This is a genomic window from Streptomyces sp. NBC_00028, from assembly GCF_045041065.1.
Lineage (GTDB): Bacteria > Actinomycetota > Actinomycetes > Streptomycetales > Streptomycetaceae > Streptomyces.
On record NZ_CP108293.1, the window covers coordinates 4,634,694 to 4,691,909 of the forward strand.

Annotated in this window: 46 protein-coding genes, 1 tRNA gene and 2 pseudogenes (1 of these 49 cut by a window edge); 19 read left to right on the forward strand and 30 right to left on the reverse strand. The window is 72.0% G+C overall.

Annotated elements, in window-relative coordinates; all coding sequences use genetic code 11:
- Window positions 1-91 carry the beginning of a type B 50S ribosomal protein L31 gene (locus tag OG885_RS20670; protein WP_405733716.1) on the reverse strand. It extends 167 nt beyond the left edge of the window, so the window shows 91 of its 258 coding nt (coding positions 1-91); its start codon is at window positions 89-91; its stop codon lies beyond the left edge, outside the window.
- 7 nt (window positions 92-98) lie between these two features.
- Window positions 99-263 (reverse strand): 50S ribosomal protein L33, encoded by a 165-nt coding sequence (gene rpmG / locus OG885_RS20675; protein ID WP_037717627.1) that lies wholly within the window; start codon window positions 261-263, stop codon window positions 99-101.
- A gap of 63 nt (window positions 264-326) precedes the next feature.
- Between rpmG and rpmB the strand changes: the two genes are divergently transcribed.
- The 4 genes from rpmB to OG885_RS20695 all read left to right on the forward strand — a co-directional run bounded on the left by rpmB (window position 327) and on the right by OG885_RS20695 (window position 2,447).
- The gene (gene rpmB / locus OG885_RS20680; RefSeq protein ID WP_399952196.1) at window positions 327-563 is read left to right on the forward strand and encodes a 50S ribosomal protein L28; all 237 of its coding nucleotides are present in this window, start codon (window positions 327-329) and stop codon (window positions 561-563) included.
- Window positions 563-868 carry a 30S ribosomal protein S14 gene (gene rpsN, locus OG885_RS20685; RefSeq protein WP_405733721.1) on the forward strand — a complete coding sequence of 102 codons (306 nt, stop codon included), beginning with the start codon at window positions 563-565 and terminating at the stop codon, window positions 866-868. Before rpmB ends, rpsN begins: the two co-directional genes overlap by 1 nt.
- A gap of 54 nt (window positions 869-922) precedes the next feature.
- On the forward strand, window positions 923-1,420 hold the full coding sequence (locus OG885_RS20690) for a hypothetical protein (RefSeq protein WP_405733724.1): 498 nt from the start codon (window positions 923-925) through the stop codon (window positions 1,418-1,420).
- Between the two features lie 490 nt (window positions 1,421-1,910).
- The gene (locus tag OG885_RS20695; protein ID WP_405733727.1) at window positions 1,911-2,447 is read left to right on the forward strand and encodes a DUF4232 domain-containing protein; all 537 of its coding nucleotides are present in this window, start codon (window positions 1,911-1,913) and stop codon (window positions 2,445-2,447) included.
- A gap of 6 nt (window positions 2,448-2,453) precedes the next feature.
- Here the strand turns inward: OG885_RS20695 and OG885_RS20700 are convergent, their stop codons facing one another.
- The gene (locus OG885_RS20700; protein ID WP_405733730.1) at window positions 2,454-3,566 is read right to left on the reverse strand and encodes a DUF2786 domain-containing protein; all 1,113 of its coding nucleotides are present in this window, start codon (window positions 3,564-3,566) and stop codon (window positions 2,454-2,456) included.
- A gap of 65 nt (window positions 3,567-3,631) precedes the next feature.
- Between OG885_RS20700 and OG885_RS20705 the strand changes: the two genes are divergently transcribed.
- The 3 genes from OG885_RS20705 to OG885_RS20715 all read left to right on the forward strand — a co-directional run bounded on the left by OG885_RS20705 (window position 3,632) and on the right by OG885_RS20715 (window position 7,014).
- Window positions 3,632-4,258, forward strand: coding sequence for a LysE family translocator (locus OG885_RS20705; RefSeq protein ID WP_405733733.1), 627 nt, complete (start codon window positions 3,632-3,634; stop codon window positions 4,256-4,258).
- Between the two features lie 48 nt (window positions 4,259-4,306).
- Entirely contained in the window at window positions 4,307-5,029 is a 723-nt protein-coding gene (locus OG885_RS20710) for a Clp protease N-terminal domain-containing protein (RefSeq protein WP_405733736.1), read from the forward strand.
- Between the two features lie 305 nt (window positions 5,030-5,334).
- The gene (locus tag OG885_RS20715; RefSeq protein ID WP_405733739.1) at window positions 5,335-7,014 is read left to right on the forward strand and encodes a bifunctional 3'-5' exonuclease/DNA polymerase; all 1,680 of its coding nucleotides are present in this window, start codon (window positions 5,335-5,337) and stop codon (window positions 7,012-7,014) included.
- A gap of 27 nt (window positions 7,015-7,041) precedes the next feature.
- Here the strand turns inward: OG885_RS20715 and OG885_RS20720 are convergent, their stop codons facing one another.
- Window positions 7,042-10,365 carry a BTAD domain-containing putative transcriptional regulator gene (locus OG885_RS20720; protein ID WP_405733742.1) on the reverse strand — a complete coding sequence of 1,108 codons (3,324 nt, stop codon included), beginning with the start codon at window positions 10,363-10,365 and terminating at the stop codon, window positions 7,042-7,044.
- Window positions 10,366-10,693: 328 nt separating this feature from the next.
- On the opposite strand from OG885_RS20720, the gene OG885_RS20725 reads away from it, so the two are divergent.
- From OG885_RS20725 to OG885_RS20735, 3 genes are read left to right on the forward strand one after another with little or no spacing between them, the layout of a single operon-like run.
- A complete protein-coding gene (locus tag OG885_RS20725) occupies window positions 10,694-11,245 on the forward strand; it encodes a SigE family RNA polymerase sigma factor (RefSeq protein WP_405733745.1) in 552 nt (183 codons plus the stop codon).
- On the forward strand, window positions 11,221-11,589 hold the full coding sequence (locus OG885_RS20730; RefSeq protein ID WP_405733748.1) for a hypothetical protein: 369 nt from the start codon (window positions 11,221-11,223) through the stop codon (window positions 11,587-11,589). The genes OG885_RS20725 and OG885_RS20730 overlap by 25 nt, the downstream gene beginning before the upstream one ends.
- A gap of 38 nt (window positions 11,590-11,627) precedes the next feature.
- Window positions 11,628-13,286 (forward strand): dolichyl-phosphate-mannose--protein mannosyltransferase, encoded by a 1,659-nt coding sequence (locus OG885_RS20735; protein WP_405742805.1) that lies wholly within the window; start codon window positions 11,628-11,630, stop codon window positions 13,284-13,286.
- Between the two features lie 67 nt (window positions 13,287-13,353).
- On the opposite strand, the gene OG885_RS20740 is transcribed toward OG885_RS20735, so the two are convergent.
- The 12 genes from OG885_RS20740 to bldG form a co-directional block, all read right to left on the reverse strand.
- Window positions 13,354-13,430 (reverse strand) — tRNA-Thr (locus OG885_RS20740).
- A 109-nt stretch (window positions 13,431-13,539) separates the two neighbouring features.
- A complete protein-coding gene (locus tag OG885_RS20745; RefSeq protein ID WP_405733751.1) occupies window positions 13,540-15,141 on the reverse strand; it encodes an alpha/beta hydrolase in 1,602 nt (533 codons plus the stop codon).
- Window positions 15,142-15,249: 108 nt separating this feature from the next.
- On the reverse strand, window positions 15,250-16,455 hold the full coding sequence (locus OG885_RS20750; protein WP_405733754.1) for a DNA polymerase III subunit delta': 1,206 nt from the start codon (window positions 16,453-16,455) through the stop codon (window positions 15,250-15,252).
- Between the two features lie 115 nt (window positions 16,456-16,570).
- Window positions 16,571-19,933 carry a dTMP kinase gene (tmk, locus tag OG885_RS20755; protein ID WP_405733757.1) on the reverse strand — a complete coding sequence of 1,121 codons (3,363 nt, stop codon included), beginning with the start codon at window positions 19,931-19,933 and terminating at the stop codon, window positions 16,571-16,573.
- A 124-nt stretch (window positions 19,934-20,057) separates the two neighbouring features.
- Window positions 20,058-22,874 carry a type I DNA topoisomerase gene (gene topA, locus OG885_RS20760; RefSeq protein WP_405733760.1) on the reverse strand — a complete coding sequence of 939 codons (2,817 nt, stop codon included), beginning with the start codon at window positions 22,872-22,874 and terminating at the stop codon, window positions 20,058-20,060.
- Between the two features lie 409 nt (window positions 22,875-23,283).
- On the reverse strand, window positions 23,284-23,481 hold the full coding sequence (locus OG885_RS20765; RefSeq protein ID WP_329336465.1) for a hypothetical protein: 198 nt from the start codon (window positions 23,479-23,481) through the stop codon (window positions 23,284-23,286).
- A 144-nt stretch (window positions 23,482-23,625) separates the two neighbouring features.
- Entirely contained in the window at window positions 23,626-26,154 is a 2,529-nt protein-coding gene (locus OG885_RS20770) for a protein kinase domain-containing protein (RefSeq protein ID WP_405733764.1), read from the reverse strand.
- Window positions 26,155-26,344: 190 nt separating this feature from the next.
- Window positions 26,345-27,862: a methyltransferase gene (locus tag OG885_RS20775; RefSeq protein WP_405733767.1), complete on the reverse strand. Its 1,518-nt coding sequence runs from the start codon at window positions 27,860-27,862 to the stop codon at window positions 26,345-26,347.
- 69 nt (window positions 27,863-27,931) lie between these two features.
- Entirely contained in the window at window positions 27,932-28,534 is a 603-nt protein-coding gene (locus tag OG885_RS20780; protein WP_405733770.1) for a small secreted protein, read from the reverse strand.
- A gap of 194 nt (window positions 28,535-28,728) precedes the next feature.
- Complete coding sequence (locus OG885_RS20785; protein ID WP_405733773.1) at window positions 28,729-31,137, reverse strand: sodium-translocating pyrophosphatase; 2,409 nt, start codon at window positions 31,135-31,137, stop codon at window positions 28,729-28,731.
- Window positions 31,138-31,402: 265 nt separating this feature from the next.
- Window positions 31,403-31,840, reverse strand: a complete 438-nt coding sequence (locus tag OG885_RS20790; protein ID WP_399952310.1) for an ATP-binding protein — start codon at window positions 31,838-31,840, stop codon at window positions 31,403-31,405.
- 116 nt (window positions 31,841-31,956) lie between these two features.
- Window positions 31,957-32,298 carry an anti-sigma factor antagonist BldG gene (gene bldG, locus OG885_RS20795; RefSeq protein WP_003975386.1) on the reverse strand — a complete coding sequence of 114 codons (342 nt, stop codon included), beginning with the start codon at window positions 32,296-32,298 and terminating at the stop codon, window positions 31,957-31,959.
- A 79-nt stretch (window positions 32,299-32,377) separates the two neighbouring features.
- Here bldG and OG885_RS20800 point away from each other — a divergent pair, with 79 nt between their 5' ends.
- The gene (locus tag OG885_RS20800; RefSeq protein WP_405733777.1) at window positions 32,378-34,948 is read left to right on the forward strand and encodes a DEAD/DEAH box helicase; all 2,571 of its coding nucleotides are present in this window, start codon (window positions 32,378-32,380) and stop codon (window positions 34,946-34,948) included.
- Here OG885_RS20800 and OG885_RS20805 read toward each other — a convergent pair.
- From OG885_RS20805 to ssd, 8 genes and pseudogenes are all read right to left on the reverse strand, one after another.
- Window positions 34,902-35,339 (reverse strand): Rv3654c family TadE-like protein, encoded by a 438-nt coding sequence (locus OG885_RS20805; protein ID WP_405733780.1) that lies wholly within the window; start codon window positions 35,337-35,339, stop codon window positions 34,902-34,904. The two genes, OG885_RS20800 and OG885_RS20805, sit on opposite strands and share 47 nt — an antisense overlap.
- Complete coding sequence (locus OG885_RS20810) at window positions 35,336-35,701, reverse strand: TadE family type IV pilus minor pilin (RefSeq protein ID WP_405733783.1); 366 nt, start codon at window positions 35,699-35,701, stop codon at window positions 35,336-35,338. Before OG885_RS20810 ends, OG885_RS20805 begins: the two co-directional genes overlap by 4 nt.
- Window positions 35,688-35,876: a DUF4244 domain-containing protein gene (locus OG885_RS20815; RefSeq protein ID WP_329336481.1), complete on the reverse strand. Its 189-nt coding sequence runs from the start codon at window positions 35,874-35,876 to the stop codon at window positions 35,688-35,690. Before OG885_RS20815 ends, OG885_RS20810 begins: the two co-directional genes overlap by 14 nt.
- Before the next feature lie 141 nt (window positions 35,877-36,017).
- The gene (locus OG885_RS20820) at window positions 36,018-36,809 is read right to left on the reverse strand and encodes a type II secretion system F family protein (protein ID WP_405733787.1); all 792 of its coding nucleotides are present in this window, start codon (window positions 36,807-36,809) and stop codon (window positions 36,018-36,020) included.
- A gap of 58 nt (window positions 36,810-36,867) precedes the next feature.
- A pseudogene (locus tag OG885_RS20825) lies at window positions 36,868-37,305 on the reverse strand (type II secretion system F family protein); the annotation flags it as partial.
- Between the two features lie 276 nt (window positions 37,306-37,581).
- Window positions 37,582-38,025, reverse strand: a pseudogene (locus tag OG885_RS20830) (hypothetical protein); the annotation flags it as partial.
- Window positions 38,009-39,259, reverse strand: a complete 1,251-nt coding sequence (locus tag OG885_RS20835; RefSeq protein ID WP_405733790.1) for a TadA family conjugal transfer-associated ATPase — start codon at window positions 39,257-39,259, stop codon at window positions 38,009-38,011. The gene OG885_RS20835 and the pseudogene OG885_RS20830, both read right to left, overlap by 17 nt.
- Window positions 39,256-40,359, reverse strand: coding sequence for a septum site-determining protein Ssd (gene ssd / locus OG885_RS20840; RefSeq protein WP_399952323.1), 1,104 nt, complete (start codon window positions 40,357-40,359; stop codon window positions 39,256-39,258). Before ssd ends, OG885_RS20835 begins: the two co-directional genes overlap by 4 nt.
- Before the next feature lie 573 nt (window positions 40,360-40,932).
- Here ssd and OG885_RS20845 point away from each other — a divergent pair.
- Window positions 40,933-41,766, forward strand: coding sequence for an HAD family hydrolase (locus OG885_RS20845; RefSeq protein ID WP_405733794.1), 834 nt, complete (start codon window positions 40,933-40,935; stop codon window positions 41,764-41,766).
- Window positions 41,767-42,149: 383 nt separating this feature from the next.
- Here the strand turns inward: OG885_RS20845 and OG885_RS20850 are convergent, their stop codons facing one another.
- Window positions 42,150-42,974 carry an oxidoreductase gene (locus OG885_RS20850; RefSeq protein WP_405733797.1) on the reverse strand — a complete coding sequence of 275 codons (825 nt, stop codon included), beginning with the start codon at window positions 42,972-42,974 and terminating at the stop codon, window positions 42,150-42,152.
- Between the two features lie 101 nt (window positions 42,975-43,075).
- Between OG885_RS20850 and OG885_RS20855 the strand changes: the two genes are divergently transcribed.
- Window positions 43,076-44,056: an ATP-binding protein gene (locus OG885_RS20855; protein ID WP_399952332.1), complete on the forward strand. Its 981-nt coding sequence runs from the start codon at window positions 43,076-43,078 to the stop codon at window positions 44,054-44,056.
- Between the two features lie 38 nt (window positions 44,057-44,094).
- On the opposite strand, the gene OG885_RS20860 is transcribed toward OG885_RS20855, so the two are convergent.
- On the reverse strand, window positions 44,095-45,369 hold the full coding sequence (locus tag OG885_RS20860; protein ID WP_405733800.1) for a hypothetical protein: 1,275 nt from the start codon (window positions 45,367-45,369) through the stop codon (window positions 44,095-44,097).
- A gap of 307 nt (window positions 45,370-45,676) precedes the next feature.
- On the opposite strand from OG885_RS20860, the gene OG885_RS20865 reads away from it, so the two are divergent.
- Window positions 45,677-48,136, forward strand: coding sequence for a bifunctional SulP family inorganic anion transporter/carbonic anhydrase (locus tag OG885_RS20865; protein ID WP_405733803.1), 2,460 nt, complete (start codon window positions 45,677-45,679; stop codon window positions 48,134-48,136).
- Window positions 48,137-48,200: 64 nt separating this feature from the next.
- On the opposite strand, the gene OG885_RS20870 is transcribed toward OG885_RS20865, so the two are convergent.
- Window positions 48,201-48,794, reverse strand: coding sequence for a hypothetical protein (locus OG885_RS20870; protein ID WP_405733806.1), 594 nt, complete (start codon window positions 48,792-48,794; stop codon window positions 48,201-48,203).
- Window positions 48,791-49,396 carry an RNA polymerase sigma factor gene (locus tag OG885_RS20875; protein WP_405733809.1) on the reverse strand — a complete coding sequence of 202 codons (606 nt, stop codon included), beginning with the start codon at window positions 49,394-49,396 and terminating at the stop codon, window positions 48,791-48,793. Before OG885_RS20875 ends, OG885_RS20870 begins: the two co-directional genes overlap by 4 nt.
- Before the next feature lie 221 nt (window positions 49,397-49,617).
- Between OG885_RS20875 and acs the strand changes: the two genes are divergently transcribed.
- From acs to OG885_RS20900, 5 genes are all read left to right on the forward strand, one after another.
- Window positions 49,618-51,576, forward strand: a complete 1,959-nt coding sequence (acs, locus tag OG885_RS20880; RefSeq protein WP_405733812.1) for an acetate--CoA ligase — start codon at window positions 49,618-49,620, stop codon at window positions 51,574-51,576.
- Window positions 51,577-51,723: 147 nt separating this feature from the next.
- The gene (gene nhaA / locus OG885_RS20885) at window positions 51,724-53,160 is read left to right on the forward strand and encodes a Na+/H+ antiporter NhaA (RefSeq protein WP_405733815.1); all 1,437 of its coding nucleotides are present in this window, start codon (window positions 51,724-51,726) and stop codon (window positions 53,158-53,160) included.
- 59 nt (window positions 53,161-53,219) lie between these two features.
- Window positions 53,220-53,708, forward strand: a complete 489-nt coding sequence (locus OG885_RS20890; RefSeq protein ID WP_405733818.1) for a phage holin family protein — start codon at window positions 53,220-53,222, stop codon at window positions 53,706-53,708.
- On the forward strand, window positions 53,705-54,649 hold the full coding sequence (locus OG885_RS20895; protein WP_405733821.1) for an alpha/beta fold hydrolase: 945 nt from the start codon (window positions 53,705-53,707) through the stop codon (window positions 54,647-54,649). The genes OG885_RS20890 and OG885_RS20895 overlap by 4 nt, the downstream gene beginning before the upstream one ends.
- A gap of 284 nt (window positions 54,650-54,933) precedes the next feature.
- Entirely contained in the window at window positions 54,934-55,116 is a 183-nt protein-coding gene (locus tag OG885_RS20900) for a hypothetical protein (RefSeq protein WP_405733825.1), read from the forward strand.
- 61 nt (window positions 55,117-55,177) lie between these two features.
- Here OG885_RS20900 and OG885_RS20905 read toward each other — a convergent pair whose 3' ends face one another.
- A complete protein-coding gene (locus OG885_RS20905) occupies window positions 55,178-56,377 on the reverse strand; it encodes a MarP family serine protease (protein WP_405733828.1) in 1,200 nt (399 codons plus the stop codon).
- Between the two features lie 48 nt (window positions 56,378-56,425).
- Complete coding sequence (locus OG885_RS20910; protein WP_405733831.1) at window positions 56,426-57,148, reverse strand: NUDIX hydrolase; 723 nt, start codon at window positions 57,146-57,148, stop codon at window positions 56,426-56,428.
- Between the last annotated feature and the right edge of the window lie 68 nt (window positions 57,149-57,216).

Here is a 57,216-nt window from a genome sequence, read left to right on the forward strand (position 1 = left end):
TCGTCATCGTCGAGCGGGTGAGGAAGGCGTGGTTCGCGGCCCGGTCACGGAAGACGACCGGTCCGTAGGGCGGGTGGATTGCGTTGCGCATGGCGGGGTCAGCGCTCCTCTCGGAAGTCGACGTGGCGGCCGGCGACCGGGTCGTACTTGCGCAGGGTCATACGGTCCGGGTCGTTGCGACGGTTTTTGCGGGTGACGTAGGTGAAGCCGGTCCCGGCGGTGGAGCGGAGTTTGACGACCGGGCGGAGTTCGTTGCGAGCCATGCCGTGTATCTTACTGAAAATGAATTCCATTTACACAACGGCTTCGAGAGAGGTGCGTCACCCATGTCCGCCCACTGCATGCTGACCGGCGCCCACCCCGGCTTCGGCAACCGCATCTCCCACTCCCACCGGCGCACTTCACGCCGCTTCGACCCCAACATCCAGTCCAAGCGCTACTGGTTGCCGAGCGAGAGCCGGTACGTGCGGCTGCGGCTGAGCGCGAAGGGGATCAAGACCGTCGACACGATCGGCGTCGAGGCGGCCGTGGCCCGCATCCGGGCCCGGGGAGTGAGGATCTGATGGCAAAGAAGAGCAAGATCGCGAAGAACGAGCGGCGGCGAGAGATCGTCGCCCGGTACGCGGAGCGGCGTGCCGAGCTGAAGGAGATCATCCGGCGGCCGTCGTCCACGGAAGCCGAACGGCAGGACGCCCGGCGGGAGTTGGGGAGGCAGCCGCGTGACGCCAGCGCCACCCGGGTGCGCAACCGCGACCAGGTGGACGGCCGGCCGCGCGGCTACTTCCGGGCCTTCGGCCTGTCCCGGGTGAGTCTGCGCGAGCAGGCGCACGCCGGGTACCTTCCGGGGGTCCGTAAGTCCTCCTGGTAGCTTGCTGCGGTCGTAGCGTCCGCCCGTAATCCGCTGATCCGCCAGGGAGCTTCCATGACATCGGCTTCGGTGAACTTCTCGCGCACCGCGACTGCCGCGGCCATGGCCCTCGCGGGTGTCCTCGCGCTCGGCGCGTGCAGTTCGGACGACGGCTCGGACTCCGACGACTCGACGCCGAGCGCGAGCGCCTCCACCGACGGTTCGGCCTCCTCGTCCGGCTCCCCCTCCGCCTCCGCCTCCGATGACCTCGCGGGCAGCTGGCTCACCACGGCCAAGGGCAAGGCCGTCGTCCTGATGGTCAACGGCACCGAGGCCGGGCTGTTCGCGACCGGCGGGACGGTGTGCAGCGGGACCGCGGGCGAGGAGTCCGGGATGCAGATGATCCACCTCAAGTGCACGGACGGCAGCAAGGACCGGGCGACCGGGATGGTCGACTCCGTCGACAAGACCACCCTCAAGGTGACGTGGGAGGGCGGCCTCGGCGCGGAGACGTACACCAAGGCCGAGGGCGGCCAGCTGCCGTCGGGACTGCCGACGGCCGGCCTCGGCTGAACCGGGCCGGGGGTCGGCGGGGCGGACCGGGGGTCGGCGCGGGCGAGCAGAGGGTCGGCGCGGGCGAGCTGAGGATCGGCGCGGGCGAGCAGAGGATCGGCGCGGACGGACCGAGGATCGGCGCGGGCGAGCAGAGGATCGGCGCGGACGGACCGAGGATCGGCGCGGGTAAGCAGAGGATCGGCGCGGACGGACCGAGGATCGGCGCGGGCGAGCAGAGGATCGGCGCGGACGGACCGAGGATCGGCGCGGGTAAGCAGAGGATCGGCGCGGACGGACCGAGGATCGGCGCGGGTAAGCAGAAGATCGGCGCGGACGGACCGAGGATCGGCCGGGGCGAGCAGAGGATCAGCGCGGACGGACCGGCCGAGGGTCGGCGCGGACGAGCAGAGGATCAGCGGGGGTGGGCAACCGTTCTCCGGGCTCGTGCGTGATGATCCATGCACGAGCCTCAGCGGCGTCACGCCGCCCGGAGCATCCAAGGACCCCCATGCGCGCCCTCCCCTTCGCCGCCGGCGCCCTCGCCGCGGCCTTCCTGCTGACCGCCTGTTCCGACGACGACAGCGGCGGGGCCACCGACACCGGCGCCTCCGCCAAGGCCGGCGGCGCCTGCGTGATCGGCGAGATGGGCGTGCGGGTCGGCCCCGCCAACGCCGCCCCGGCCGCCGGCGACACCGGCAACGTGCCCGTGACGCTCACCAACAAGAGCGGCGCCAAGTGCACGCTGGACGGCCTGCCCGGGGTCGACCTCATCGCCGGCGGCACCACGGTGAGCGTGGAGTCCGACCCCGCCGCCACGGCCGGGAAGACGTCCCTCGCCGACGGCGCCGCGATCGCCTTCACCCTCACCTATGTCCGGGGCGAGAAGGGCGGCGACCAGAGCCTTGCCGTGACGAGCGCGGACTTCACCCTGCCGGGGTCCACCAAGACGTACGCCTTCAAGTGGTCGTACGGCGATGTCGCGTTGAAGAAGGACGGCCAGACGCCGGACGCCACGGTGTCCGGGTTCCAGGAGTCCAGCGAGTGACCCGGCTCAGCGCAGGGGCTTGCGGGACTTGACCTGCGCCCGGTCGGCCGCCTCGGCGCCCTCCACCCAGCCCGCCTCGTCGCTGACGCCGCGCAGGCGGGTGGTGGTGGTCCGCGGGAACATGCGGTCCAGGCGGTCGGTGACGGCGACCTCGCGGGTGGCGAGGACCGGGAGCAGGTCGTCGCCGACCTGGGTCTCGGCGGCGGCGCGCAGCCGGTCGCCGACGCGGTGGGCGTAGGCCGCGAGGAAGGACTGCCGGAAGGTCTTGGTGCGCTTGCGGCCACCGGCCCGCTGGGCGGCCTCCGCCTTCGCCATCGCGGTCGTGGCCTGCACCAGGAGCGAGGTGTAGAGCAGCTCGACGGCGTCGAGGTCGGGGCCGAAGCCGACCACCGTGGAGAAGGCGAACGACTCGTTCCAGACCGCCCGGCAGTGGTTCGCCGTCGCCACCGCGTCCAGCAGCACCGCCTTGGCCTGCTCGTACGGCGGCTCGACCCCGATCCGGCAGGCGCCCGGGGCATCGTGCGTGGGCGCCTGCGCGTCCAGCACCGCCTCGTCGACGCTGTGCCGGGCCATCAGCTCCTGCGCCTTGGCGGTGAGCGCCTCCGCCTCGTCCGGGTAGCCCGTCGCCTCCGCCTTGGCGAGCAGCGCGCGGATCCGGGTGAGCATCCGGGGCTCGGCGGAGGAGTGCCGGGTGACGGGTTCGTCCACGGGTTCGAGAGCGGGCAGCCGCAGCAGCAGGCGGTACAGCTCAAGGACCGTGGTCGCGTGCGAGAAGCGGTCGGTGCGGGGCGCGGGCTCGGCGGGCAGTTCGGCCAGCTGAGCCGCCCACCGGGGGCCGCGCGACCGGTCGTCGGGCGCCTGCGCGCGGATCAGCGCCGCCGCCAGGCGTACGTGTACGTCGTCCAGCTCGCGCCGCACCATCCGTACGACGTCGGCCGGCTGCCAGCCACGGCGCCAGGCCGCCGCGAGGAACTCCCGCCCCCGGCGTTCGAGTTCGGGGTCGGCGTTCGCGTCCGCGGCGAGGAGGGAGGCGGCCGTGTCGAGGGCGGAGTCGGCGTCCGAGTAGAGGGCGGCCTCGAAAGCGCGGTCGACGGCGTCTGGGGCACTGCTGCTGGTCACGGGCCGATCGTCTCACTCTCCGAAAATCGGGTGCCGCCGCCCGGGGTGGCTTCGAGCATGGCCGCATGGTGGACATGTCTCTCTACGCGGCCTTTCTCGTGGCCGCCTTCGCGCTCTGTGTGACCCCGGGTCCCGACATGATGTTCATCGTGGCGATGGGCGGCCGGGGCGGCCCCGCGGCGGGGGTGATGGCGGCGTTCGGGGTGGCCTGCGCGATGTTCGTGCACACGGTCGCCGCGGCGCTCGGCCTGTCGGCGCTGTTCCTGGCGCTGCCGACGCTGTACCACGTGCTGCGCTGGGCGGGCGCGGCCTATCTGCTGTATCTCGCGGTGAAGGCGTTCCGGGACCGTTCGCCGATGGGTGAGGGGACGGCGGCGGGCCCCGGGATGCGGCGGGCGTTCTGGCAGGGCGCGGTCACCAACCTCCTCAATCCCAAGGTGATTCTCTTCAACGTGGCGTTCCTGCCCCAGTTCGTGGCGCCCGAGAAGGGACAGGTGTGGGAGCAGTTCCTGGTTCTCGGGCTCTCGATCACGGTGATGGGCTTCGCGGTGGACGGTTCGATCGGACTGCTCTCCGGGAAGCTGTCGGCGCTGCTGCGGCGGAGCCGGCGGGTGGCACGGGGACTCAACATCTTCAGCGGGACGGTGTTCACGGGGCTCGCGGTGCGGCTGGCCGTCTCGGCGCCCAAGTAGCGTCAACTTCGGGTTGACACCTCCAGGCTGTCAACCTACGGTTGACACATGACGACGAACCCCAACATCACGTCATCCGTACGCCTCGACGACCTCATCGCGGCCATCAAGAAGGTCCACGCGGAGCCCCTCGAACAGCTTGAGGACGCGGTGATCGCCGCCGATCACCTCGGTGACGTGGCCGACCATCTGATCGGCCACTTCGTGGACCAGGCCCGCCGCTCGGGGGCCTCCTGGACGGACATCGGCAAGAGCATGGGGGTGACCCGGCAGGCGGCGCAGAAGCGGTTCGTGCCGAAGGAGGGCGGGGACCTCGGAGCGAGCCAGGACTTCAGCCGCTACACGCCACGGGCCCGCAACGTGGTGATGGCCTCCCACAACGAGGCCGTCGCCGCCCGCAACGCCGAGGGCCGGCCGGAGCACCTGGTCCTCGGCCTGCTGGCGGAACCGGAGGCGCTGGCCGCGAAGGCGATCGTCGCGCAGGACGTCCTGCTCGACACCGTCCGCCAGGCCGCGACCGCCGCGCTCCCGCCGGCCGTCGAGGACGCCCCGGAGCTGGTGCCCTACGGCTCCGACGCCAAGAAGGTCCTCGAACTCACCTTCCGCGAGGCCCTGCGCCTAGGCCACAACTACGTCGGCACCGAGCACATGCTGCTGGCCCTCCTGGAGTTCGAGAACGGCCAGGGCCTCCTTTCCGCCCTGGGCATCACCAAGCAGGCGACGGAGGCGAACATCGCGGCGGCGCTGTCGCAGGTGACGGGAGAGGGCTGAGGGCTGAGGGCTGAGGCTTGCGGTGGGGTGGCGGGGCCGCGCCTGAGCCGGGGGCTCCGTTGCCGGGTCGCCTGTGGAGTGCCCGCCGAAGGCCGTCGGCGGGGTGGGTGGACCGCGGTCGCCGGGCCTCGTGGGGCGGCGGAACCCGCCGCCGGGCGGACCTCGCGCTCCGTCGGGCCCTGCCCAGGCCGGATCCTGCGGGCGAACACGGCGAGCGTGGGGGCGCCGCGGCGAGCGGGGGGCGGCGACGCGCGCGTGGGCCGCGGCCAGGGCCGTTGTCAGACCCTCCTGCGAGACTCGCCTGCATGACCGATCGCTGGGCGCTCGCTCCGGCCGAGGGCGGTGGTGTGGAGCTCGCCGCCCTCGGTGGGGACGGGCTGCCCGTGGGGCCGGTGGTGCGGGAGGCGGATCTCGCGGCGGCCGTGCGGGGGCGGCCGGAGGTCACGCGGTGGGTGTGGCGGTCCACCGCCGAGGTGTATCCGCGGCTGCTCGCCGCGGGGGTGCGCGTGGAGCGGTGCTACGACATCGAGGACGCGGAGACGCTGCTCCTCGGCCACGCAGGGAGATACGGCGAGCCCCGATCGGCCGCCGCCGCGCTCGCCCGGCTGCGCGGCGGCCCCGTACCGCCCGATCCGCCGCTGCGCTCCGCCGAACCCGGCTCCCAGTCCTCCCTCTTCGAGCCCCAGGCCGTCCACCTCCCCCTGACCGGCCTCCTGGAGGTCTACGCCGACCAGTTGCGCCGCCAGGACGCCACCGCCCACCCGGACAGGATGCGGCTGCTGATCACCGCCGAGTCGGCCGGAATGCTGGTGGCCGCCGAGATGAACCGCGCGGGGCTGCCGTGGAGCGCCGACGTGCACCGGGCGGTGCTGCACGAACTGCTCGGTGAGCGATACGCGGGTGGCGGTGAGCCACGGCGGCTCGCCGAGCTGGCCGACGAGGTGTCCGCCGCCTTCGGGCGCCGGGTCCGGCCCGATCTGCCCGCCGACGTGGTCAAGGCCTTCGCACAGGCCGGGATCAAGGTCACCTCGACCCGACGCTGGGAGCTGGAGACCGTCGATCATCCGGCCGTGAAGCCCTTGATCGAGTACAAGAAGCTGTACCGGATCTGGGTCGCCCACGGCTGGTCCTGGCTCCAGGACTGGGTGCGGGAAGGGCGGTTCCGGCCGGAGTTCCTGTGCCACGGGACCGTCACCGGCCGCTGGGTCACCAACGGCGGCGGCGCCCTGCAGATCCCCAAGGTGATACGCCGTGCCGTCGTCGCCGACCCCGGCTGGCGACTGGTCGTCGCCGACGCCGACCAGATGGAACCGCGCGTCCTGGCCGCCATCTCACGCGACCCCGGGCTGATGGAGGTGGCCGGCCGCGACACCGACCTCTACCAGTCCGTCTCCGACCGCGCCTTCTCCGGCGACCGCGACCAGGCGAAGCTCGCCGTGCTGGGCGCGGTCTACGGCCAGACCTCCGGGGACGGCCTCAAGAACCTCGCCGCGCTCAGACGCCGCTTCCCCAAAGCGGTGGCGTACGTCGACGAGGCGGCCCGCGCGGGCGAGGAGGGACGGCTCGTACGGACCCACCTCGGCCGCACCTGCCCACCCGTGGCCGGCTCGGGCGACGACGCCGCCGAAGAGGCCGGCATCCCGCAGGACGGACCCGCGGACCAGGGGCGGGTGCCGGGCCACGCGTCCGGCACCGCCCGCGCCCGCGGCCGGTTCGCCCGAAACTTCGTCGTCCAGGGCAGCGCCGCCGACTGGACCCTGCTGCTGCTCGCGGCACTGCGGCGGACCTGCGCGGACCTGGCGGCCGAGCTGGTCTTCTTCCAGCACGACGAGGTGATCGTGCACTGCCCGGAGGAGGAGGCCGAGCAGATCGTCGCCGCCATCCGGGACGCGGCGGCACTGGCCGCCCGGCTGACGTTCGGTCAGACGCCGGTACGGTTCCCGTTCACGACGTCGGTGGTGGAGTGCTACGCGGACGCCAAGTAGCCCAACCGCCCCAGCCGCCCGGCGCGGTCAGCCGTCGAGCAGTTCCCTGAGCTCGGCCAGGACTTCCTTCTTGTCCGTGCCGTCCAGCGCGGCCAGTGCGACGCGCCACTGCTCGCGCGCCTCCTCGGTCCGCCCCAGCTCCCGCAGCAGCAGCCCGTACTGATGACGGGCCAGCCCGCTCGTGTAACCGTCGGCCCGGGCGTCCGCCCGGCGCAGCAGCTCGGCGTACTCGCTCTCGGCCCGCCCACCGCGACCCAGCAGCCGCAGGGCGCGCAGCAGCCCGAGCCGGGACTGGGACTCCCCGTGCCAGTCGCTGTGACCGCCGAGCATGCCGAGGCTCTCCTCGAAGTGCGGTACGGCCGCCTCCGGTTCGCCCAGGGTGAGGTAGGCGTAGCCGATGTTGCAGTGCGCGGAGTGGGCCACGATGACGTTGCCGATGTCGCTCGCGATCGCGAGGGAGCGCCGGTGGTGCTCGATGGCGGCCCGGGGGTCGGTGTGCTCGTACAGGTTGCCGAGATGGCCGTACGCCACCGCGTCGCCCCAGGGGTCGTCCAGCTGCGGCGAGAGCTCCAGGCAGGCGAGGAGCGCCTGCTCGGACTCGGCGTAGCGGCCGAGGCTCTCCAGCAGCAGGCCCTTGTTGCCGAGGCAGCGCCGGACCCGGGAGACCACGCCGAGTCGCTGCCAGAGCCTGAGGGCCTGGTCGTTGGTGTCGAGCGAGTCGCCGTGCCGGCCGGCCAGGAAGTGCATGCCGGCCAGGTCGCTCAGCGCGTACGCCTCGGCGACCTCGTCGCCCAGACGCCGGGCCAGCTGGAGCGCCACCTGCCCCAGCACCTCCATCTCGGCGACGCGACCACCGCGTTGGAGACAGGGGAAGAGCAGCCGCAGCAGGGCGGAGACATGGGCGGCGGTGCGCAGGTCGGAGGCGTCGGCGTACCGCTCGGCGAGCGCGACGATGTTGTCCAGTTCCGCGGTGCTCCAGGCGAAGGCCTCCTCCGCCGAGGCGAAGGGCGGTACGGACAACACGTGCGCGGTGTGCTCGGGCGGCTGCGTCGGGGTCGGGCGTCGGCGGTCCCCCTGGTCGAAGCCGGGTACGACGGTCGCGGTGAGGACGCGTTCGGCGACGGCCGTGTACCAGCGCACGCCGGTGCGGGCGACATCCACGGCCTGGCCGCTCTCGGCGAGTTCCCGGGCGAAGTCGCGGACCAGGTCGTGCGGGGCGTAGCGGCCGTACGCCGTCTCCTCCAGCAGGGCCACGTCGACGAGCCGGTCGAGCGCCTCCTCCGCGCGGTCCGTGTCGGTGCCGAGGAGCCGGGCGATGAGCGGGGCGCCGTAGGTGGGCAGATGCAGCGCGCCCAGGCGGCGCAGCGCGAGGGCGGCGTCGCGGTCGGAGCGGCGGCCCGAGGCGGCGAGCGCGTCGTGGGCGACGGCCAGCGAACGGCGTACGGACAGGTCGTCGTACTCCAGCCGCTGCAACCTGCTTTCCGTGGCGGCCAGTTGGTCGGCGAGCACGTCCGGGGTGAGGGCGCGTCGGGCGGCCAGCCGGGCGGCGACGATCCGCAGCGCGAGCGGGAGGCGGCCGGTGAGCTCTACGAGGGGGTGGGTGGCGTCGATGCGGTCGCCGTCGTCACCGTCATGCGGGTCGGGGGCGCGGCCCGAGGCGGCTCGCAGCAGGGCCGCGCTCTCCTCCGCCGAGAGCGGTTCGAGCGGGAAGCGGCGGGCGCCGTCGAGGGCGGCCAGCGGGGAGCGGCTGGTGACGATCACCGCGCAACCGGGGCCGGCCGGCAGCAACTGCCGTATCTGCGCGGCGCTCTCGGCGTCGTCCAGCACCATCAGCGTGCGGGTGGGCGCGAGCATCGAGCGCAGCAACGCGGCTGCCGCGTCCGGGTGTTCGGGGATGGACCGGGGGTCGGCACCGAGGTCACGGAGCAGCGCGGTGAGGGCCTGGGCCGAGGTGAGGGGGGTCATGCCGGGGGTCGCGCCGTGCAGGTTGACGTACAACTGCCCGTCCGGGAAACGGTCCCGCAGGTCGTGCGCCAGATGAAGGGCGAGTGCGCTCTTGCCGACACCGGCCATGCCGCTGATGACCGCGACGGGGGTGGGGTGGCCGGCTGAGGCGGTGGAGAGGGTGTGGCGCAGGTCGCGGAGAGGGGTGACGCGGCCGGTGAAGTGGGGTGGGGGTGGGGGGAGTTGGGCGGGACGGGGTGGTGGGGCGGGGGGCGGTGCGGGGGCAGGGGTGGGCTCGGTGGCGTTCGCTGCGGCGGGAGCCGGAGTGAGGCCCGCCTCGTCCGGCGGTGTGCCTACGGCTTCGGCGGACGGGTCGGTGGGCACGGCCGACGGACCGGTGGGTACGGCCGACGGACCGGTGGGTACGGCCGACGGACCGGTGGGTACGGCCGACGGGGCGCCGTTCCCGTTCGCCGGGCCCCCGACATTCGCACGCGCCCCCGTGGCAGCGCCTCCCCTTGCCCCCGCGACACCTGCACCTGCACCTGCACCGGAACCAGCACCGGCATCGGCCGCCCTCGCGCCCGCCCCCACGTCCGCCGACAGCCCCGGGCCCTCCGGCGCCCCCCGAAGCACCTCGGCATGCGCCTCCCGCACCCCCGCCCCCGGCTCCACGCCGAGTTCCTCGATGAGGCGGACGCGCAGGTCGCGGTGGACGGCGAGGGCCTCGGCCTGGCGGCCGGTGCGGTGCAGGGCCAGCATCAGCTGGCGGTGGAAGGTCTCGCGCAGCGGGTGTTCGGCGGCGAGGGCGGTCAACTCCGGTACGACGGCCTCCCGTCGGGCCCCGCCGACGGCGAGCTCGGCGTCGTACCGCCACTCCTGGAGCAGCAGCCGGGCCTCCCCCAGCCGTTGCACGAAGGCGTAGCCGCCGAGTTCGGTGGGCAGGCCGTCGAGCGGGGTGCCGCGCCACAGGGCCAGCGCCGCGGTGCAGGCGCGTGCCGTGCGCTCCCAGTCCCGGCCCGCGTGGGCGGCCCGGGCCTCGACGGTCAGGGACTCGAAGACATGGACGTCCAGTTCGCCCTGCTCGACGCGCAGGAGATAGCCGGGGGGCACGGCGCGCAGCCGGTCGGGGTCGTCGAGCAGCCGGCGCAGCCGGGTGACGTGGTTGTGCAGCGAGGCCTGTGCGGAGGCGGGCGGCGCCTCGCCCCACAGGGCGTCCTTGAGCGCGTCGACGGAGACGGTACGGCCGGCTTCCAGCAGCAGGGCGGCGAGCAGGACGCGCACTTTGGGGCTGCTCACCACATGGGCGACGGGGCTGTCGGCCCCGTCGGTGTCGTACAGGACCGGCGGACCCAGGAGTCCGAAGCGCAGCTCGCACCGCTTCACACCGACCCACTGCCTTCCCATGCGCTGTACCTGGCGAAATCACGCCGTTGGCCACATGTTAGCGATCCGTTGGTGACGCCTGATGTGATCACTTCATCGGATCTGGCCCGAGGGTGCGCGCGTCGCACGCGTTACTCGGGGGAGTGTCGCCGTCGCGGCCGGATCCGGGGATGTGACAGGACCCCGGTCGTCGGAGGTGAACGACCGGGGTCCTCGTCCGTTTTCCGGGGCCTCTGCCCCCGCCCGGCCGGGCCCCCGACCCTCGCCGATGTGACCCACGCCACACCCCACGAGTGCATAGCGGGGCCGGGCCGACGTCCTTATTAAAGGGTGTGAGGGAGGGGCGACGTTGACGAGGCAGGCGCGGTCCGAGGCGTTCGACCGGTTCGTGGCGGACCGGTGGCCGACGCTGCTGCACCTGTCCCGGCTGCTCACCGCCGGGGACCGGCACCGGGCCGAGGATCTGTTGCAGGAGGCGCTGGTCAAGCTGTGGTTCGCATGGCCGAGGGTGGCCGACCAGGCGCCGGAGGCGTACGTCCGCAAGATCCTGGTCCGCGCCGCGGCGCGCTCGGCCCGGCGCCGCTGGTGGGGCGAGCAGCCCATGGACCGGCTCGACCGGCTGCCCGAGCCGCCCGAACCGGCGGACGAGACCGCCGCCGTGGACGAACGGACCCGCCTGGAGGCCCTGTTGGCGCAGCTTCCGGCCCGCCAGCGGGCCGCGGTGGTGCTGCGCTACTACCAGGACCTGCCCGAGGGGCAGGTGGCGGAGGTGCTGGGCTGCCCGGTGGGCACCGCACGCTCGCTCACGGCACGGGGAGTCGGACGGTTGCGGCGGCTGATGACGGAGACGGGCGAAGGACGGGTGGAGAAGGAGCCATGGACCACTTCGAGCAGGAGCTAGCGCGCATGCTGCGTGACAGCTACGACCTCGGCTGTGACCACGGCCGAGGCGAGTCGTCGTACGGGGAACGGCACCGCCGACGCCTGTACGCCGGTGTCCGCGCCCGGCAGCGGGTCCGGCGGGCCTGGATGGCCACCGGTTCGGCGCTGACGATCGCCGCACTCGGCGCCGTACTGATGACCCTGCCGAACTCGTTCGCCCAGGACAGCCCCACCACCCCCCGGCCGCGCCCGGCCACCTCCGCCCCGCTGCTGCCGGCACCGGCGACGGCTCTTCCCGCCTCCACCACCGAGGGCGAGCCGCTGCCGTACGGCGTCGTCACGACCGCGAAGCCGACCACGTGATCGACGAGACCACGACGTCAGCAGGTGTGGCGGCACCCGTGGCGGCACAGCCGGCGTCGCGGCCGGGCCACCCACGGTCGACGGCTTGGGAACAGCGCCTGCGCCGCTTCGGCCATCTCCCCCGCCCGCGCACGCCGTCCCTGCGCGACCGTCTGGTCGCCCCCTTCCCCCGGCCCCTCACCCGCTGGTCGGGCTGGGCCGGGCCGCTGCTGGTGGCGGCCCTGGCCGGAGTGCTGCGTTTCTGGCGCCTGGGCAGCCCGCACACGCTGGTCTTCGACGAGACGTACTACGCCAAGGACGCCTGGTCGCTGCTGCGCCTCGGGTACGAGGGCACCTGGCCGGACCGCAAGATCGCCGACCCGCAGGTGCTGGCCGACCCGCAGGTGATCCCGCTCTCCGACCCGGGGGTGTTCGTCGCGCATCCGCCCGCCGGCAAGTGGGTGATCGCCGTCGGCGAGTGGCTGTTCGGCCTCGACCCGTTCGGCTGGCGCTTCATGACGGCGGTGCTCGGCACGCTGTCGGTGCTGATGCTGTGCCGCATAGGCCGCCGTCTGTTCCGTTCGACGGCCCTCGGCTGTCTGGCCGGCGCGCTGATGGCGGTGGACGGCCTGCACTACGTGATGAGCCGCACCGCGCTGCTCGACCTGGTCGTCATGTTCTTCGCGCTGGCGGCGTTCGGCTGTCTGCTGATCGACCGGGACCGGGCACGGGCCCGGCTGGCCTCGGCCCTGCCGCCTCCCGAGCCGGACGGCCGCACCCGCCCCCACGCCCCCACCGCCGCCCGCGCGGGCACCGGACCACGCCCCTGGCGCCTGGCGGCGGGCGTCTGCCTGGGCCTGGCGTCCTCGGCGAAGTGGAACGGCCTGTACTTCCTGGCCTTCTTCGTCGCCCTGACCCTGCTCTGGGACGTGGCCGCCCGTCGAACAGCCGGGGCCCACCACCCCTACCGGGCCGTCCTGCGCAAGGACCTCGGCTGGTCGCTGCTCTCCCTGATCCCGGTGGCCGCCCTGACCTATCTGGCCACCTGGACCGGCTGGTTCCGCTCCTCCGACGGCTACGACCGGCACTGGGCGGACGGCCGCGGCGGCCCCTGGTCCTGGATCCCGGCCCCGCTGCGCAGCCTGTGGCACTACGAGTACGGGGTCTACCAGTTCAACGTGGGCCTGGACTCCTTCCACAAGTACGAGTCGAATCCCTGGAGTTGGCTGGTCCTGGGCCGCCCGGTCCTCTTCCACTACGAGTCCCCGAAACCCGGCACCAACGGCTGCCACACGACGACCGACTGCTCCCAGGCGATCCTCGCCCTGGGCACCCCGCTCCTGTGGTGGACGGCCTGCGCCGCGCTCCTCTACCTGCTCTACCGCTGGGCCCTGCGCCGCGACTGGCGAGCGGGCGCGATCCTCTGCGCGGTGGCCGCCGGATACCTCCCCTGGTTCCTCTACCAGGACCGCACGATCTTCGCCTTCTACGCCGTCGTCCTCGTCCCCTACCTCTGCCTGGCCGTGACGATGACGCTGGCCGCCCTCCTCGGCCCCCCGGGCGCCACAGAGAGCCGCCGCACCCGAGGCGCGATCACCGCGGGCGTCCTCGTCCTCCTCATCGCCTGGAACTTCATCTACTTCTTCCCGATCTACACCGGCCAGACGATCCCGTACGCGGACTGGCATGCGCGGATGTGGCTGGACACGTGGATCTGATCCGACCGACCAGGAGACGAACACGCAAAAAAAGCCCAGCTCAGAGTCGATCTGAGCTGGGCTTCGATGGAGCCGCCTTCGGGATTCGAACCCGAGACCTACGCATTACGAGTGCGTTGCTCTGGCCATCTGAGCTAAGGCGGCGCGCCGTCCGCACCATGGTGCGGTCAGCAACGTCGGTAAGTCTACACAGTTTCGAAGGGTGCTCCGCACCAGCCCCGGAGGGGGTCGTTCCGGGGCTGGGAGGGGTGCGCTAGGAGCAGCGCTTGCCCTGCGTCGGGGGCGTCCCGTGGAGCAGGTAGGCGTCGATGGCGGAGTCGATGCAGGTGCTGCCGCGGCCGTAGGCGGTGTGGCCGTCGCCCTCGTAGGTGAGGAGGCGGGAGGAGGTCAGCTGGGCGGCCAGGGCTCGGGCCCAGCGGTACGGGGTCGCCGGGTCGCGGGTGGTGCCGACGACGACGATCGGGGCGGCGCCGCGCGCGGTGATGCGGTGCGGCTCACCCGTGGCCTGCACCGGCCAGTACGCACAGTTCAGCGAGGCCCAGGCCAGGCCCTCGCCGAAGACCGGGGACGCCTTCTCGAACTCGGGCAGCGCCTCACGCACCTCGTCCGGCGTGGAGAACGCGGCGGGCAGGTCGAGGCAGTTCACGGCCGCGTTGGCGAACATCAGGTTCGAGTAGCGGGCGTCAGCGTCCCGCTCGTAGTAGCTGTCGGAGAGGAACAGCAGGCCCGCGCCGTCGTCGTCCTCCATCGCCGAGGTCAGCGCCTCCCGCAACTGCGCCCAGGCGCCCTCGTCGTACATCGCCGCGATCACCCCGGTCGTGGCGAGCGCCTCGCCCAGCTTGCGGCCGTCCGCGTCACCGGTGGGGATCGGGCGCGCGTCGAGCTTGCGGAAGAAGGCCTTCAGCCGGGTCCCGACCTGGTCCGCCCGCTTGCCCAGCGGGCAGTCCGGCTGCTGCACACAGTCCCGCGCGAACGACTGGAACGCCGTCTCGAACCCCGCCGTCTGGTCCAGGTTCATCCGCCGGGCCGGCAGGGACGGGTCCATCGCGCCGTCCAGGACCAGCCGGCCGACCCGGTCAGGGAAGAGGCCCGCGTACGTCGCCCCGAGGAACGTCCCGTACGACGCCCCGACGTACGTCAGCTTCGCGTCGCCCAGCGCGGCCCGCAGGATGTCCATGTCCCGGGCCGCCTCGGCGGTGGACACATGGCGCAGCAGCTCCGGCGACCGCGCCCCGCACCCCTCCGCGAACTTCTTGTACGCGTCGACGAGTTCGTCGGTCTCCTCCACGTCGTCGGGTGTCGTGTCGGTCTGCGTGTACGCGTCCATGTCCCGCCCGTCGAGACACTCCACGGGCTCGCTGCGGGCGACGCCGCGCGGGTCGACCGCCACCATGTCGTACCGGGCACGGACCTCGGCGGGGTAGCCGATCCCGGCGTACGCCTGGAGGTAGCCGACCGCCGAGCCGCCCGGCCCGCCCGGGTTCACCAGCAGTGAGCCGAGCGCCTTGCCGGAGCCGGTGGCCTTCTTGCGGGCGACCGCGAGGCGGACGTCACCGGCGTCCGGCTTGTCGTAGTCGAGCGGCGCCCTCATCGTCGCGCACTGGAAGCCGGGGACACCGCAGCTGCGCCAGCTCAGCTTCTGTTCGTAGTACGACGTGAGCGCGGCCGGCGTGGCCTTCGGCAGCGCGGCCAGCGCCGCCTCCGCGGCCGAGCTCGGAGAGCCCGTCGCACTCCCCGAGGAGCAGGCGGAGACGAGCAGCGCGGCGACGGCGAGCACGGCACCGCCGGTAAGGGAACGCCGGGGGCGGGGCGGGGCGGTCGGGGCTGCGGGGCGAGGACTGCGCCTGAGGTACATCACGCGAGCGTAACTCTGTGCAGTGGCACGAATGCCCTGCGTACACAATCCGGCTCGTACGAGTTACCTGGTCAACCTCCAGTTGATCGTGGGGGGTGCCTCGGTCGGTCAGCCCGCTCGCAGTGCCATCGTCATCGCCTCCACCGCGAGCAGCGGCGCCACGTTGCGGTCGAGGGCGTCGCGGCAGGCGGCGATCGCCTCGATACGGCGGAGCGTGGCCTCCGGGGAGCTGCCGCGGGCGAGCCGCTCCAGGGCATCCTCCGCGTCCGCGTTGGCGATGGCGACCCGGGAGCCGAGCTGGAGGGCGAGGACGTCGCGGTAGAAGCCGGTGAGGTCGGTCAGCGCGACGTCCAGGCTGTCGCGCTGCGTCCGGGTTCTGCGCCGCTTCTGCTTGTCCTCCAGGTCCTTCATCACGCCCGCCGTGCCCCGCGGCAGCCGCCCGCCCTGGACCGCGCCCAGCGCCGCCTTGAGCTCCTCGGTCTCCTTGCCGTCCATCTCCTCGGCGAGCAGCTTGGCGTCCTCGGCGGCGGCGTCGACGAGTTCCTGCGCGGCCTTGAGGCAGCCGCCCACGTCGTCCACGCGCAGGGGCAGCTTCAGGACGGCGGCCCTGCGCTCGCGAGCGGCCGGGTCGGTGGCGAGCCTGCGGGCCCGGTCGACATGCCCCTGCGTGGCCCGGGCGACGGCCGCCGCCACGTCGGGCTCGATGCCCTCACGTCGTACGAGAAGGTCGGCGACCGCGTCCACGGAGGGCGTCCGCAGGTTGAGGTGTCGGCAGCGGGAGCGGATGGTGGGCAGGACGTCCTCGATGGAGGGGGCGCAGAGGAGCCAGACCGTACGGGGGGCGGGCTCCTCGACCGCCTTCAGCACGGCGTTGGCCGACTTCTCGTTCAGCCGCTCGGCGTCCTCGACGAGGATCACCTGCCAGCGTCCGTTGGCCGGTGACGTGAAGGACTTCCGGACGGTGTCGCGCATGTCGTCGGCGAGGATCTGCGCGCCGACGGCCGCGACGGTGGTGACGTCGGCATGCGTGCCGACGAGGGCCGTATGGCATCCGTCGCAGAACCCGCACCCGGGGACCCCGCCGAGGGCCCGGTCCGGGCTCACGCACTGCAGCGCCGCCGCGAAGGCCCGCGCGGTCTGCGTCCGCCCGGCTCCCGGCGGGCCGGTGAACAGCCACGCGTGCGTCATCTTCGACGCGGTGGGCGGCGGCGCGTCGGAAGCGGCGGCGGTGACGAACGCGTCGGCGTCCCGAGCGGCAGCGGTCAGCTGCTCACTCACCTTCTCCTGTCCGACGAGGTCGTCCCAGACGGTCATGGGTCACGCCGCCCTTTCGTCACGGTGGGGGGTACGAGCCGGACGTGCTGGCCCGTAGTACGGCATCCATTGTGCGGGGCGGCACTGACAACGCCGCCCCGCGACCGCCGCGGCGTCAGCCCCGACGCCCCCGGCCACGCCGCCCCCGCCCGTCACCGAACTCGTCGCCGTCCCGGTCGCGCGGGCCCAGCAACTCGTCCGCCAGCGACGGCAGATCGTCCAGCGGTGTCTCCTCGGCCCAGTCCGACCTGGCCCGCTTGCGGGGCGCGCCGGTCTCGTCGAGCTGAGGCATCTCCCGCGTACGGTCCTCGGCCCCGTCGGGCCGCGCCTGCTCCTCCCGGAAGAACCCCGGCGGCACCCGGTCGACCGGGGTCTCCCCCGGCACCGGCGGCAACACGGCCGTCTCGTCGGCGGCCCCCGGCACGACGGGAGGCAGCACCGCGGTCTCGTCCGCCGCACCCGGCACGACAGGAGGCAGCACCGCCGTCTCATCAGCCGCACCCGGCACCACCGGCGGCAGCACCGCCGTCTCGTCGGCCGCCGAAGCCGGAGGCTTGGGCAGCTCGGCGGTCACCTCGTTGTCAGAGCCCCGCCCCCCAGAGCCCCGCCCCTCGGAGCCACGGCCGTCAGAGCCACGGCCCTCAGAGCCACGGCCGTCAGAGCCACGGCCCTCAGAGCCACGGCCCTCAGCAGCATGCCCCTCAGAACCGCGCCCCTCGCCGGCGTCCGCCCCGTCGGAGATCTTCCGCAGTACCGCCGTCTCCTCCACCGGCCCGCCCGACGCGTTCGTCGGCGTCACCACCGGCGTGGGCACGGTCGCCGCCTCCGGCGCCACCACGGGCGGCGACGGCTTCTTCGGGCCCGCCTCGGCCGCGGCCGAGGCCTGCTCGGCGAGCCGGCGCGCCTCCTCGGCCCGCAGCAACGCCTCCTCGGCCTTGCGCTGCTTCTCCACGCGCCGCGCCTCGGCCTCGGCGTGCAGCCGCGCCTCTTCCTCGGCCTGCTTGCGCCGCCGCTCCTCGTCGGCCTTGCGGCGGGCTTCCTCCTCGGCGCGGGCCTTCTCCTCGGCGAGCAGTCGCGCCCGCTCCTCCTCGGCCCGCTTCCGCGCTTCCTCGGCCCGCAGCCGGGCCTCCTCGGCCTGCCGTTCGGCCTCGCGCCGCTGCGCCTCCTCCAGCTCGCGCCGCTTGCGCTCCTCCTCCTCGGCGCGCAGCCGCTCCAGCTGCTCCTGGCGCTCGCGCTCCAGACGCTCTTCCTCGGCCTTGCGCGCGGCCTCCTCCTCGGCCTTGCGGCGCGCTTCCTCCTCGGCCTTGCGCCGGGCCTCCTCCTGCTCCCGGATCTCCTGCTCGGAGAGCGGCAGCAGTTGGTCGAGCCGGTGCCGTACGACGGTGGTGACGGCCTCGGGCTCCTGGCCCGCGTCCACCACGAGGTACCGGCCGGGGTCGGCCGCGGCGAGCGTCAGGAACCCGGAGCGCACGCGCGCGTGGAACTCCGCCGGCTCCGACTCCAGCCGGTCGGGCGCCTCGGTGAACCGCTCCCGGGCGATCTCCGGGGAGACGTCCAGGAGCACCGTCAGATGCGGAACCAGTCCGTCCGTGGCCCAGCGGTTGATGCGGGCGATCTCGGTCGGGGACAGGTCACGGCCCGCCCCCTGGTAGGCCACCGACGAGTCGATGTACCGGTCGGAGATGACGACCGCGCCACGCTCCAGTGCGGGCCGGACGACCGTGTCCACGTGCTCCGCGCGGTCCGCCGCGTACAGCAGCGCCTCCGCGCGGTGCGAGAGTCCGGCCGACGACACGTCCAGCAGGATCGACCGCAGCCGCTTGCCGACCGGCGTCGCGCCCGGCTCGCGCGTGACCACGACCTCGTGGCCCTTGGCCCTTATCCACTCGGCGAGCGCCTCGGCCTGGGTGGACTTCCCGGCGCCGTCGCCGCCCTCCAGGGCGATGAAGAAGCCGGTCGCCGTCGGCGCGGTCACCGGGTCGTCGCCGCCGAGCAGCGCGTCCCGCAGATCGTGCCGCAGCGGCACTCCGGAACGGTCGTCGACCTTGGCGAGCACCAGCGCGGCCACCGGCAGCAGCAGCGCGCCGACCAGCATCATCGTGAAGGCGGCCCCGCCGTGCGCGAACACGAACTTGCCGCTTTCCAGACGATGCGGCCCGATCAGCGCGGCCACCAACGGGGCGATGACCGCGCCGAGCGCCACGAAGACCCGTACGACCGCGTGCAGATGCTCGGTGGTGCGCGGGCGGCGGTAGTCCTCGGTCTCCTGGTCGAGCAGCGCATGCCCGGTGTTGGCGGCCACGCCCGCGCCGACGCCGGCCAGGGCGACGATGAGCACGACGGTGGTGACATCCGGGACGAGACCCGCGGCCAGCAGGGCGACGCCGGTGAAGGCGATCGCCAGCGCGAGCAGACGGCGGCGCGAGAGGGAGACCAGCACCTTGGGCGCCGTACGGATACCGACGACGACCCCGCCTGTCAGCGCGAGCACCAGCAGGCCGTACGTCACCGGCCCGCCGCCCAGGTCCTTGGCGTGCAGCACGGAGACCGCGACGGCCGCGGAGACCGCGCCCGCGACGGCGGCGGAGGCGAGGACCAGCAGCGGCAGCACACCGGTGCGGCCCTTGTCGACGCCGGTGCCCGTCTTGGGGCGGCGCAGGCCCTCCAGCGGCGAACGCGCGCGCGGGGTGCGCGTGTCGGGCAGCTCCAGGAAGGTCAGCACGGACAGCGACGCGGCGAACAGACCCGCCGCGACATACGAGGCGAGGGCCGCCTGGTGCTGGTCGAACCAGTCGATCCCGGCGCCCAGAAGGTTGTTGACGAGCGCGGCGGTGACGAGCGCGGCGGCGGCCAGCGGGATCGCCACGAAGCCCGTACGCAGCGACAGGCGGCGCAGCGCGTCCAGGTGGTCCGGCAGCGGGCGTACCGTCGCGCCCTCCGGCGGCGGGGCCGGGAGCAGGGCGGGCGCCGCGCTCTCGCGGCACACGCTCCAGAAGCGCTCGGCGACTCCGGTGACGAAGGCCGTCACCAGGAGCATCGGCAGCGCGTTCTGGGGCGTCCAGTCGATCCACAGGGGCGCGACGATCAGCAGCGCCGCGCGCACCCCGTCCGCGCCGACCATGGTCCAGCGGCGGTCGAGCGGCCCCTCCTGCGAGGTGAGGGACGTCAGCGGGCCGAGGAGGACCGCGCCGAAGAGCAGCGTGGCCAGGATGCGCACCCCGAAGACGGTCGCCACTGCGAACGACACTCCTCGGTAATCACCCCCGAAGGACCCCTCGACGATCGCCGCCTGGAGGGCGAGGATCACCACCACCAGAAGGGCCAGGGCGTCGCCGACTCCGCCCACCAACTGCGCGCTCCACAGCCGCTTCAGCTGTGGTTGGCGCAGCAGGGCGCGGACGGCGCGCTCGCGGGAGTCCGCGGCAAGGGCGTCGTCGGGGGCCGGGTGGTGGGCCGTTGGCTGCTCGGCTCGCGTCATGCTTTCAGCCTATCGGGCAGCACCGACAGTCCGTGGCGCCCGTCCGAACGTGCGCACGCCCCGACACCAAAGTGATGCCGGGGCGTTCGTTTTGCGAAGCCTCAGTGGAGCGACGCGGCTTGTATCAGTCCTCCGCCGCCGTCTTCGAAGCCGCCGCCTTCTTCGCGGTGGTCTTCTTCGCGGCCGTCGTCGTCTTCGCGGCGGTCTTCTTGGCGGCCGTCTTCTTGGCCGGGGCGGCCTTCTTCGCCGTGGCCTTCTTGGCGGGAGCCTTCTTCGCCGTCTTCTTGGCGGGGCCCTTCGCCCGCTTCTCGGCGAGGAGTTCGTAGCCGCGCTCGGGGGTGATGTCCTCGACGCTGTCGCCGGAGCGCAGGGTCGCGTTGGTCTCCCCGTCGGTGACGTACGGCCCGAAGCGGCCGTCCTTGACCACGACCGGCTTCTCGCTGACCGGGTCGGTGCCCAGCTCCTTCAGCGGCGGCTTGGCGGCGGCCCGGCCGCGCTGCTTGGGCTGGGCGTAGATCGCGAGCGCCTCTTCGAGCGTGATCGTGAAAAGCTGGTCCTCGGAGGTGAGCGAGCGCGAGTCCGTGCCCTTCTTCAGGTACGGCCCGTAGCGCCCGTTCTGCGCGGTGATCTCCTGGCCTTCGGCGTCGGCGCCGACCACGCGCGGCAGCGACATCAGCTTGAGGGCGTCCTCCAGCGTCACCGTGTCCAGCGCCATCGACTTGAACAGCGAGGCCGTCCGCGGCTTCACCGCGTTCTTGCCGGTCTTCGGGGTGCCCTCGGGGAGCACCTCGGTGACGTACGGGCCGTAGCGGCCGTCGCGGGCGATGATCTGGTTGCCGCTCACCGGGTCGGCGCCGAGCTCGAAGTCACCGCTCGGCTTGGCGAGCAGCTCCTCGGCGAGCTCGACGGACAGCTCGTCCGGAGCGAGGTCCTCCGGCACGTCCGCGCGCTGGTGGCCCTCGGAATCCTTCTCGCCGCGCTCGATGTACGGGCCGTAGCGCCCGACGCGCAGCACGATGCCGCTGCCCACCGGGAACGACGACACCTCGCGCGCGTCGATCGCGCCCAGGTCGGTCACCAGCTCCTTGAGGCCACCGAGGTGGTCCCCGTCGCCGTTGCCGGCGTCGGCCGCGCCGCCCTCCGTGCCCTCGCCGAAGTAGAACCGCTTCAGCCACGGCACGGACTGGGCCTCACCGCGCGCGATGCGGTCGAGGTCGTCCTCCATCTTGGCGGTGAAGTCGTAGTCGACGAGCCGCCCGAAGTGCTTCTCCAGGAGGTTGACCACGGCGAAGGACAGGAAGGACGGGACGAGTGCCGTGCCCTTCTTGAAGACATAGCCGCGGTCGAGGATCGTGCCGATGATCGACGCGTACGTCGACGGGCGGCCGATCTCGCGCTCTTCGAGCTCCTTGACCAGGCTGGCCTCGGTGTAGCGGGCCGGGGGCTTGGTGGCGTGCCCGTCGACCGTGATCTCCTCGGCGGAGAGCCGGTCGCCCTGGCTGACCTGGGGCAGCCGGCGCTCGCGGTCGTCCAGCTCGGCGTTGGGGTCGTCGGCGCCCTCGACGTAGGCCTTCAGGAAGCCGTGGAAGGTGATCGTCTTGCCGGAGGCGCTGAACTCGACGTCCCGGCCGTCGGCGGCGGTGCCACCGATCTTGACGGTGACGGAGTTGCCGGTCGCGTCCTTCATCTGGGAGGCGACGGTCCGCTTCCAGATCAGCTCGTACAGCTTGAACTGGTCGCCGGTCAGTCCGGTCTCGGCGGGCGTGCGGAAACGATCACCCGAGGGGCGGATCGCCTCGTGCGCCTCCTGCGCGTTCTTGACCTTCCCGGCGTACGTCCGCGGCGCGGACGGCAGGTAGTCGGCCCCGTACAGCTGCGTGACCTGCGCGCGGGCCGCGGTGACAGCGGTGTCGCTGAGCGTCGTGGAGTCCGTACGCATGTACGTGATGTAGCCGTTCTCGTACAGCTTCTGGGCGACCTGCATGGTCGCCTTCGCGCCGAAGCCGAGCTTGCGGCTGGCCTCCTGCTGGAGGGTCGTCGTACGGAACGGGGCGTACGGCGAGCGGCGGTACGGCTTGGACTCGACGGACCGGACGGCGAAGTCCGTGTTCTCCAGCGCGGCGGCCAGCGCGCGGGCGCCCGCCTCGTCGAGGTGAAGGGTGTTGGCGCCCTTGATCTGGCCCAGGGAGTCGAAGTCACGGCCCTGCGCGACCCGCTTGCCGTCGACCGTCTGGAGCCGCGCGACCAGGGTCGACGGGTCGCTCGCGTCGCCGGTGCGGCCGGTGCCGAAGGTGCCGGTCAGGTCCCAGTACTCGGCGGAGCGGAAGGCGATGCGCTCGCGCTCCCGCTCGACGACGAGACGCGTGGCGACGGACTGGACACGGCCCGCCGAAAGGCGCGGCATGACCTTCTTCCACAGGACCGGCGAGACCTCGTAGCCGTAGAGGCGGTCGAGGATGCGACGGGTCTCCTGGGCGTCGACCATGCGCTGGTTGAGATCGCGCGGGTTGGCGACGGCGGCCCGGATCGCGTCCTTGGTGATCTCGTGGAACACCATGCGCTTGACCGGGACCTTGGGCTTGAGGACCTCCAGGAGGTGCCACGCGATGGCCTCGCCCTCGCGGTCCTCATCGGTGGCGAGGAAGAGCTCGTCGGAGTCCTTCAGCAGATCCTTGAGCTTCTTGACCTGGGCCTTCTTGTCGGCGTTGACGACATAGATGGGCTCGAAGTCGTGCTCGACGTCCACGCCGAGGCGGCGGACCTCGCCGGTGTACTTCTCCGGCACCTCCGCGGCGCCGTTGGGGAGGTCGCGGATGTGCCCGACGCTCGCCTCGACGACGTAACCAGGGCCGAGGTAGCCCTTGATCGTCTTCGCCTTGGCTGGCGACTCGACAATGACGAGTCGGCGGCCGCCGTGTGCGGTCTCGCTGGTCGGGGACAACTTCGCTCTTCTCTCCGGTCGACGCTGGGGCCTCCCCAGGCGCAGGCGGCTCCGGGGAGGAGCAGGTGCGTTTCCGCGTCGTTCGGTGCGTGCTCTCGGTGTGCCGGTGGGAGGTCCTCGTAGCGGAGCTACTAGGGCCTTCGACCGGTGCGGCGAGAGTGCGTGCCGGGCGGCGTGGGGACGTGCCTGCACCTCCCCGGGGTCGCTTGACCCCAGGGTCGGGTCATGGTGACGCTGCGGAGTGTGACGGTACATCCCGCCCCCGTGTCAAACGGGAAAAGCCCGCAACGGCCACTCGAACGGTAACCCGACTACCGCCATTCCTGCCGCCCGGAGTACCCACCGGCCATTTCGAGCCTTAGTGGAGGACCCCCTCCCAATTACCGGGACCTCGGCCTTTTCATGGTCATCAGAGCCGGGTGAAGCACCATGCGCCGACGACGAGCGCGATCACCGAGGCACAGCTCGCGATCGCCGCCGATGCGACCGGGCTCACACCGTGCGCGACGGGTTCCCCGTGTCGCAGGCGGACCGCGGTCCACGTCAGCAGCCCGGCTCCGAACAGCGCGAACACCGTCCCCGCGAAGATCGCCGGTCCGCTCTCCATGGCTCCCCCTGCCCCATTTCTCCCGACCGCGCAGGCCCTCGGGCATGGAGGCTGACACGCGCGGGCGGCGGCCAGGCGAACCCGAGGTGAACGCGGGACCAGCACGGCTGTGGACTCCCCGGACGCCCTTGGGGCGGGCCCGGCTCAGACCGATCCGGGCGCGGGTATCTTTCCGGTCGTCTTCTCACCGTCGGTCCGGCTCACCGTGCACACCGCCTTCTTGAACCCCGTGTCCCAGTCGTCCTCGTCGGCCACCCAGCCGTAGACGGTGCGCTCCGATCCCGGTGCCCAGGTCGACTCGAATTTGTTGCCGCACAGCTTGGTCGCGTTGTCGGTGGCTTTCTCGTAGGTCATTTCCGCGGGTGCCTGAACAACGCCGATGACCTGGTCGGTGTGGGGTTTCCCGCAGTCGGTGAGCGGGGCGTTGTAGCCGTCGTCCTCCTCCTCGTAGATCCAGCAGTCACCCGTGCTCATCTGACCGACCCACAGCCGGGCGCCCTCGTCGCGGAACCGGCCGACCTCACCGCCTATCGCCGCATGGCGGCCGAGTACGAGACATGCCGTACCGCTGTTGGCCGCGGTGAAGCCCTCCTTGGTCGGTACGACGGCGTAGAGCGCCGCGTCCGGCAGGGCGTCGACGACCGCGCGCGTCTGGTTCGCGCAGCGCTGGGCGCCCGACGCGCGCGCGTCGGCGTAGTCGGTGGCCGTGTCGACCGCCACGACCTGGCCGTCCGGCCAGTCGTCGGCGCAGTCCACCACCCCGAGGTTCGGCGCCGACTTGAACGGCGTCCCCGTCCAGACCGCCTGCACGCAGTCCCCGGTCTCCAACGGCTTGCCGAGGCCCACGACATCGCCGTACGGCAGCACCGGCCCGGTCGGCGGCGGCGAGCTCTTGGGCACGCTGGAGGTGGGCGGTTTGTTCGCCGCGGTGGTGTTGTCGTCGCCGTCGCCGGTCAGCGAGACGGCCAGCCAGGTCCCACCGGCGACGACCAGAACGACGGCCACGACGAGCGCGACAAGGGCGAGGCGCTTCTTGTCCCCGGAGGGCGGAGCGGGCGGTCCGGGCATGCCGCCGCCGGGTGCACCCGGGCCGCCACCGGCCCAGCCGGCACCGGAAGTGGCGCCCGGATAGGGCTGGGTGGGGGCTCCGGGGGTGGGAGCGCCGCCCGCGTAAGGGGGCGTGGGGCTGCCGGCGTAAGGGGATGCCGGGCTGCCGGCATAGGGAGGCGTCGGGCTACTCCCGTACGGGGACGGGCCGCCGCTTCCCGCATAGGGGCCGTAGGGCGTGGGCCCGCCGCTCCCCGCCGGGGGCGGCTGAGCGCCTCCGCTCGCGTAGGGCCCCTGCGCGTAGGGGTTGCCGGGTTCGGGCGACTGCGGCGAGGCGCCGGTCTGCCGCCATGGGTCGTACGCCGACCCAGGCGCCCCACCCGGCGTGTGCGGTGTCTGCGCGGCACCCGGCGTGAAGGGCCCGCCCGGCGTACCCGGCGTCTGAGGCGTCCCAGGCGTCTGCGGCGCACCCGGCACCCCTGGAGCACCGGGCGTACCCGGAGTACCCGGAGTCTGCGGCGTACCCGCTCCCGCGCCACCGCTCCCCCACCCCGGCGAGGTGCTGGCGACGTACCCGGGCGGCGGCCCGTCCACGACCCCACCGCCACCCGGAACCGCACCCGAGCCGACCGGCTGCGCGCCCCGCCCCTCAGCCGCACCACCCGCACGGAGCCCCTCGGTCGAACCGCCGGCGCCGAACGCCCCGGCCGCACCCCCCGCACCGAACGCCTCAGGCGCCGGCCCGAACCCCGGCGTCGCCCCCCGCACCACCCGCTCAAGCCCCCGCGCCGCCGCCTCCGGTGACGACCTGCGCACCGGGTCCTTGACCAGCAACCCCTGGAGCACGGGGGTCAGTTCACCCGCCCGTACCGGCGGGGTCGGCTCCTCGCCCAGCAGGGCGGTCAGGGTCGCGTACTCGCCGTGCCGGTCGAAGGGACCGTGGCCCTCCACGGCCGAGTACAGGGTCGCGCCGAGCGAGAACAGATCCGCGGCCGGTGTGGGCGGCTCCCCCCGCGCGCGTTCCGGCGCGAGATAGCCGGGCGTGCCGAGGATGCCGGCCGTGGCGGTGAGCCGGGGCTCGCGGGACTCGGGTTGGAGTGCGATGCCGTAGTCGGTGAGCAGCACGCGCGCGTACGGGTCGCCCGAAGCGTCCGACGCCAGCAGGATGTTGGCCGGTTTCACATCCCTGTGGAGGATGCCGATCCGGTGTCCTGCGGTCAGCGCGTCGAGCACGGCGAGCCCGACGCGGGCCGCCTGGACGGGCGGCAGCGGGCCCGAACTCCGTACGACCGCCTGGAGGTCGACCGCGTCCGGCACGTACTCCATGACGATCCACGGCAGCCCCTCGTGCACCACCACGTCATGCACCGTCGCCACATGCGGGTGCCCGCGCAGCCGTGCCGCGTGCCGGGCCTCGCTGCGGGCCCGCGCGATGCGCTGCGCGGGTTCGCTCGCGTCCATCGGCACGTCCGGGAGGGCGATCTCCTTGAGCGCGACCTCGCAGGCCAGCTCGTCGTCGTACGCCAGCCAGACCCGGCCCATGCCGCCCGCGCCGAGCGTCCGCAACAGGCGGTAGCGGCCGCCCACGACCCTGCCCTCACCGTGATCCGGCGTCTCCCCCGACATCACGCCTCCCCCCGAGGCCCGAGCGGGTGCGCCTCCCCCGAGGACGCGTCGGACCTGTCCCTCGAAGGTAGCCTCGCACGTGCCACTGACAGGAGACCTTTTCGTCACCAATCAGACCAGACCGGGCACATGCGTCTCAGGAGTGCGCCCCGGCCTCAGCCGACTCGGCCCCAGCCCCGTCCCGCCCCGCTCAGGCAGGCTCCAGGAACCCCTGCTCCACCAGCAGCCGGATCTGTGCCGGCGTACGGTCGCGCAGCAACACCGGGTCCTCGCCGACCAGTTGCGCGATGGCGTCCAGGATCCGCCCCGCGCTCAGCGAGCCGTCGCACACGCCGGCGAATCCCGCGCCGACCGTGTCCACCTTGGTGGCGCGGCGCATGCCGCGGTTCTGGCGCAGCACCACGTGCTCCGGGTCCTCGGCGCCGGGCAGCCCGACCTGCTCCTGCACGATCTCCGGCGCCAGCTTGAAGTGCCCTTCCAGCAGCGCCGCGTCGTCGTGCGCCCGCAGATAGTCGAGCCGCTCGAAGTGCGCCCGTACGGTGTCGCCGAGCGGCTGCTCGACGGGGTGCGGCCACTCCTCCGCGACGACCGAGGGATCGGCGGCCCCGGTCCTGCGCAGGGTGATCCAGCCGAAGCCGACCGCCCGTACCTTGCGCGCCTCGAACTCGTCCAGCCAGGCGTCGTACAGCGCCTGGTACTCGGCCGGGTCCCCGCGGTGGTCACCGGCGTCCCTGAGCCACAGCTCGGCGTACTGCGTGACGTCCTGCACCTCGCGCTGGACGATCCACGCGTCGCACCCGCGCGGCACCCACGACCTGAGCCTGTCCTGCCAGTCCTCCCCTTCCACGTGCTGCCAGTTGGCGAGGAACTGCGCGAACCCGCCCTCGTTCAGCCGTTCCCCCGCCTGCTGAACGAGCGACCGGCACAGATCGTCCCCGCCCATCCCGCCGTCCCGGTACGTCAGCCGGGCGCCCGGCGAGATCACGAAGGGCGGGTTGGAGACGATCAGGTCGTACGTCTCGTCGTCGCGCACCGGCTCGAAGAGCGAGCCCTCCCGCAGCTCGGCCGCCGGGGCGCCGGACAGCGCCAGCGTGAGCGCGGTGATGTGCAGGGCGCGCGGGTTGAGGTCGGTCGCCGTCACGCGCGTGGCGTGCCGCGCGGCGTGCAGCGCCTGGATGCCGGACCCGGTGCCGAGGTCGAGCGCGGAGCCGACCGGCGTGCGGACGGTGATGCCGGCGAGGGTCGTGGACGCCCCGCCGACGCCGAGGACGACGCCCTCCTCCCGGCTGCCGATGCCACCGGCGCCGCCGACGGCGCACCCGAGGTCGGACACGATGAACCAGTCCTCGCCCTCGGGCCCGCCGTACGGCCGTACGTCCACGGTCGCGGCGACCTCGGCGCCGTGGGCCTGCGTGAGCCACCCGGCCGCCAGACACGCCTCCAGGGGCAGTACGTCGGCCACGCGCGCGTGGGGCACGGGCTGCTGGAGCAGGAAGAGCCGTACGAGCACCTCCAGGGCGCTGTCCCCACGGGTCGCCCGCAGCGCGGGGACGGTCTCGCTGCGGGCGAGCGCCGCGTACGCGGGGGCGCCGAGCAGTTCGAGCAGCCCGTCGGCGGTGAAGGAGGCGCCCAGGAGGGCGTCCCGCAGGGCGGCGGCGACGTCGGGGCGGTCGGCGGAGGGCAGGGGGGCAAGGCTGGAGTCACTCACGCCCCCATTGTGAACGCAAACCGGCGCCGCAGGCGGTGCCTGCGGCGCCGGGGCGACGTGACGCGAGGGTCAGCCGGCGGTCGCCGACGGCGTGGTGGACGCGCTCTTGCAGCTCGCCTGCTGGGCCATGGCCTTGCCGACGTCGCCCTCCTCGAGGTTCTTCAGGGCGTCGCTGCCGCTGGTGCTCAGCTTGTCGAGCTCGGTCGCGACGTCCTTGAGGCCGTCCGCGAACTTGCCCTGGTCCTTGGTGTCGAGCTCGTCGACCTGCTTCTTCAGGGAGGCGTAGGAGGCGGAGAGGGTGTTGAGCTCCTTGACCGCGTCCAGCTGCTTCTTCTCGGCGTTCTTGCCGTCGCCGGTGTCCGGCGCTCCGGCCTTCTGCACGGCGGCGCCGATCGCTTTGTAGGCGTCGGACATGTCCTGGAAGGCCTGGGCGTCGGTCTTCTGGACGTCCTTGGGCGCGCTGCTGTCCGAGGTCTCCTTCTGGATCGCGAGATTGGCGGCCTCGATCTTCTTGGCCTGCGGCTTGACGGCGTCACAGACCTGCTTGGCCCAGGCGTCCAGCTTCTCGCTGTTGTCGTCACCGCTGCTGCATGCCGACAGCGCCATCGCCAGTACCGCACCGCCGGACAGCGCGGCTGCGAGCTTCTTGTTCACCGGATTGGTCCCTTCCATGGCTCCTCGGCCCCGGAACATACACGGCGACTGGAGGACACCTACAAGCAGGCCGTCCGATAAGTCACGCATTAAAGCCATTTGCACCAAGTGAGAGAAGGGTCACGAAGGGGGCGTGCGCACACAGAGCGGGCGGGCAGCGCGTCCACCGCGCCACCCGCCCGCCCCAGGTGAGGGGACTGCCGTAAGGCCGCCTACGAAACCACCGCGGGATCGGCCGAACTCGCCACCCTCTTGGCGCTGTCCTCCTCGTCTCCTACGGCGATCCCGCGCCGCTTGGAGACATAGACCGCACCGACGATCACGGCGAGCGAGACCAGGGCGATCCCGATCCGGACGCCGATGCTCTTGTCCTCGCCGTAGCTGAACTTGATGACCGCGGGCGCGATGAGCAGCGCGACGAGGTTCATCACCTTCAGCAGCGGGTTGATCGCGGGCCCGGCGGTGTCCTTGAAGGGGTCGCCGACCGTGTCGCCGATGACGGTCGCGGCGTGGGCCTCGCTGCCCTTGCCGCCGTGATGACCGTCCTCGACGAGCTTCTTGGCGTTGTCCCAGGCGCCGCCGGAGTTGGCGAGGAACACCGCCATGAGTGTGCCCGTGCCGATCGCGCCCGCGAGATACGAGCCGAGGGCGCCGACACCGAGCGTGAACCCGATGAAGATGGGCGCCATGACGGCGAGCAGCCCTGGGGTCGTCAGCTCCCTGAGCGCGTCCCTGGTGCAGATGTCGACGACCTTGCCGTACTCCGGCTTCTCGCTGTAGTCCATGATCCCGGGCCGCTCGCGGAACTGCCGTCGCACCTCGTAGACCACGGCACCCGCCGACCGCGACACGGCGTTGATGGCGAGCCCCGAGAAGAGGAAGACGACCGCGGCGCCCGCGATGAGGCCGACGAGGTTGTTGGGCTGCGAGATGTCCATCATCAGGCTCATCGGAGCCCCGTCGCCGGACAGTTTCTCGCCGACGTCCTGGGCGCCCGTCGTGATGGCGTCACGGTACGACCCGAAGAGCGCCGACGCCGCGAGGACGGCGGTGGCGATGGCGATGCCCTTGGTGATGGCCTTGGTGGTGTTGCCGACGGCGTCCAGGTTGGTGAGCACCTGCGCGCCCGCGCCCTCGACGTCGCCGGACATCTCGGCGATGCCCTGGGCGTTGTCGGAGACCGGCCCGAAGGTGTCCATGGCGACGATGACGCCGACCGTGGTGAGCAGCCCGGTACCGGCCAGCGCCACCGCGAACAGCGCCAGCATGATCGACGTACCGCCGAGCAGGAAGGCCCCGTAGACGCCGAGGCCGATCAACAGGGCGGTGTAGACGGCCGATTCGAGACCGATCGAGATACCGGCGAGGACGACGGTGGCCGGGCCGGTGAGCGAGGTCTTGCCGATGTCCTGGACGGGACGCCGGGTGGTCTCGGTGAAGTAGCCGGTCAGCTGCTGGATGACGGCGGCGAGCAGGATGCCGATCGCCACCGCGACGAGCGCGAGGACGCGCGGGTCGCCGTCCTTGCCGGCGATCGCCCCGTCGGTGACACCGTCGAGATCGGCGTACGACGACGGCAGGTACGCGAAGACGGCCGCGGCCACCAGCACGAGCGAGATCACCGCGGAGATGAAGAACCCCCGGTTGATCGCGGACATGCCACTGCGGTCGGACCGGCGCGGCGCCACCGCGAAGATGCCGATCATGGCGGTGAGGACACCGATCGCCGGGACGATCAGCGGGAAGGCGAGCCCGGAGTCGCCGAAGGCCGCCTTGCCGAGGATCAGCGCGGCGACCAGGGTCACGGCGTACGACTCGAAGAGGTCGGCCGCCATGCCCGCGCAGTCGCCGACGTTGTCGCCCACGTTGTCGGCGATGGTCGCGGCATTGCGCGGGTCGTCCTCCGGAATGCCCTGCTCGACCTTGCCGACCAGGTCGGCGCCGACGTCGGCGGCCTTGGTGAAGATGCCGCCGCCGACACGCATGAACATGGCGATCAGGGCGGCCCCGAGGCCGAAACCCTCGAGCACCTTCGGCGCGTCGGCCGCGTAGACCAGCACGACACAGGAGGCGCCCAGCAGACCGAGCCCCACCGTGAACATGCCGACGACGCCGCCCGTACGGAAAGCGATCTTCATTGCTTTGTGCGAGACGGCGGTGAGATCCTTTTCCGGTTCACCTTCCGCAGGTGTCGCTTCCCGTGCCGCCGCGGCAACGCGCACATTGCTGCGCACGGCGAGCCACATGCCGATATATCCGGTGGCCGCCGAGAACGCCGCGCCGATCAAGAAGAAGACGGATCGACCGGCGCGCTGATTCCAGTCGTCCGCGGGCAGCAGCATGAGCAGGAAGAACACGACCACAGCGAATACGCCGAGCGTGCGCAGCTGCCGGGCCAGATAGGCGTTGGCGCCTTCCTGTACGGCCGCTGCGATCTCTTTCATGCTGTCGGTTCCCTCGCCCGCCGCGAGCACCTGGCGTACCAGGACGCCCGCGACCACGAGCGCGGCCACTGCGACGGCGGCGATCACCCAGATGATGATCCGGTTGTCGTCGGTCAGTACCGCGGCTGCGAGGGTAGTGGGATGGTCCAGCTGATGAGGGGTAGAAAGCCCCGCCATTCGTCCTCCTTGACGCTTGGGCTGAGCTCAAGATGTGGACGGATTGTAGGTAGCGGAACCTGATCAAAACAGTGGGCGGTAAACGGAATTAGCCTTCACATGCTCTTCAGCAAATGATCGACGTCACGCCACAGAACCCGAAAGAGCTAATGCCCCAAAGGCATTGACTGATCGTGAATCATTTCACGAATTCCGAAAATACAAAGGGCCCCGCCGGAGCGGGGCCCTTTGATGTTCTGCTCGTATGTACTCGTATGTATGAAGGTCAGGGAAGCGTCGCGGCCGGCGGGGTGGTCGGCCAGGTCATACGGATCGACCCGCCGTGCTCCCCCGCGGTGACCTCCACGTCGTCGACGAGGCCGCTGATGACCGCCAGGCCCATCTCGTCCTCCTCGGTCTCCGCGTCCGGATCCTCGGCCGCCGCGCCGGGCGCCCGGTCACCCGGGGCCGAACGCGGCGCCTCGTCGCCGACCTCGATGGAGAACTGCTTCTCCTCCTCGATCAGCAGCACCTTCACCGGAGAGGTGATACCGCTGTTCTGATGCAGTCCGACGGCACGGGAGCAGGCCTCGCCGACGGCGAGCCTGACCTCGTCGAGTACGGCCTCGTCCACTCCGGCCCTGCGCGCCACCGCTGCCGCCACCAGTCGGGCGGTCCGGACGTGCTCGGGCAGCGCGCTGAAGCGGAGCTCAACGGTGGCCATGCATCCCCCTCGGAACTACGGGCGTGCTGTCGGGGGACCGGACCGCCGAAAGTCCGGACCCCCCTGTAGTACAGCCGTCCCGGGCGCGGTTCAGGTCACCGGCCCGGTCCGGTGGTTCAGTCGGTCGCCGCCACCGCTTCCTCGACCGAGGTGTGGATCGGGAACACCTTGGTGAGACCGGTGATGCGGAAGATCTTCAGAATGCGCTCCTGGTTGCAGACCAGGCGCAGCGAGCCCTCATGGGCACGCACCCGCTTCAGGCCGCCGACCAGCACGCCGAGCCCGGTGGAGTCGAGGAAGTCCACGCCCTCCATGTCGACGACGAGGTGGAAACTCCCGTCGTTCACCAGCTCGACCAGCTGCTCGCGCAGCTTGGGCGCGGTATATACGTCGATTTCGCCACCGACCTCGACGACCGTACGATCGCCGACGGTACGGGTCGACAGGGACAGGTCCACGGATCCTCCAGCACCTTGCTATCGAGCGGTCGCCCGTTAGGACACTCGGCAGAGCCCCCAGGACGGTTCGCCAGCCGCGATGGCATTCAATCACTTACCGGCAGGCGTGCACGACGCCTTGGTCCCATTGTCCGTCACGCCGGTGACACACTCGGTGCCGATGGCCAAGAATCACCGATCCGATCGATCCCCGACGAACCCCGTGTCCCGGGCGGACCCGGGCACGGTGCTGGGCCGGCTCGCCTCGGGGCCGAGCCGTGCTTCGCGCATCACTCATACGGAGCACTTGCCCCCGCGCGAGGGCCGCCATGCCGTCTGGCCTGACCGGATTCGCCCGGAGGTGCTCGCGGCGGTCCGGGCGGCGGGCATCGAACACCCCTGGGCCCACCAGGCACGCGCCGCGGAGCACGCCCTGGACGGCGAGTCGGTGGTCGTCGCCACCGGCACCGCCTCCGGCAAGTCCCTGGCGTACCTCACGCCCGTCCTGACGGCCCTCCTGGACGGCTCCGAGGCCCCGAACGGCCGCGGCGCCACCGCGCTCTACCTCGCGCCCACGAAGGCGCTCGCGGCGGATCAGTGCCGATCTGTGAAGGAACTTTCACAACCGCTGGGCAATTCAGTTCGACCAGCCGTCTACGACGGTGACACCCCGTTCGAGGAACGAGAGTGGATCCGCCAGTACGGCAACTACGTCCTGACCAACCCGGACATGCTGCACCGTGGCATCCTCCCGTCCCACCCCCGCTGGTCCTCCTTCCTGAAGGCGCTCAAGTACGTCGTCATCGACGAGGTCCACACCTACCGCGGCGTCTTCGGCTCCCACGTCGCCCAGGTCCTGCGCCGGCTGCGTCGCCTCTGCGCCCGCTACGGCGCCTCCCCGGTCTTCCTGCTGGCCTCCGCGACCGCCGCCGAGCCCTCGGTCGCCGCCCGGCGCCTGACCGGCCTCCCGGTGGTCGAGGTCGCCGACGACGCCTCCCCGCGCGGCGAGCTGGTCTTCGCCCTGTGGGAACCCCCGCTCACGGAGATGCAGGGCGAGAAGGGCGCCCCGGTCCGCCGCACGGCCACCGCCGAGACGGCCGACCTCCTGACCGACCTGACCGTGCAGGGCGTCCGCTCGGTCGCCTTCGTCCGCTCCCGGCGCGGCGCCGAGCTCATCTCGGTCATCGCCCAGGAACGCCTGGCCGAGGTCGACCGCTCCCTGGCCCGGCGCGTCGCCGCCTACCGCGGCGGCTACCTCCCGGAGGAACGCCGCGCCCTGGAACAGGCCCTCCACTCCGGCGAGTTGCTGGGCCTCGCCGCCACGACGGCCCTGGAACTCGGCATCGACGTCTCGGGGTTGGACGCCGTCGTGATCGCCGGCTACCCGGGCACTCGCGCGTCCCTGTGGCAGCAGGCGGGCCGGGCGGGCCGCTCCGGCCAGGGCGCCCTGGCTGTCCTGGTCGCCCGCGACGACCCCCTGGACACCTTCCTGGTCCATCACCCCGAGGCCCTCTTCGAGCAGCCCGTGGAATCAACCGTCCTCGACCCCGACAACCCGTACGTCCTCGCCCCGCACCTGTGCGCGGCGGCGGCGGAACTGCCGTTGACCGACGAGGACATGGACCTGTTCGGCCCGGCCTGCGCGGACCTGCTGCCGCAGCTGGAGGCCGCGAAGCTGCTCCGCCGCCGCACGAAGGCCTGGCACTGGACCCGCCGGGAATCCGCCGCCGACCTCGCCGACATCCGCGGCGAGGGCGGCCGTCCGGTGCAGATCGTGGAGTCGGGCACGGGCCGCCTCCTCGGCACGGTGGACGCGGGCGCCGCCCACACGACCGTCCACGAGGGCGCGGTCCATCTCCACCAGGGCCGCACCTACTTGGTGCGGAAGCTGGACCTGGAGGACTCGGTGGCGCTGGTGGAGGAGGCGAACCCGCCGTACTCGACCGTGGCCCGCGACACGACCTCCATCGCCGTCCTGGAGACGGACGTCGAAGTCCCCTGGGGCCAGGGCCGGTTGTGCTACGGCTCCGTCGAGGTCACCAACCAGGTGGTCTCCTTCCTCCGCAGACGCCTCATCACCGGTGAGGTCCTGGGCGAGACCAAGCTCGACCTCCCTCCTCGTACGCTGCGCACCCGCGCGGTGTGGTGGACGGTCACCGAGGACCAGCTCGACGAGGCCCGCATCAACCCCGAGATCCTCGGCGGCGCGCTGCACGCCGCCGAACACGCCTCCATCGGCCTGCTCCCCCTGTTCGCCACCTGCGACCGCTGGGACATCGGTGGCGTCTCGATCCCGCTGCACCCCGACACCCTGCTCCCCACGGTCTTTGTCTACGACGGCCACCCCGGCGGCGCGGGCTTCGCGGAGCGCGCCTTCCACACCGCCCGCGCCTGGCTCACCGCCACCCGCGAGGCCATCGCCTCCTGCGAGTGCGACGCCGGCTGCCCGTCCTGCATCCAGTCCCCCAAGTGCGGCAACGGCAACGACCCGTTGCACAAGAGGGGGGCGGTGCGCTTGCTCACGGTGTTGCTGCGGGGAGCGCCGGCGGAGGGGGCGGTTGCGGGAGCGGGGGCCGAGGCGCAGGCGTCGGCGGAGGGGCCTTCGGCGCCGGCGGAGGAGGCAGCTACGGAAGAGGGGGCCCCGGCACCGGCACAGGAGGCGGCGCCGTAACCGGCGATGGAAGCGAAGGTGGCGGAAGCGGCTGTTCCGCCGGTCCCGCCCGTGCCCTGACCTCCGCCGTGAACGGCCCCCGTCCGGCCGCCGCCGTCACATCCGAGACGTCCCCCATGAGCGCGCACCGCACCAGCCGGGTGCCCTGCTCCCGGGCCACCCGGCCTGCCAGAGCACAGGCCCCCTCATCACCGTCCGCCCAGTGGTCCGCCGCCGCGAGCGCCGCGAGATCCGCACCGCCGGCCGCACGATGCCGGGTCACCACAGCCTGCCCCAGGGCGAGCACGACCCCGAACACCACGCAGAGCACGGCGATCGCACCGACACTCCAAACGGTGGCGGAGCCCCGGTCGGAACCGAGGCCGCGCCGCCACCCACGGCGCCCGCTCATGGTCCGCCCTCCACCGAGGCCACGGCCTCCTCCCGTACCTCGAACGGCAACCCGTGCAGTACCGGTGGCCTGGCCACGACCACGACCCGGACCTGGGTCTCTTCCCGGCTGACCGTGACCTTCGCACCGCGCGGCGCCGCCTCGCGGGCCACCTCGACGACCGAGCCTGGCGGATCCTGCCGGGCCGCCGCACGCGCCCCTGTCCGGGCCGCGTCCACGCACTGGATCTGCGCGGCCACCACGAGCAGCCCCCACACCAGTGCCGTCGCGAACATCACCAGCACGGGCAGCACCACGGCCGACTCCGCCGTCACGAACCCCCGGTCCGCGCCCCGGTCCGCGCCCCGCTCACATCCGCGCATCGAGGGCCTGCTTCACGATGCCCTGGAGCTCCGCGCTCACCGCTCCGCTGGTCACCACCTTGTAGAGGACGACCGCGAACGCCACCGCCGCGACGATCCCCATCGCGTACTCCGAGGTGACCATTCCCGCGTCCTTCCGCGCCGCCCGAAGCCGCGCGAGTACCACCTTGCACATCTCAACCCCCGTAAGGAATCAGCTCTGTCGAAGCCTTGCCAAAGCTCTTTCGAACCTCTGTCGGAGCTCTCTCGAAGCTCTCTCGCCTACCGCTGCTTCTTGTCGATCACCAGCTCTGCCGCACGCCCGCGCCCACCCCCGTCAGCCACCACCCCCGCCCCCACCCAGAGCCGGACCCGCCAGCCCGATCACCACGGGCAGCACCCCCACCGCGATGAAGGCGGGCAGGAAGCACAGCCCCACCGGCGCGGTCACGAGGACCGCAGCCCGCCGAGCCCGTGCCGTCGCGCTGCGCGCCCAGTCGGCGCGGGCCTCCGCGGCGATCCGGGCCACGGGTCCGGCCGCGGGCAGCCCGGACACGTCGGCCCGCTCCAGCAGCCGCGCCAGCGGCCCGGCCCCCGGCATCGAGGCCAACCGCCGCCACGCGTCGCCGGGTGCACCGCCCAGCCGCACCTCCGCCGCGCCCCGCGCCAGTGCCTCCCCGACCGGACCCCCGAGCGCCTCGCCCACGGCCTGCGCCGCGATCACCGGACCGGCGCCGGCCGCGATACAGGCCGCCAGCAGATCGGCGGCGAGCGGCAGTTGACGCGCGGCCTCGCCGACGTCGTACTCCTCCTCGGCGCCCGCGGCCGTCTGGCGCCTCCGCCACCACCAAAGCCCCGCGGCGACGACCAGCCCTGCCACGACCCCGGCGGCCCCACCGACCAGGGCCCACCCGCCGGCCACCACCCCAGCCGAGGGAAGCCACCGCCGCACGGCTCGCCGCACGTCGCCCCGCGTCCCGGCGGACGCCTCCTCCCGCGCCACCAACCGAGCGAGCCGACGCCGTATCCGCCGCTCCCGCCGAGCCCCCTCGACCCATCGCACGACCCACGCGAGAGCCAGCAAGGCCCCCACAACCACCCCCAGCCTGTGGACAACTTCCGTGCTCACCGCACCTCACCTTCCTCCGCGCCTTCGGAGCGACCATCGCCCCGCGCCCTGGCCCCGCTCATACCGCCTCCGCTCCCCGCACGATCCGCATCGCCCACCACATCCCGAGCCCCTCCAGCACCCCGCCCACCGCCAGGCATCCGAGACCCGGCCCGGTGTGCAGCAGCACGTGGAGGGGATCGGAGCCGAGGGCCATGCCGAGGAGCAGGCCCAGGACCGGCAGACCGGCGAGCATCACCGCCGTGGAACGAGCGCCCGCCAACTGGGCGCGCAACTCGGCACGTTGATCCCGCTCCGCCCGCAAGGCCGCTTCCAGCCGGTCGAGTCCGGCGGCCAGCCCCGCACCCCGGTCCACGGCGACCCGCCAGCACGCCGCGAGCCCCAGCAGCCCGCCGGCCCCCGGCTGCCGTGCCGCCACCGCGAGCGCGCCCGGCACATCACCGCCGAACCGCGCCGCCGCCAGCACCGCGGCCCGAGCACCACCAAGCCCATCGCCGAGCCCGTCACCGGGCCCATCCCCAGGCCCCCGGCCGATCCCGCCCCCAGGCCCACCGCCAAGTCCATCGCCGGGCCCACCACCGAGCCGGCCGCCGGCCCCCTTGCCCAACCCGCCTCCGAGCCGATCACCTGCTCCCTTGCCGAGACCACCACCAAGCCGGTCCCCAGCCCCCTTCCCAAGCCCGCCACCAAGCCGGTCCCCAGCCCCCTTCCCAAGCCCGCCACCGAGCCGATCACCAGCCCCCTCGCCAAACCCCTCACCGAGCCACTCACCGTCCCGAGCCGCCCGCAACAGGGCCTCTCCCGGTTGTCGCCCGGCCCGCACCTCCCCGGCGACCGCCCCGCACAGGGCGATGACCTCGTCGCCTCGCCGCTCCAGCAGTCGTCGCGCCCGGCGCGCCAGCCGTACCCGGCGCAGCAATGGCACCCCGGCCACTCCCGCGACGAGCGGCAGCGCCGACGCCCCCAGCAAGGCGAGCACCAGCCCGGCCACCACTGACCACCATTCGGCGCCCAACCGCCTCCGCAACCGCCGTACCTCACCGCCCAGTTGCCACCATCCCGGCGGCCCGACCCCGACCGCCCCGATCGCCCCACCGGTCCCCGCGAACAGCAACCGCGCCCGACGCGCCCCGACCTGCGGCCCACCCAGCAACCACACGGCCGCCCCGACGCAGGCCACGGCAGCCGCGACTGACATCTCACTCACTCCAGGCATGACGCCCCTCCCCGGCCTCTTCCACCTCTCCGACCTCCCCGAGCAGCCCCCGCAGCCGCTCCCAACCCCGCTCGTACGCGAAGCCGTCCGCGCCCCACCGCAGCGCAGGCACCGTCCGCACCAGCCCCGACGGGTCCCGTTCCAGCACCTGGACCTCGGCGATCCGCCGCCGCCCGGTCCGGTCGCGCGCCAGATGCAGCACCACCGACAGCGCGGCCGCCACCTGCGAGTGCAGCGCGGCCCGGTCGAGCCCGGCGGCCGTGCCCAGCGCCTCCAGTCGGGCCGGCACATCGGCGGCGGCGTTCGCGTGGACCGTCCCGCAGCCGCCTTCGTGGCCGGTGTTCAACGCGGCCAGCAGATGCACCACTTCGGGCCCCCGCACCTCGCCCACGACCAGCCGGTCCGGCCGCATCCGCAGTGCCTGTCGCACCAGGTCCTGAAGCGTGACGAGGCCCGCGCCCTCCTGGTTGGCGGGTCTGCTCTCCAGGCGGACGACGTGTGGATGGTCGGGCCGCAGCTCCGCCGAGTCCTCGGCGAGCACGATCCGTTCGCCCGGCCCGACCAGCCCCAGCAGCGCGCTCAGCAGCGTGGTCTTGCCGCTGCCGGTGCCGCCGCTGATGAGGAAGGACAGCCGCGCGCCGACCAGCGCCCGCAGCACCCGGTCCCCGCCCGGCGGCACCGTGCCCGCCGCGACCAGTTCGTCGAGCGTGAACGCGCGCGGCCGTACCACCCGCAGCGACAGACAGGTGCAGTCGACGGCCACCGGGGGCAGCACCGCGTGCAGTCGCGTCCCGTCGGGCAGCCGGGCGTCCGCCCAGGGCCGCGCGTCGTCGAGTCGCCGCCCGGCCACCGCGGCCAGCCGCTGCGCGAGCCGTCGTACGGCCGCGGCGTCGGGGAAGGCGACGCCGGTCAGCTCCAGTCCGCCGCCTCGGTCCACCCAGACCCGGTCCGGTGCCGAGACCAGTACGTCGGTCACGGACGGATCGGTGAGCAGCGGCTCCAACGGACCGCTGCCGACCAGCTCGGACCGCAACCGCTCGGCCGCGCCGAGGACTTCGGCGTCCCCGAGCACCCGCCCCTGCTCACGCAGCGCCTGCGCCACGCGCGCGGGCGTCGCCTCCGCCCCGCTCTCGGCCAGCCACTGCCGCACGCCGTCAAGAAGCTCCGGCGCCGATTCCCCGCCGACCGGTACGCCACGCGCGCGTACCCACTCGCGCCCCACTGCCGTGGTCATGCCGCCTCCACCAGTGCGCGCTCCCAGAACTCCTTGCAGAACCGCGTGAGCGGCCCCTTACCGGCTCCGGGTGGTGTCCGGCTCTCGTGCGGCCGCAGGAGGCCCGCCTCGACCGGCACCTCGCCCACCAGCGGCAGTCCGAGCAAGCGGGCCACCTCCCGGTCGTCGAGTCCGGGCGCGTACGGCCCCCGCACCACGACCCGCAGATCGCGGACGACCATCCCGACCGCGGAGGCCACCCGCCCGGCCGCCGCGACGGCCCGCAGTTCGGCGGGGACGACGAGGAGGCCGAGGTCGAGCTGGGCGAGCGTCTCGGCCACGCCGCCGTCGATACGGCGGGGCAGGTCGACGACGACCGTGCCGCCCCGGCGCCGGGCGGCGGCGAGCACCGCGCGGACCGCCTGCGGCGGGACGGCGACACAGTCGCCGCGGTCCCAGCTGAGCACCCGCAGGGAGTGCAGTTCGGGCAGCGACTCCTCCAGGGCGCCGCCGCCGACCCGGCCGCGCGAGGCGGCGAACGCGGGCCAGCGCAGCCCTTCGGCGGTCTCCCCGCCGAGCAGTACGTCGAGTCCGCCGCCCAGGGGATCGGCGTCCACGAGCAGGGTGCGCAGTCCCTCCCGCGCGGAGGTGACGGCGAGGGCGCACGCGAGCGTGGACGCTCCGGCCCCACCGCGTCCGCCGATGACCCCGACGGTGAGGGCGGGCCGGCCGACGCCCTCGGCGACGTCGGCGATCCGGTCGACTAGCCACTGCTCGCCGTCGGGCAGCATCAGGACGTGGTCGGCACCGATCTCGACGGCCCGGCGCCACACCCCGGAGTCGTCCTGGTCCCTGCCGACGAGCACCACCCCGCCTCTGCGCACGGCTCCCCGCACGCGTCGTACGGCGTCGTCGCCGACGAGGACGAGCGGCGCGGCCTCCCAGCGGTCCCGTGGCTCGGGCACCCCCGGGTGGACCTCGGGTGTGGCGCCGGCCGCCGCGCACAGGCGGAGCAGGTCGTCGAGGAGCCCGGGGTCCTCGGTGATGATCAACGGTCCGCCCTGGCGCCCTCCGGCGCCGGACGGCGGATCGTGTGTGACGGCTGCGGTCACGATGTCCATCCCCCTTCGCTGCGTCCCGCGAGGCCCCGAGGGCCCCGCGAATCCCGAACGTGTGAAGAACCGGCAACCGGCCTCCATATGAACGGCCGATAGGAACCGGCCAAACGCGCCCGACTAACCGGATCCGGCCATCAAGTCGGAGCCGGCGGGCCGCGCTGGAATCACGATGCGGCGAAGACGGAAATGAAGTGGATCTTGGTCAAAATCTGTGGACAACTCAGCCGTTGTGAATACGGCATCACCCAAACCGGTGAGTCCTGTACCCACCTTGTGCGACTTCCGCAGAGCGGCGCTTCGGCTACACACCGTGACGGATCATGAGCATGCAGAAACGGCGACCGCGGCCGCCTCGATGGGGCGGTGCAGTCGCCTGCGAAGAAGAGAAAACCCACCCGGACATGCGACGACCCCCACCGGGGGGGAGAGTGGGGGTCGTCTCCACGGCCGACTCGGGGGGGGGAGGAGCCGGGCCGGGTTAGCACGGTCGCGAACGATCCGTGACTTCCATGGTGTACCCGAGAGCCCTCTCAGGCAAACCCACGCGCCACACCTTACGCCGAATGGGCTGCGCCTATGCTCGGGGTCGTGGAAAACCACTCCTTGCCCCGCACAGCGGCCTTCTTTGACCTGGACAAGACGGTCATTGCGAAGTCGAGCACGCTCACGTTCAGCAAGTCGTTCTACCAAGGCGGCCTGATCAACCGCAGGGCCGCCGTGCGGACGGCTTACGCCCAGTTCGTCTTCCTCGTGGGCGGTATGGACCACGACCAGATGGAGCGGACCCGCGAGTACCTCTCCCAACTCGTGCGCGGCTGGAACGTCCAGCAGGTCAAGGAGATCGTCGCCGAGACCCTGCACGACCTGATCGACCCGATCATCTACGACGAGGCCGCCTCACTCATCGAGGAGCACCACACCGCCGGCCGCGACGTCGTGATCGTGTCCACCTCGGGCGCGGAGGTCGTCGAGCCGATCGGCGAACTCCTGGGCGCGGACCGCGTGGTGGCGACCCGGATGGTGGTCGGCGAGGACGGTTGCTTCACCGGCGAGGTGGAGTACTACGCCTACGGCCCGACCAAGGCCGAGGCGATCAAGGAGCTGGCCGAGTCCGAGGGGTACGACCTGGAGCGCTGCTACGCCTACAGCGACTCGGCGACCGATCTGCCGATGCTCGAGTCGGTCGGCCACCCGCACGCCGTGAACCCGGACCGCGCGCTGCGTCGCGAGGCGCTCGCGCGCGGATGGCCGATTCTCGATTTCCACCGGCCGGTCCGGCTCAAGCAGCGCTTCCCCGCGTTCTCCGTACCGCCCCGTCCGGCCCTCGTCGCGGCGGCGGCCATAGGCGCCGCGGCGGCCACCGCGGGTCTCGTCTGGTACGCGAGCAGGCGCCGGGCGACGGCGCTCTGACCTGGGGCACCGTCACGACTGTGCCCTTCTCCGGCATATCGGTGCCCGTTTAGCGCCCGTTTGAGAGTAAAAGTAAAGAACTGCAGCCAGCACTTCCGCTTGCCCGGGTCCTGGAGTACAAAGGGGTTAACGGCCCGCGAGACCAAGGACATCCGAGAGGATCACCTTCAATAACGCATTTGGCCCCACGGACCGAGCATGGACACTGGGCACCCACGCGACGTCGACCCGTCGATTACGGGCCAGCCGCACCAGGTGACGGGCAAAGTTCCCGGCCTGATGGGCAACATATCGAGGACGCTTGGTAACCCGGTGAACATGCCAGCGGCGGTACGAATCCTCGTACCGCCGCAACCCTGTTCAGGGACCTTTCGCCGGGCCTCTTACGCCGCCCCGCGCTGCAGCGCCTCGCACACCGCCGTCGACTCGCGCACACCGAGCTCGACCGCCTTGCCGCAGTGGGCGATCCAGGCGGCCATCCCCTCCGGAGTGCCGGAGACATAGCCTTCGAGCGCCGCCAGATAGGCCGCCCGGCCCAGTTCGGCGTGGCCGACCTCCGCCGGACAGACGGACTTGGGGTCGAGACCGCTGCCGATCAGCACGATGCGCTCGGCCGCGCGCGCGACGAGGCCGTTGCGGGAGGTGAAGGGGCGCAGCGCGAGGAGTTCGCCGTGCACGACGGCCGCCGTCACCAGCGCGGGGGCGGAGCTGCCCGCGATGATCAGCTCGGACAGCCCCTCCAGGCGGCCGTTGACCTCCGCGGCGCCCGGCAGCGGCAGTTCGATCAGCGGCTCGTCCACGGGCTCGCCCTCCTGGCGCGGGCGGCCGACCTCGTCGCCATTGGTCGCCGCGGCCACCAGATGCAGCCGGGCCAGGACCCGCAGCGGTGACTGCCGCCAGATGGACAGCAGTTGGCCCGCCTCGGCGGTCAGCCTGAGCGCGGCGCCCACCACGCGCGCCTCGTCGTCGCCACTGAAGTCGGAGCGGCGACGCACCTCTTCGAGGGCCCAGTCGGCGCCGGACAGCGCCGCGGAACCCCGGGCGCCGCGCAGCGCGGCCTCGCCGGTGACCGTGTTGCTGCGGCGTCGCATGATCCGGTGCCCGTAGACCCGGTCCACGGCCTTGCGCACGGACTCCACGGAGTCGGCCACACCGGGCAGCGAGGCCAGGGCCGCGAGCGGGTCGGCGGTCGCACCTGTCGTACTCATGAGTACGACATTACGCAACCACGGCCCGCACCCCACGAAGGAGTGGTCTTCTTCACGCACTCCTGCCACGTACAGCTATCACCCCACTACCCTTCGTGAACATGAAAATTGCTTTCGTCGGGAAGGGCGGCAGTGGGAAGACCACCCTGTCCTCCCTGTTCATCCGCCATCTCGCCGCGACCGGCGCACCGGTCGTCGCCGTCGACGCCGACATCAACCAGCATCTGGGTGCCGCCCTCGGTCTCGACGAGGCGGAGGCCGCCGCACTGCCCGCGATGGGCGAGCGGCTGCCGCTGATCAAGGAGTACCTGCGCGGCGGCAACCCGCGGATCGCCTCCGCCGAGACGATGATCAAGACGACCCCGCCCGGCGAGGGCTCCCGCCTGCTGCGGGTGCGCGAGGACAACCCGGTCTACGAGGCCTGCGCCCGGCGGGTGGAACTCGACGGCGACACCGTCCGTTTGATGGTCACCGGCCCCTTCACCGACGCCGACCTGGGGGTCGCCTGCTACCACTCCAAGACCGGAGCGGTGGAGCTGTGCCTGAACCACCTGGTGGACGGTCAGGGCGAGTACGTCGTGGTGGACATGACGGCCGGCTCCGACTCCTTCGCCTCCGGCATGTTCACCCGCTTCGACATCACGTTCCTCGTCGCCGAGCCGACCCGGAAGGGGGTCTCCGTCTATCGCCAGTACAAGGAGTACGCCCGGGACTACGGCGTCGTGCTGAAAGTCGTCGGCAACAAGGTGCAGGGCCAGGACGACCTCGACTTCCTGCGCGCCGAGGTCGGGGACGACCTGCTCGTCACGGTCGGGCACTCGGACTGGGTGCGCGCCATGGAGAAGGGCCGGCCGCCCCGGTTCGCACTCCTGGAGGACGTCAACCGCCGTGCCCTGCGCCTGCTGCACACGGCCGTCGACGCGACGTACGACCTGCGTGACTGGGAGCGCTACACCCAGCAGATGGTGCACTTCCATCTGAAGAACGCCCGGTCCTGGGGCAACGAGCGCACCGGGGCCGACCTGGCGGCGCAGGTCGACCCCGGTTTCGTCCTCGGTGAGAGCCTGGTGCCGAGCGCCTGACGGCGCCCGACGCCCATTGCCTGACCTAGGAGCCCTGGCTACCGCTTGGCCGCCGGAGCTCCCGGTACGCCCTTCGGGGCCGGGGCCGGGTGGCCCGAGAGGAAGGACGCCCAGCCCTGCTTCGGGGCCTCGCCGACGCCGAGGGTGCGCATCTTGGCCAGGGCCTCGGGGTCCTGGGCGTCCAGCCAGTCGGCGAGCTGCCGGAAGGAGACGCAGCGCACGTCTGGCTTGTTGCAGACCTGCTCGACGGTCTCCTCGACGGCACGCATGTAGGTGCCACCGTTCCAGGACTCGAAGTGGTTGCCGATGATCAGCGGGGCGCGGTTGCCGTCGTAGGCGCGGTGGAAGCCCTTGAGCAGGCCCTCACGCATCTGGTCGCCCCAGAACTCGTACTTGTTCGGGTCACCCTGGGTGTTGGTGCCGGACTGGTTGACCATGAAGTTGTAGTCCATGGTCAGCTGCTCGTAGGAGTGCCCGGGGAACGGCACGAGCTGCATCGACAGGTCCCACAGGCCCTCCTTCTTCCGGGGCCAGAGCTGGTCGTTGACGCCGCTGGTGTCGTACCGGAAGCCCAGCTCCCGGGCCGCCTTCATGAAGTTCTTCTGGCCCTCCAGGCAGGGCGTGCGGGCGCCGACGAGCTCCTTGTCGTAGTCGAAGGGGAGCGGGGAGGCCTTCTTCATGCCGGTGTTGGTCTTCCAGGACTTCACGAACTGCTTCGCCTGGGCGATCTCGTCCTTCCAGTCCGCGACCGACCACTGGCCCACCCCGCCGTTGCTCCCGCAGAAGTGGCCGTTGAAGTGCGTGCCGATCTCGTTGCCCTCCAGCCACGCGCCGCGCAGCTGCTTCACGGTCTCGGCGATGCCCTCCTCGTCGTTGAAGCCGATGTCGGAGCGGCCCGGGGAGTGCTGCGGCGGCCGGTAGAGGTCGCGCTTCTCCTCCGGCAGCATGTACACGCCGCTGAGGAAGTAGGTCATGGTCGCGTTGTTCGCCTTGGCGACCTTGCGGAAGTGGGAGAACAGCTTCTGGCCGTCCTCGCCCGCGCCGTCCCAGGAGAACACCACGAACTGCGGCGGCTTCTGACCGGGCTTCATGCGTTCCGGCCGGGGCAGGTGCGGCTGGGCTCCGGTGTAGGCGGTGGAGCCGTCGCCGATCAGGCGGACCGCGCTCTTGGGGGGTGCCTGGGCCGGCTTGGCCTTCTGCGGGCCCAAGGCCCCTTCCTTGGAACCGTCGGCGCCGATCGCGCAACCGGCGAGCGATGCGGCACAGACCGCGGCGACCACGGCGCCGGCGGCGATCCTCTGGGTGGCGGCCATGTTCCGCCCACCTACTTCCTTCTGTCTCGGGAACTGGGGCCAACGACAGCGCGGCCAAGCTCGCACGAGACCGAGAAGGAATTAGTACGACAAGCCGATGAAATATCCGCATCACCCTGATGGGTGACTTATTAGCCTATTTGCCAGGAAAGTCTATGCCTGGCCTTTACTCTGAATTACGATCCGTTTACCGAGCGTTGATTCATCCCGCCGCTGCACGCCGTGACCCACGGCCGCGACCCGACCCCCGCCAGAGCCGGGGGACCACCTGTTCCGCGACCGCGCTGCCCCGGAGGAGACGGGAATTATGTCCGCCTGCGTCCCTACCCGCGCCGCCGACCCGAGTCGGTCCAAGCGCATCCACCGACCCCACAGCCCCCCGCCGTCCGGGCCCCGCCGCTTCCGTGTCGCGGGCGCCGACGTGTCGGCCTCGATCGCGGTCTTCCTGATCGCCCTGCCCCTGTCCCTCGGCATCGCCCTCGCCACCGGCGCCCCCCTCCAGGCGGGCCTCGTCGCCGCCGCCGTGGGAGGCCTGGTCGCCGGCCGGCTCGGCGGCTCCCCGCTCCAGGTGAGCGGCCCGGCCGCCGGGCTCACGGTCGTCACCGCCGACCTCATCCACCGCTACGGCTGGCGGACGACCTGCGCCATCACGGTCCTCGCCGGTCTCGCCCAACTGGGCCTCGGCTGCCTGCGCGTGGCGCGCACCGCGCTCGCCGTCAGCCCCGCCATCGTGCACGGCATGCTCGCCGGCATCGGCGTCACCATCGCCGTGGCCCAGTTGCACATCGTCCTCGGCGGCACCCCGCAGAGTTCCGTCCTGGCCAACCTCCGGGCGTTGCCTGCCCAGTTGGCCGACCTCGACCCCGCCGCGGTGTCGGTGAGCGCGCTGACCCTGGCGCTGCTGCTGCTCTGGCCGCGCATCCCCGGCCGAGTGGGCCGGCTGCTGCGCAGGATCCCGGCCGCGCTCCTCGCCGTCACCGGGGCCAGCGCGGCGGCCGCACTCCTCGGGCTGACCCTGCCCAAGGTCGACCTGCCGTCCTGGAGCAGCCATGCCCTGGCCGGACTCCCCGAGGGCCCGGTGCTCGGCCTCGTCGCCGCCGTCCTGACGACCACCCTGGTGTGCAGCGTGCAGTCGCTGCTCGGCGCGGTCGCCGTGGACAAGATGGCGGCCCGCCGACCGGGGCTGACCGCCCGGGTCGGCCGCTCCGACCTGGACCGCGAGCTGCTCGGCCAGGGCGCCGCCAACATCGTCTCCGGCGCGCTCGGCGGGCTCCCGGTCGCCGGGGTCGCCGTGCGGAGTTCGGCGAATGTGAACGCGGGCGCGGTGAGCCGGAACTCCACGATGTTGCACGGCGTTCTCGTAGTGATCGCCGCGCTGCTGATGGTCCCGGTCCTGGAGTTCATCCCGCTCGCCTCGCTCGCCGCCCTGGTGATGGCCGTCGGCATCCAGATGGTGTCCCTGCACCACATCCGTACGGTGACCCGCCACCGAGAGGTCCTGGTGTACGCCGTCACCACCCTCGGCGTGGTGGTCCTCGGCGTCCTGGAGGGCGTGACGCTCGGCATCGCCGTGGCCGTCGCCGTCGCCCTGCACCGCCTCACCCGCACCCGTATCACGCATGAGCACGACGAAAAGGAAGGAGTCCATCACGTCCACGTGAGAGGCCAGTTGACGTTTCTCGCGGTGCCCCGGCTCAGCCGCGCCCTGCACCTCGTGCCCCAAGGCGCCGAAGTCGTCGTCGAGTTGGACGGCTCCTTCATGGACCACGCGGCGTTCGAGGCACTGCAGGACTGGCAGAACACCCACACCGCGCAGGGCGGCACCGTCGAGCTCACCGGCCGCCGGGCCGGGGTCCGGATCGCCGAGCCCGGAGAGACCACCGAGCCCGGCCCCCGTTCCGGAGCCCCGAGGGACTCGGCCGATCCCGCCACCACCGCCGCGGGCTGCCGGTGCAGCCCCTGGACTCCCTGGCGCAACCACCAGTGCGAGGACCCGCGGTCCGCGCCGCGGCCCGCCCCGCACCAGGACCGCTCAGAGGGCTCGGGCACGGCGGGTGGCACCGGTGCGTCCGGCACGAGCGGTCATGAACTGGCCCGCGGCATCAGCGCGTTCCAGCGTCACACCGCCCCGCTGGTGCGGGGCGAGCTGGCCCGGCTGGCCCGGGAGGGCCAGCGCCCCTCCCAGCTCTTCCTCACCTGCGCCGACTCGCGTCTGGTCACCTCGATGATCACCGCCAGTGGTCCGGGCGACCTGTTCGTGGTGCGCAACGTGGGCAACCTCGTTCCCCTGCCCGGCGAGGAGAGCGGGGACGACTCGGTCGCGGCCGCGATCGAGTACGCGGTGGACGTGCTGAAGGTGCGGTCCATCACGGTGTGCGGCCACTCCGGGTGCGGAGCGATGCAGGCGCTGCTCAACTCCGAGCCCGGGGGCGTCCAGACTCCGCTCAAGCGGTGGCTGCGGCATGGGCTGCCGAGCCTGGAGCGCATGGCCGACGACAGCCGGCCGTGGGCGAGACTCGCCGGCCGGGCGCCCGCGGACGCGGTGGAGCAGCTCTGTCTGACCAACGTGGTCCAGCAGTTGGAGCATCTGCGGGCGCACGAGTCGGTGGCCAGAGCACTGCGCGAGCGGGAGTTGGAGCTGCACGGGATGTACTTCCATGTCGGCGAGGCACAGGCGTATCTGCTCACCGAGACGCCCGACGCCGGGGTGTTCGACCACGTGACGGGGCATGTGGCCGACGCCGAGGAGCTGCACAGCCCGGCATAGGCGAACCCCCGCCCGCGCATCCCGCCTGTACCTCGCCCACGCACCCCGCTCAGCGGAGCCCGTACTACTCCGCCGGGTGGGGTGCGGCGGGGATCGGATGGCACGGGGCGACCTCACCCCGGACGAAGGCGATGCCGATGGCCGGCATGAAGCTCCCGTCGGGCTGGAGCTGCCCCATCTTTTCGAGGATCAGGGAGTCCCCGCGCCGCAGGTCGAACACCCAGTTGGGGTCATCGCGGTCACTGGAGCGGCCCCGCACCGCCGTCGCCCGGGGCTGGGTGCACTCGTAGCCGTCCGGCACCTTGTCCACGACGATGTGGATACCGTTCGCCTTGAGGCGTTCGACGAGTCCGTCCGGCAGGGTGCCGCCGAGACCGAAATCGTTCATGGTGACCGTCAGGCTCCCGTCCGCGTGCGACACCACCTCGTAGGCCGGGCTCTCGGCGGGGGAGCCCGGCATCAGCAGCGCGGCGCCCGCGACGGCGGCGCAGGCCAGGGCGGCCAGGCCGAGCCTCGGCGCGGTGAAGGCCGTACGGACCGTGAAGCGGCGCCCCACGGACGTCGGCGCCGCGTCGGCCATGCCGTCGGCCGCGCGCAGGTCGATCTCGCGGCGGAGTTCCGCCAGCAGCCGGTCCTCGAATGTCGTCCTGGTGGTCATGCCTCTCCCCCGGTTCCTCCGGTGACGTATGACAGGGATGTGCCGCGCGGGCCTTCGGCGGGCTCACCGGCCGCCCGGCGCAGTGACTTGCGGGCCCGGTGCAGCCGTACGCGGGCCGTGACCTGGGTGATGCCGAGTGCGGCGGCGGTCTCGGGAACCGTCAGCTGGTCGACCACGATCAGCTCCAGAACGGCTCGCTCCCCCGCGGGGAGCCGTTCCAGGGCGGCGAGGGCGCGGCGGCCCGGGGACTCGGCGTCGAGCTTGTCCTCCAGGCGGGCGATGTCGTCGGGCTCCAGCAGCCGGCGCCCCGAGATCCGCCGGTCGCGGGCCGATTCGCGGGCCATCCTGCGGTACTCCCCCGCGACGACGTTGCGGGCGATGCCGTAGAGCCAGGCCGTCTCGCTGCCCCGGCCCGGGCGGTAGGTGTGGGCCGAGTCCAGGACCGCGAGGAAGATCTCGGCGGTCAGGTCGGCGACGGTGTGCGGGTCCGCGACACGCCGGGCCACGAATGATGTCACCGCGTCCACATGACGCCGGTAGAACTCCTCGAAGAGTTCAGGGTCGCGGACCGCCGCCTGCGGCCCGCCCCGTATCCCTTCCACTCGGACTCCCTTCTCGTGGGTGGACGTACACCCGTACTTGGCCCGGAGTGTGAGAGGCGTTACAAGGGATGAACTCTGCCTGGTCGGCGTCCGTGGGTACGGATGAGCAACGACGTACCCATAGGTCTAAACCAATTTTCAAACGGCCCTTGTCAGCGCACCCCCCGGTCTGATGAGCTGTGGCCTGGGACACAACGGACACCCTGGGAAAGGGAGATGTCGTGAGCAACGAATCCTTGGCCAACCTGCTCAAGGAAGAGCGCAGGTTCGCGCCACCCGCCGACCTGGCGGCGAACGCCAACGTCACCGCGGAGGCGTACGAACAGGCCAAGGCTGACAGGCTCGGCTTCTGGGCCGAGCAGGCCCGCCGGCTGACCTGGGCCACGGAGCCGACCGAGACACTGGACTGGTCGAACCCGCCGTTCGCCAAGTGGTTCAAGGACGGCGAGCTCAACGTCGCGTACAACTGCGTCGACCGGCATGTCGAGGCGGGCAACGGCGACCGGGTCGCCATCCATTTCGAGGGGGAGCCCGGCGACAGCCGCGCGATCACCTACGCCGAGCTCAAGGACGAGGTCTCCAAGGCCGCGAACGCCCTGCTGGAGCTGGGAGTTCAGAAGGGCGACCGGGTCGCGGTCTACATGCCGATGATCCCGGAGACGGCGATCGCGATGCTCGCCTGCGCCCGGATCGGCGCCGCGCACTCGGTCGTCTTCGGCGGGTTCAGCGCGGACGCGCTCGCGACCCGTATCCAGGACGCCGACGCCAAGGTCGTCATCACCTCCGACGGCGGCTACCGGCGCGGCAAGCCCTCCGCGCTCAAGCCGGCCGTCGACGAGGCCGCCGACAAGGCGGGCAATGTCGAGCACGTGCTCGTCGTACGGCGTACCGGGCAGGAAGTGGCCTGGAACGACAGCCGGGACGTGTGGTGGCACGAGGCCGTCGACCGGCAGTCGGCCGAGCACACCCCCGAGGCCTTCGAGGCCGAGCAGCCGCTCTTCATCCTCTACACCTCGGGGACGACGGGTAAGCCGAAGGGCATCCTGCACACCTCCGGCGGCTATCTCACCCAGGCCGCCTACACCCACCACGCCGTCTTCGACCTCAAGCCGGAGACGGACGTGTACTGGTGCACGGCCGACGTCGGCTGGGTCACCGGGCACTCGTACATCGTCTACGGGCCGCTCGCGAACGGCGCCACGCAGGTCATGTACGAGGGCACGCCGGACACCCCGCACCAGGGGCGCTTCTGGGAGATCGTGCAGAAGTACGGGGTCACCATCCTGTACACGGCGCCGACCGCGATCCGTACGTTCATGAAGTGGGGCGACGACATCCCCGCGAAGTTCGATCTCAGCAGCCTGCGGGTGCTGGGTTCGGTGGGCGAGCCGATCAACCCCGAGGCCTGGATCTGGTACCGCAAGCACATCGGCGCCGATCTGACCCCGATCGTGGACACCTGGTGGCAGACCGAGACCGGCGCGATGATGATCTCGCCGCTGCCCGGTGTCACCGAGACCAAGCCCGGCTCGGCCCAGACCCCGCTGCCCGGCATCTCCGCGACCGTCGTCGACGACGAGGCCAACGAGGTGCCCAACGGCGGCGGTGGCTATCTGGTCCTGACCGAGCCGTGGCCGTCGATGCTGCGCACCATCTGGGGCGACGACCAGCGGTTCCTCGACACGTACTGGTCGCGCTTCGAGGGCAAGTACTTCGCCGGTGACGGCGCGAAGAAGGACGACGACGGGGACATCTGGCTGCTCGGCCGGGTGGACGACGTGATGCTCGTGTCCGGGCACAACATCTCCACCACCGAGGTCGAGTCGGCGCTCGTCTCCCACCCGTCCGTCGCGGAGGCGGCCGTCGTCGGTGCCGCGGACGAGACCACCGGGCAGGCCATCGTCGCCTTCGTGATCCTGCGCGGCACGGCGAACGCCGAGGACGAGAACCTCATCGCCGACCTGCGCAACCACGTCGGCGCCACCCTCGGCCCGATCGCCAAGCCCAAGCGCGTCCTGCCGGTTGCCGAGCTGCCGAAGACCCGCTCCGGCAAGATCATGCGCCGGCTGCTGCGGGACGTCGCCGAGAACCGTCAGCTCGGTGACGTGACGACCCTGACCGACTCCACGGTCATGGACCTCATCCAGGCGAAGCTCCCGGCCGCGCCCAGCGAGGACTGAGCAGGTCACAGAAGGGGCGCCCGGCGTGAGAACGCGCCGGGCGCCCCTTTTAGGTAAACTAAACAAAACTAGCGTGACCCCACAGGTGTGCCGGGAAGTCTGGTCGGCGAGCAGCTCAGCCGTACCCACCGACCGGAGGTCCCCCGCATGGCAGCGCCCCGCTCCACCACCCCCCGCAAGGTCTTCGGAAGGCTCTCGCTGCCCGAACGCACCTTCGTGGCGGACGCGCTGCGCACCGAGACCGTCGGCGGTGTGCTGCTGCTCGCCGCCGCGATCGCCGCGCTGGTCTGGGCGAACGTACCCGCGCTGCACGACAGCTACGAGAGCGTCAGCCACTACCACCTGGGCCCCGAGGCCCTCGGCCTGAACCTCTCCGTGGCCCACTGGGCCGCCGACGGGCTCCTCGCGGTCTTCTTCTTCGTCGCCGGCATCGAACTCAAGCGCGAACTGGTCGCCGGTGACCTCAAGGACCCCAAGGCCGCGGCGCTGCCGGTCGTCGCGGCCCTGTGCGGCATGGCCGTACCGGCGCTCGTCTACACCCTGACCAACCTCAGCGGCGGCGGATCGCTCGACGGCTGGGCGGTCCCGACCGCCACGGACATCGCCTTCGCGCTCGCCGTGCTCGCCGTCATCGGCACCTCGCTGCCCAGCGCCCTGCGCGCCTTCCTCCTCACGCTCGCCGTCGTCGACGACCTCTTCGCGATCCTGATCATCGCGGTCTTCTTCACCGCCGAGATCGACTTCGCCGCGCTCGGCGGCGCGCTCATCGGCCTGGCCGTCTTCTGGCTGCTGCTGCGCAAGGGTGTTCGCGGCTGGTACGTGTACGTCCCGCTCGCCCTGGTGATCTGGGGCCTGATGTACAACAGCGGCGTCCACGCCACCATCGCGGGCGTCGCGATGGGTCTGATGCTGCGCTGCACCACGCGCGAGGGCGAGCAGCACTCGCCCGGCGAGCACATCGAACATCTCGTACGACCCTTCTCGGCGGGCCTGGCCGTGCCGCTGTTCGCCCTGTTCAGCGCCGGTGTCTCGGTCTCCGGCGGCGCCCTGGGCGACGTCTTCACCAAGCCGGAGACGCTCGGCGTCGTCCTCGGGCTGGTCGTCGGCAAGGCGGTCGGCATCTTGGGCGGGACCTGGCTGACGGCACGCTTCACCCGGGCCTCCCTCAGCGACGACCTGGAGTGGGCGGACGTCTTCGCGGTGGCGACCCTCGCCGGCATCGGCTTCACCGTGTCGCTGCTCATCGGCGAGCTGGCCTTCGACGGGGACGCGGCCCTCACCGACGAGGTCAAGGCGGCCGTGCTGGCCGGCTCGCTGATCGCTGCGACCCTCGCGACCGTGCTGCTGAAGATCCGCAACGCCAAGTACCGGCGGATGGTCGAGGCCGAGGAGCGCGACGACGACCTCGACGGCATCCCCGACATCTACGAGGAGGACGACCCGGCGTACCACCTGCGGATGGCAGCGATCCACGAAGGCAAGGCCGCCGAGCACCGCCGGATCGCGGAACTCAAGGCCGCCGAACGGGCGGGGCTTGCCGAAGTGGCGGGCGGGGCAGGCGAGGAGGACGACCGTCGGGCATGATCTGACGGGACGGTACAAAAGACACGACCCATAGAGCCTTACTGAACAGGGAGACCGCGATGAGCGCACCCGACGGCAGCCCGGTCGGCGCCGAACGCAGCATCGGCCAGTTGTTCGCCTCGGCGACGACCGAGATGTCCGCGCTGGTGCACGACGAGATCGCGCTGGCCAAGGCGCAGCTCAAGCGGGACGTGAAGCGCGGCGCGACGAGCGGCGGCGCGTTCATGGTGGCCGGCGGGGTGCTGGTGTTCTCGCTGCCGATGCTGAACTTCGCGCTGGCGTACGGCATCCGGACCTGGAGCGACTGGAACCTGGCGGTCTGCTTCCTGTTGTCCTTCGCCGCCAACGTGCTCATCGCGGGCCTCCTCGCGCTGATCGGCGTGGTCTTCGCGAAGAAGGCGAAGAAGGGCGGCGGCGCGCAGAAGACCGCCGCATCGATGAAGGAGACGGCGAGCGTCCTGCAGAACGCCAAGCCGCATCCGCGGCCCGAGCTGCCGCAGGACCGTGTCCCGGAGGCCATCGAGGCTGTGGCACGCTCGTCGTCATGAGCGAGCCCGCCACCCCTTCGGCCGAATCGGTAGTACGGCCCGACGTCCTCGGCGACAGACCGCTGACGCACCGGGACGTCGCCGCCAACGGCGCGCGTTTCCACATCGCCGAGATGGGCGACGGCCCGCTGGTGCTGCTGCTGCACGGCTTCCCGCAGTTCTGGTGGACCTGGCGGCATCAGCTGCCCGCGCTCGCCGACGCCGGGTTCCGGGCGGTCGCCATGGACCTCAGGGGCGTCGGCGGCAGCGACCGCACCCCGCGCGGCTACGACCCCGCGAACCTCGCCCTCGACATCACCGGCGTGATCCGCTCCCTCGGCGAGCCGGACGCCGCACTGGTCGGTCATGACCTGGGCGGATATCTGGCGTGGACGGCGGCGGCGATGCGGCCCAAGCTCGTACGACGGCTCGCGGTGGCCTCGATGCCGCATCCGCGACGCTGGCGCTCGGCGATGCTCTCGGACGTCAAGCAGACCCGCGCCGGGTCCTACGTCTGGGGGTTTCAGCGCCCCTGGATCCCGGAGCGGCAGCTGACCGCGGACGACGGCGCACTGGTCGCCGAGCTGATCCGGGACTGGTCCGGGCCGAGCCTGCCGGACGACGACGCGGTGGAGACGTACCGGCGCGCGATGTGCATCCCGTCGACCGCGCACTGCTCGATCGAGCCGTACCGGTGGATGGTGCGCTCGCTGGCCCGTCCCGACGGCATCCAGTTCAACCGGCGCATGAAGCGGCCGGTCCGGGTGCCGACCCTGCATCTGCACGGTTCGCTGGATCCGGTGATGCGGACGCGAAGCGCGGCCGGTTCCGGGGAGTACGTCGAAGCGCCGTACCGCTGGCGGCTGTTCGACGGACTCGGGCACTTCCCTCATGAGGAGGATCCGGTGGCATTCTCTGCAGAGCTCGTCAACTGGCTGAAGGATCCCGAGCCTGACCGGTGAACAACGTCTGCGCCGAGGTCGGCTGGGGGTCCGGGGGCCCGAGGCGGAGCCTCTGATCTGACAGCCCCCGGGAAAGCACAGCCCGCACGAGGAGGATCCGGTCGCTTTCTCCACCGAAATGATCGATTGGCTGAAAGACCCCGAACCCGATCGGTGACCGTCCGAACGCGCCCGGTATCCGGACCTGAACACCTGTCCTACGAACAGCCAAATGCCCGGCGCATAGGCCAATTGGGGGCCCTGGGGGCGGTTATCGACCTTGGGGCAGGGGCACACGTCGGGGTATGGGCTGGACGCACGACTACAGTGACGCAGCACGCAACCGCCGCTCGGGCCACGGTCTGAGCCCCCACCAGCGAGGAGGAGCCCCGCAGGAGCAGGGCACGGACCTCCGGGTGGGCATCCCGCGCATTCTGCGCCGCCGGGCCCGCTGGGTCACGGTCCGGCTGCGTCACACCCGAGGCTGAAGCGCCCCGGCTGAGGCGCCCTCACACCCTCAGGCGGTCTCCAGCGACATCCCTACGCGGTCTACAGCGCGCAGCTGTCGCTGTCCACCTGCTCGTTCGCGGTGCGCCCCTTGGTGATGTCCTCCCGGATCTCGTCCGCGGTGAGCGCGTAGCCGGTGTCGGCGTTGTCGAGGGACTTCGCGAAGACCACGCCGTACACCTCCCCTTGGGGGGTGAGCAGCGGGCCGCCGGAGTTGCCCTGACGGACGGTCGCGTAGAGGGAGTACACATCGCGGTGCACGGTGCCGCGGTGGTAGATGTCCGGACCGTTGGCCGGGATCCGGCCGCGCACGCGCGCGGCACGGACGTCGTACGCGCCGTTCTCCGGGAACCCGGCGATGATCGCGTCGTCACCGCTCTCGGCGTCCGTCGCGGTGAACTTCAGCGCGGGCGCCTTCAGTTCGGGTACGTCGAGGACAGCGATGTCGCGCTCCCAGTCGTACAGGACGACCGTGGCGTCGTACTTCTGGCCCTCGCCGCCGATCTGGACGGTGGGTTCGTCGACGCCGCCCACGACATGCGCGTTGGTCATGACGCGGCGCTCGCCGAAGACGAAGCCGGTGCCCTCCAGGACCTTGCCGCAACTCTGGGCGGTGCCCATGACCTTGACGATGGACTGCTTGGCCCTGGCGGCGGCCGGGCTGTTCACCAGCTCGGGGTCCGGCGGCTGGACCTCCTTGATCGGCTCGTCGGAGAACGGGCTGAAGACCTGCGGGAAGCCGTTCTGCGCGAGGACCGAGGTGAAGTCCTTGAACCAGGTGTCGGCCGCGTCGGGCAGCGCCTCCGAGACGCCGAGGAGCACCTTGGAGCCACGGACCTCCTTGCCCAGGGTCGGCAGGGTGGTCTGGGCGAGGGCGGAGCCGATCAGCCAGGCCACGAGGAGCATCGCGACCACGTTGACGAGGGCGCCGCCGGTGGCGTCCAGGGCGCGGGCCGGGGACCAGGTGATGTAACGGCGCAGCTTGTTGCCGAGGTGGGTGGTCAGGGCCTGGCCGACGGAGGCGCAGACGATGACGACGACCACGGCGACGACGGCCGCGGTCGTGCTGACCTCGGAGTTGTCCGTGAGGGCGTCCCAGATGACGGGGAGCAGGTATACGGCGACGAGACCGCCGCCCATGAAGCCGATCACCGACAGGATGCCGACGACGAAGCCCTGGCGATAGCCGACGATCGCGAACCACACGGCGGCGACCAGCAACAGGATGTCCAGCACGTTCACCGGTTCAGGCCTCGCCTCATCACATGACACAGCACGGCAGACACCCTGTCATGACCGCCAGTCGAGCGGGACCTGCTTGTCCCGGTCCCAGGGGCGCTCCCAGCCGGAGTAGTGCAGCAGCCGGTCGATGATTCCGGCCGTGAACCCCCACACCAGGGCCGATTCGACCAGGAATGCCGGACCTCGGTGGCCGCTGGGGTGGACGGTGGTGGCCCGGTTGTCCGGGTCCGTGAGATCCGCCACGGGGACGGTGAAGACGCGGGCCGTCTCATTGGGGTCGACCACTCCCACCGGGGTGGGCTCGCGCCACCAGCCCAGCACGGAGGTGACGACGAAGCCGCTGACCGGGATGTAGAGCTTGGGCAGCACACCGAAGAGCTGGACACCGCTCGGGTCGAGCCCGGTCTCCTCCTCGGCCTCGCGGAGAGCGGCCCGCAGCGGACCCTCGGCCAGCGGGTCGCCGTCCTCGGGATCGAGGGCGCCGCCGGGGAAGGACGGCTGTCCGGCATGGGAGCGCAGCGAGCTGGCCCGCTCCATGAGCAGCAGCTCGGGCCCGCGCTCGCCCTCCCCGAAGAGGATCAGTACGGCGGACTGCCGTCCCGCGCCGTTCGCCGGCGGCAGGAAGCGGCTCAACTGGAGCGGCTCGACCGTCTCGACGGCGTGTACGACCGGGTCCAGCCAGCCGGGGAGGCCGTCCTTGCTCAGCGTCACGCCCGGCGCCTCGCCCGGGCCGCTCGTATGCCTGCCCTGCGTATTGCTCGTATGCCTCATCGCCACCCCCGTCGTCCTGCCCCGTCCAACGCCCGGCAAGCCGTTGATCGTTCCAGCCGGGCGCCCTG

Excerpts from the sequence above, each read along its gene's own strand:
- rpmG (WP_037717627.1), bottom strand. The coding sequence starts at position 263 with ATGGCTCGCAACGAACTCCGCCCGGTCGTCAAACTCCGCTCCACCGCC.
- rpmB (WP_399952196.1), top strand. The coding sequence starts at position 327 with ATGTCCGCCCACTGCATGCTGACCGGCGCCCACCCCGGCTTCGGCAAC.
- rpsN (WP_405733721.1), top strand. The coding sequence starts at position 563 with ATGGCAAAGAAGAGCAAGATCGCGAAGAACGAGCGGCGGCGAGAGATC.
- OG885_RS20690 (WP_405733724.1), top strand. The coding sequence starts at position 923 with ATGACATCGGCTTCGGTGAACTTCTCGCGCACCGCGACTGCCGCGGCC.
- OG885_RS20695 (WP_405733727.1), top strand. The coding sequence starts at position 1,911 with ATGCGCGCCCTCCCCTTCGCCGCCGGCGCCCTCGCCGCGGCCTTCCTG.
- OG885_RS20705 (WP_405733733.1), top strand. The coding sequence starts at position 3,632 with ATGGTGGACATGTCTCTCTACGCGGCCTTTCTCGTGGCCGCCTTCGCG.
- OG885_RS20710 (WP_405733736.1), top strand. The coding sequence starts at position 4,307 with ATGACGACGAACCCCAACATCACGTCATCCGTACGCCTCGACGACCTC.
- OG885_RS20715 (WP_405733739.1), top strand. The coding sequence starts at position 5,335 with ATGACCGATCGCTGGGCGCTCGCTCCGGCCGAGGGCGGTGGTGTGGAG.
- OG885_RS20720 (WP_405733742.1), bottom strand. The coding sequence starts at position 10,365 with ATGGGAAGGCAGTGGGTCGGTGTGAAGCGGTGCGAGCTGCGCTTCGGA.
- OG885_RS20730 (WP_405733748.1), top strand. The coding sequence starts at position 11,221 with ATGGACCACTTCGAGCAGGAGCTAGCGCGCATGCTGCGTGACAGCTAC.
- OG885_RS20745 (WP_405733751.1), bottom strand. The coding sequence starts at position 15,141 with ATGTACCTCAGGCGCAGTCCTCGCCCCGCAGCCCCGACCGCCCCGCCC.
- OG885_RS20750 (WP_405733754.1), bottom strand. The coding sequence starts at position 16,455 with ATGACCGTCTGGGACGACCTCGTCGGACAGGAGAAGGTGAGTGAGCAG.
- tmk (WP_405733757.1), bottom strand. The coding sequence starts at position 19,933 with ATGACGCGAGCCGAGCAGCCAACGGCCCACCACCCGGCCCCCGACGAC.
- OG885_RS20765 (WP_329336465.1), bottom strand. The coding sequence starts at position 23,481 with ATGGAGAGCGGACCGGCGATCTTCGCGGGGACGGTGTTCGCGCTGTTC.
- OG885_RS20770 (WP_405733764.1), bottom strand. The coding sequence starts at position 26,154 with ATGTCGGGGGAGACGCCGGATCACGGTGAGGGCAGGGTCGTGGGCGGC.
- OG885_RS20780 (WP_405733770.1), bottom strand. The coding sequence starts at position 28,534 with ATGGAAGGGACCAATCCGGTGAACAAGAAGCTCGCAGCCGCGCTGTCC.
- OG885_RS20785 (WP_405733773.1), bottom strand. The coding sequence starts at position 31,137 with ATGGCGGGGCTTTCTACCCCTCATCAGCTGGACCATCCCACTACCCTC.
- OG885_RS20790 (WP_399952310.1), bottom strand. The coding sequence starts at position 31,840 with ATGGCCACCGTTGAGCTCCGCTTCAGCGCGCTGCCCGAGCACGTCCGG.
- OG885_RS20800 (WP_405733777.1), top strand. The coding sequence starts at position 32,378 with ATGGCATTCAATCACTTACCGGCAGGCGTGCACGACGCCTTGGTCCCA.
- OG885_RS20805 (WP_405733780.1), bottom strand. The coding sequence starts at position 35,339 with ATGAGCGGGCGCCGTGGGTGGCGGCGCGGCCTCGGTTCCGACCGGGGC.
- OG885_RS20810 (WP_405733783.1), bottom strand. The coding sequence starts at position 35,701 with ATGCGCGGATGTGAGCGGGGCGCGGACCGGGGCGCGGACCGGGGGTTC.
- OG885_RS20815 (WP_329336481.1), bottom strand. The coding sequence starts at position 35,876 with ATGTGCAAGGTGGTACTCGCGCGGCTTCGGGCGGCGCGGAAGGACGCG.
- OG885_RS20835 (WP_405733790.1), bottom strand. The coding sequence starts at position 39,259 with ATGACCACGGCAGTGGGGCGCGAGTGGGTACGCGCGCGTGGCGTACCG.
- ssd (WP_399952323.1), bottom strand. The coding sequence starts at position 40,359 with ATGGACATCGTGACCGCAGCCGTCACACACGATCCGCCGTCCGGCGCC.
- OG885_RS20845 (WP_405733794.1), top strand. The coding sequence starts at position 40,933 with ATGCTCGGGGTCGTGGAAAACCACTCCTTGCCCCGCACAGCGGCCTTC.
- OG885_RS20850 (WP_405733797.1), bottom strand. The coding sequence starts at position 42,974 with ATGAGTACGACAGGTGCGACCGCCGACCCGCTCGCGGCCCTGGCCTCG.
- OG885_RS20855 (WP_399952332.1), top strand. The coding sequence starts at position 43,076 with ATGAAAATTGCTTTCGTCGGGAAGGGCGGCAGTGGGAAGACCACCCTG.
- OG885_RS20860 (WP_405733800.1), bottom strand. The coding sequence starts at position 45,369 with ATGGCCGCCACCCAGAGGATCGCCGCCGGCGCCGTGGTCGCCGCGGTC.
- OG885_RS20865 (WP_405733803.1), top strand. The coding sequence starts at position 45,677 with ATGTCCGCCTGCGTCCCTACCCGCGCCGCCGACCCGAGTCGGTCCAAG.
- OG885_RS20870 (WP_405733806.1), bottom strand. The coding sequence starts at position 48,794 with ATGACCACCAGGACGACATTCGAGGACCGGCTGCTGGCGGAACTCCGC.
- nhaA (WP_405733815.1), top strand. The coding sequence starts at position 51,724 with ATGGCAGCGCCCCGCTCCACCACCCCCCGCAAGGTCTTCGGAAGGCTC.
- OG885_RS20890 (WP_405733818.1), top strand. The coding sequence starts at position 53,220 with ATGAGCGCACCCGACGGCAGCCCGGTCGGCGCCGAACGCAGCATCGGC.
- OG885_RS20895 (WP_405733821.1), top strand. The coding sequence starts at position 53,705 with ATGAGCGAGCCCGCCACCCCTTCGGCCGAATCGGTAGTACGGCCCGAC.
- OG885_RS20900 (WP_405733825.1), top strand. The coding sequence starts at position 54,934 with ATGGGCTGGACGCACGACTACAGTGACGCAGCACGCAACCGCCGCTCG.
- OG885_RS20910 (WP_405733831.1), bottom strand. The coding sequence starts at position 57,148 with ATGAGGCATACGAGCAATACGCAGGGCAGGCATACGAGCGGCCCGGGC.